General features: G+C 72.1%; 38 protein-coding genes, 3 tRNA genes and 1 pseudogene. 25 read left to right on the forward strand and 17 right to left on the reverse strand.

Going from position 1 to position 43,305, the window contains the following annotated elements; translation table 11 throughout:
• On the reverse strand, positions 1-502 hold a 502-nt coding region (locus tag BG482_RS35890; RefSeq protein ID WP_306287014.1), incomplete at its 3' end, for a wax ester/triacylglycerol synthase domain-containing protein.
• 297 nt (positions 503-799) lie between these two features.
• Between BG482_RS35890 and BG482_RS35895 the strand changes: the two genes are divergently transcribed.
• Both BG482_RS35895 and BG482_RS35900 read left to right on the forward strand, forming a co-directional pair.
• Complete coding sequence (locus tag BG482_RS35895) at positions 800-1,963, forward strand: macrolide family glycosyltransferase (protein WP_069773409.1); 1,164 nt, start codon at positions 800-802, stop codon at positions 1,961-1,963.
• 29 nt (positions 1,964-1,992) lie between these two features.
• A complete protein-coding gene (locus tag BG482_RS35900; protein ID WP_079142576.1) occupies positions 1,993-2,460 on the forward strand; it encodes a thioesterase family protein in 468 nt (155 codons plus the stop codon).
• A 33-nt stretch (positions 2,461-2,493) separates the two neighbouring features.
• Here the strand turns inward: BG482_RS35900 and BG482_RS43130 are convergent, their stop codons facing one another.
• The 3 genes from BG482_RS43130 to BG482_RS35915 form a co-directional block, all read right to left on the reverse strand.
• Positions 2,494-4,596 carry a copper resistance protein CopC gene (locus BG482_RS43130; protein ID WP_069773410.1) on the reverse strand — a complete coding sequence of 701 codons (2,103 nt, stop codon included), beginning with the start codon at positions 4,594-4,596 and terminating at the stop codon, positions 2,494-2,496.
• Between the two features lie 284 nt (positions 4,597-4,880).
• Entirely contained in the window at positions 4,881-5,486 is a 606-nt protein-coding gene (locus BG482_RS35910) for a GNAT family N-acetyltransferase (RefSeq protein ID WP_069773411.1), read from the reverse strand.
• Positions 5,479-7,557 carry a penicillin acylase family protein gene (locus BG482_RS35915; protein WP_069773412.1) on the reverse strand — a complete coding sequence of 693 codons (2,079 nt, stop codon included), beginning with the start codon at positions 7,555-7,557 and terminating at the stop codon, positions 5,479-5,481. The genes BG482_RS35910 and BG482_RS35915 overlap by 8 nt, the downstream gene beginning before the upstream one ends.
• A gap of 75 nt (positions 7,558-7,632) precedes the next feature.
• Here BG482_RS35915 and BG482_RS35920 point away from each other — a divergent pair, with 75 nt between their 5' ends.
• The gene (locus tag BG482_RS35920) at positions 7,633-8,376 is read left to right on the forward strand and encodes a siderophore-interacting protein (protein ID WP_069773413.1); all 744 of its coding nucleotides are present in this window, start codon (positions 7,633-7,635) and stop codon (positions 8,374-8,376) included.
• A 24-nt stretch (positions 8,377-8,400) separates the two neighbouring features.
• The gene (locus BG482_RS35925) at positions 8,401-9,003 is read left to right on the forward strand and encodes an HhH-GPD-type base excision DNA repair protein (protein ID WP_069773414.1); all 603 of its coding nucleotides are present in this window, start codon (positions 8,401-8,403) and stop codon (positions 9,001-9,003) included.
• 303 nt (positions 9,004-9,306) lie between these two features.
• Here BG482_RS35925 and BG482_RS45860 read toward each other — a convergent pair.
• Positions 9,307-9,489: pseudogene (locus BG482_RS45860) on the reverse strand (ATP-binding protein); the annotation flags it as partial.
• Between the two features lie 336 nt (positions 9,490-9,825).
• On the opposite strand from BG482_RS45860, the gene BG482_RS35930 reads away from it, so the two are divergent.
• Complete coding sequence (locus tag BG482_RS35930) at positions 9,826-10,122, forward strand: type II toxin-antitoxin system VapB family antitoxin (RefSeq protein WP_004943146.1); 297 nt, start codon at positions 9,826-9,828, stop codon at positions 10,120-10,122.
• A gap of 198 nt (positions 10,123-10,320) precedes the next feature.
• Positions 10,321-11,022 (forward strand): LytR C-terminal domain-containing protein, encoded by a 702-nt coding sequence (locus tag BG482_RS35935; protein ID WP_256096590.1) that lies wholly within the window; start codon positions 10,321-10,323, stop codon positions 11,020-11,022.
• A gap of 111 nt (positions 11,023-11,133) precedes the next feature.
• On the opposite strand, the gene upp is transcribed toward BG482_RS35935, so the two are convergent.
• Positions 11,134-11,769, reverse strand: a complete 636-nt coding sequence (upp, locus tag BG482_RS35940) for a uracil phosphoribosyltransferase (protein ID WP_069773435.1) — start codon at positions 11,767-11,769, stop codon at positions 11,134-11,136.
• 156 nt (positions 11,770-11,925) lie between these two features.
• Here upp and BG482_RS35945 point away from each other — a divergent pair, with 156 nt between their 5' ends.
• The 9 genes from BG482_RS35945 (at position 11,926) to BG482_RS46315 (ending at position 17,918) form a co-directional block, all read left to right on the forward strand.
• A complete protein-coding gene (locus BG482_RS35945) occupies positions 11,926-12,129 on the forward strand; it encodes a hypothetical protein (RefSeq protein ID WP_107450875.1) in 204 nt (67 codons plus the stop codon).
• A gap of 336 nt (positions 12,130-12,465) precedes the next feature.
• Entirely contained in the window at positions 12,466-13,023 is a 558-nt protein-coding gene (locus tag BG482_RS35950; RefSeq protein ID WP_069773416.1) for a hypothetical protein, read from the forward strand.
• Positions 13,024-13,073: 50 nt separating this feature from the next.
• Positions 13,074-13,505: a tRNA adenosine(34) deaminase TadA gene (tadA, locus tag BG482_RS35955; protein ID WP_069773417.1), complete on the forward strand. Its 432-nt coding sequence runs from the start codon at positions 13,074-13,076 to the stop codon at positions 13,503-13,505.
• A 57-nt stretch (positions 13,506-13,562) separates the two neighbouring features.
• Positions 13,563-13,647, forward strand: a tRNA-Ser gene (locus tag BG482_RS35960).
• A gap of 212 nt (positions 13,648-13,859) precedes the next feature.
• Positions 13,860-14,036 carry a hypothetical protein gene (locus BG482_RS44350; protein WP_176741553.1) on the forward strand — a complete coding sequence of 59 codons (177 nt, stop codon included), beginning with the start codon at positions 13,860-13,862 and terminating at the stop codon, positions 14,034-14,036.
• A 30-nt stretch (positions 14,037-14,066) separates the two neighbouring features.
• A complete protein-coding gene (locus tag BG482_RS35965) occupies positions 14,067-14,360 on the forward strand; it encodes a Dabb family protein (protein WP_069773418.1) in 294 nt (97 codons plus the stop codon).
• A gap of 208 nt (positions 14,361-14,568) precedes the next feature.
• Entirely contained in the window at positions 14,569-15,453 is an 885-nt protein-coding gene (locus BG482_RS35970) for an RNA polymerase sigma factor SigF (protein WP_079142584.1), read from the forward strand.
• Between the two features lie 424 nt (positions 15,454-15,877).
• Positions 15,878-16,795 carry an RNA polymerase sigma factor SigF gene (locus tag BG482_RS35975; RefSeq protein WP_069773420.1) on the forward strand — a complete coding sequence of 306 codons (918 nt, stop codon included), beginning with the start codon at positions 15,878-15,880 and terminating at the stop codon, positions 16,793-16,795.
• 832 nt (positions 16,796-17,627) lie between these two features.
• A complete protein-coding gene (locus BG482_RS46315) occupies positions 17,628-17,918 on the forward strand; it encodes a hypothetical protein (protein ID WP_370745947.1) in 291 nt (96 codons plus the stop codon).
• 256 nt (positions 17,919-18,174) lie between these two features.
• Here the strand turns inward: BG482_RS46315 and BG482_RS35985 are convergent, their stop codons facing one another.
• Positions 18,175-18,372 carry a hypothetical protein gene (locus BG482_RS35985; protein ID WP_069773421.1) on the reverse strand — a complete coding sequence of 66 codons (198 nt, stop codon included), beginning with the start codon at positions 18,370-18,372 and terminating at the stop codon, positions 18,175-18,177.
• Positions 18,373-18,619: 247 nt separating this feature from the next.
• Here BG482_RS35985 and BG482_RS35990 point away from each other — a divergent pair, with 247 nt between their 5' ends.
• The 4 genes from BG482_RS35990 to BG482_RS36005 all read left to right on the forward strand — a co-directional run bounded on the left by BG482_RS35990 (position 18,620) and on the right by BG482_RS36005 (position 23,384).
• Complete coding sequence (locus BG482_RS35990; RefSeq protein ID WP_069773422.1) at positions 18,620-19,183, forward strand: MarR family winged helix-turn-helix transcriptional regulator; 564 nt, start codon at positions 18,620-18,622, stop codon at positions 19,181-19,183.
• Between the two features lie 13 nt (positions 19,184-19,196).
• Positions 19,197-21,785: an MFS transporter gene (locus BG482_RS35995; RefSeq protein WP_107450872.1), complete on the forward strand. Its 2,589-nt coding sequence runs from the start codon at positions 19,197-19,199 to the stop codon at positions 21,783-21,785.
• Between the two features lie 87 nt (positions 21,786-21,872).
• Positions 21,873-22,694, forward strand: a complete 822-nt coding sequence (locus BG482_RS36000) for a YceI family protein (protein WP_069773423.1) — start codon at positions 21,873-21,875, stop codon at positions 22,692-22,694.
• 219 nt (positions 22,695-22,913) lie between these two features.
• Positions 22,914-23,384, forward strand: coding sequence for a PPOX class F420-dependent oxidoreductase (locus BG482_RS36005; RefSeq protein ID WP_069773424.1), 471 nt, complete (start codon positions 22,914-22,916; stop codon positions 23,382-23,384).
• A gap of 87 nt (positions 23,385-23,471) precedes the next feature.
• On the opposite strand, the gene BG482_RS36010 is transcribed toward BG482_RS36005, so the two are convergent.
• The 8 genes from BG482_RS36010 to BG482_RS36045 form a co-directional block, all read right to left on the reverse strand.
• Positions 23,472-24,236, reverse strand: a complete 765-nt coding sequence (locus tag BG482_RS36010; protein ID WP_176741554.1) for a TetR/AcrR family transcriptional regulator — start codon at positions 24,234-24,236, stop codon at positions 23,472-23,474.
• Positions 24,237-24,421: 185 nt separating this feature from the next.
• On the reverse strand, positions 24,422-25,981 hold the full coding sequence (locus BG482_RS36015) for an MFS transporter (protein ID WP_079142586.1): 1,560 nt from the start codon (positions 25,979-25,981) through the stop codon (positions 24,422-24,424).
• Between the two features lie 124 nt (positions 25,982-26,105).
• Complete coding sequence (locus BG482_RS36020; RefSeq protein WP_069773425.1) at positions 26,106-28,307, reverse strand: glycosyltransferase family 39 protein; 2,202 nt, start codon at positions 28,305-28,307, stop codon at positions 26,106-26,108.
• Positions 28,304-29,902 (reverse strand): bifunctional glycosyltransferase family 2/GtrA family protein, encoded by a 1,599-nt coding sequence (locus BG482_RS36025; protein WP_069773426.1) that lies wholly within the window; start codon positions 29,900-29,902, stop codon positions 28,304-28,306. The genes BG482_RS36020 and BG482_RS36025 overlap by 4 nt, the downstream gene beginning before the upstream one ends.
• Before the next feature lie 14 nt (positions 29,903-29,916).
• Complete coding sequence (locus BG482_RS36030; protein ID WP_069773427.1) at positions 29,917-31,542, reverse strand: HAMP domain-containing sensor histidine kinase; 1,626 nt, start codon at positions 31,540-31,542, stop codon at positions 29,917-29,919.
• Positions 31,539-32,279 (reverse strand): response regulator transcription factor, encoded by a 741-nt coding sequence (locus BG482_RS36035; protein WP_069773440.1) that lies wholly within the window; start codon positions 32,277-32,279, stop codon positions 31,539-31,541. Before BG482_RS36035 ends, BG482_RS36030 begins: the two co-directional genes overlap by 4 nt.
• 383 nt (positions 32,280-32,662) lie before the next feature.
• Complete coding sequence (locus tag BG482_RS36040; RefSeq protein ID WP_069773428.1) at positions 32,663-33,538, reverse strand: DUF2797 domain-containing protein; 876 nt, start codon at positions 33,536-33,538, stop codon at positions 32,663-32,665.
• Positions 33,459-33,905, reverse strand: a complete 447-nt coding sequence (locus tag BG482_RS36045) for a hypothetical protein (protein ID WP_069773429.1) — start codon at positions 33,903-33,905, stop codon at positions 33,459-33,461. The genes BG482_RS36040 and BG482_RS36045 overlap by 80 nt, the downstream gene beginning before the upstream one ends.
• Before the next feature lie 376 nt (positions 33,906-34,281).
• Between BG482_RS36045 and BG482_RS36050 the strand changes: the two genes are divergently transcribed.
• The 4 genes from BG482_RS36050 (at position 34,282) to BG482_RS44355 (ending at position 38,347) form a co-directional block, all read left to right on the forward strand.
• A complete protein-coding gene (locus tag BG482_RS36050) occupies positions 34,282-34,767 on the forward strand; it encodes a MarR family transcriptional regulator (protein WP_069773430.1) in 486 nt (161 codons plus the stop codon).
• Between the two features lie 124 nt (positions 34,768-34,891).
• On the forward strand, positions 34,892-35,542 hold the full coding sequence (locus BG482_RS36055; protein WP_069773431.1) for a rhomboid family intramembrane serine protease: 651 nt from the start codon (positions 34,892-34,894) through the stop codon (positions 35,540-35,542).
• A 557-nt stretch (positions 35,543-36,099) separates the two neighbouring features.
• Positions 36,100-37,260, forward strand: coding sequence for a hypothetical protein (locus BG482_RS43565; protein ID WP_141746700.1), 1,161 nt, complete (start codon positions 36,100-36,102; stop codon positions 37,258-37,260).
• 805 nt (positions 37,261-38,065) lie between these two features.
• Complete coding sequence (locus BG482_RS44355) at positions 38,066-38,347, forward strand: replication initiator (protein ID WP_176741555.1); 282 nt, start codon at positions 38,066-38,068, stop codon at positions 38,345-38,347.
• Positions 38,348-38,471: 124 nt separating this feature from the next.
• Here the strand turns inward: BG482_RS44355 and BG482_RS36060 are convergent.
• Together BG482_RS36060 and BG482_RS36065 are read right to left on the reverse strand one after the other, a co-directional pair.
• Positions 38,472-38,544, reverse strand: a tRNA-Arg gene (locus BG482_RS36060).
• Between the two features lie 230 nt (positions 38,545-38,774).
• A tRNA-Ser gene (locus BG482_RS36065) sits at positions 38,775-38,865 on the reverse strand.
• 158 nt (positions 38,866-39,023) lie between these two features.
• Here BG482_RS36065 and BG482_RS36070 point away from each other — a divergent pair.
• Both BG482_RS36070 and BG482_RS36075 read left to right on the forward strand, forming a co-directional pair.
• Complete coding sequence (locus tag BG482_RS36070) at positions 39,024-39,554, forward strand: SSI family serine proteinase inhibitor (RefSeq protein ID WP_069773432.1); 531 nt, start codon at positions 39,024-39,026, stop codon at positions 39,552-39,554.
• Between the two features lie 454 nt (positions 39,555-40,008).
• Positions 40,009-43,305, forward strand: a 3,297-nt coding sequence (locus BG482_RS36075; RefSeq protein WP_079142588.1) for a PAS domain-containing protein, incomplete at its 3' end; no start/stop codon positions are given.

Raw genomic sequence — 43,305 nt, forward strand, 5'->3', positions numbered from 1 at the left:
GGGGGCCGGGCGCCGACAGGGAGGCGGCGCCGTCCAGGGGCCGGCCGTCGTCGAGGAGGGCGCGCAGCAGGGTCGTCAGGGAGCGTCCGTCGAGCAGGCTGTGGTGCATCCGGAACAGCAGGGAGAACTCGCCCTGCGTCGAACCCCGCAGGAGGTGCAGGCCCCACGGCGGACGGCCGGCGGGGAAGGGGGTGTGGAACCACTGCCGCACCGCGTCCCGGAGGGTGCCGTCCACGCCGTCGACCTGTCGCCCCAGCTCGTGGCCGTCCGCGCGGGCCCAGCGGTGCCGGCCGGTCCACCAGGCCAGACCCGGCCGAGCTCCCGGGGCGACCAGGGTCTGGGTGAGCCGCGGCAGCGCCTTCCACCGCTCCTCCACCAGCGCCCGCAGCTCGTCCAGCGCGGGCGGCGCGCCCGTGAGGTCCAGCGCGATCCCGGCGTTGGGCGGGCCGAACGGCCAGCGGGCCATCCCCTCTTCCAGCAAGGGCAGATGCGATCCGGGCATGAGACTGCTCCTGTCGTGGGCCGTCCCTGTCGTGGACCGGTCCTGTCGTGGACCGGCCGCTGGCGGACGACGTCCTGCACCCCCAACGGCCGATGCGACCGGCGGTCACGTGTCGCGCCTCCCTCACCTGTCAACGCGCGGGCCCGCAGGCTCCCTGATGGGGTGACACTGCAGCAGGTTTGCGGTCGGGAGCGGTGTCGGAGCGCCTTTAATCGGGACTCCGCGTCCGCGTTGGGACGCCCGTCACCCGTTTTTCGGTCCCCGCACCGGCTCCGCGCCGGACAGGAGTTACGTGTCGTGCCTGGTACCCGTGCGAATCCCGCGCACATCGCCGTGTTCAACGTCCCGATGCACGGACACGTGAATCCGACGCTGGGGGTCGTCGAGGAGCTCGTACGACGGGGGCACCGGGTCACGTACGCCGTCACCGAGGACTTCGTGCACCAGGTGAAGGCGGCCGGCGCCGAGCCCGTGTTCTATCCGGACACGGGGGACGGTTCGGAGGCGCCCGAGGAGATGGGCGAGGGGTTCGCCCGGGTCGTCCGGCTGGCGCTGACCGGTCTGCCCGCCCTGACCAGGGCGTACGACAGGGACCGGCCCGATCTGGTGCTGTGCGACGTCTACGGCCTGGCGGGTCTGCTGCTGGGCGCGCGCTGGCAGGTCCCCACGGTGGTGGCGTCGCCCACCCACCTCGCCTACGACGGCATCGTCCCCGAGTTCTTCGGCGTGCCGGGCCTCCCCCAGGTGCCCGGCTTCGCGGAACTCGTGGCCGCCTTCACGGGACACGGGGTGGACAGCTCACGGATCCAGGACCTCGTGCAGCCGGAGCACGCCGTCGCGTTCTTCCCGCGCGCGTTCCAGCGCAGGCCGGACACGGTCATGGCGCGGCGCGTCGCCTATGTCGGGCCGGCGCTCGGGGACCGCTCCTACCAGGGCTCCTGGCAGCCGCCACGGCAGGACCGGCCGGTGCTGCTGGTGTCGCTGGGCTCCCAGTTCAACCGGCGGCCCCAGTTCTACCGGTCCTGCGTCGAGGCCTTCGCCGAGCTGCCCTGGCATGTGGTGATGTCCGTCGGCTCCGCCGTCCCGCCGGACGAGCTGGGGCCGCTTCCCGACAGCGTCGAGGTGCACCCTCACGTGCCCCAACTGGCCGTGCTCGCGCAGGCGGACGCCTTCGTCACCCACGCCGGGATGGGGGGCACGATGGAGGCGCTGCACTACGGGGTTCCGCTGGTCGCGGTGCCGCAGATGGCCGAGCAGCGGGTCAACGCCGCGCAGATCGAGCGCCTGCGGCTCGGCGTCCATCTGCCGCGCGAGACCGTCACTCCGGAGGCGTTGCGCGAGGCCGTCCTGCGGGTCTCGTCCGACCGGGACATCCGCGTCGCCGTGGCGGACATGCGCCGGGAGATCGCGGCGGCGGGAGGGGCGGGCGCCGCCGCGGACCTGATCGAGCGGGCCCTGTAGGCCCGCAGCCCTTTTCTAGGAGTGACGTCTTGACCCACGCCCTGGCGGCCGACATCCGCCGCACGAGCGCCGTGCCCGAGTGCCGGCCGCACCTGTATCTGCGTCAGGTCCGCATGAGCGATCTGGACTCGATGAACCACGTGAACAACGTCCGGCTCCTGGAGATGATCCAGGACGCCCACATCGACATGTTCTATCTGCGCCCCGGGCTGCCCGGTCAGGAGATCCGCCCCCGGTTCGTCTACGCACGCCACGAGCTCGACTACTCGGAGCCTCTGACGCTGCAGCCGGAGCCCGTCACCATCACCACCACGATCGGTGACCTGCGCCGCTCGTCCTTCCGGGTCACCAGCCGCGTCACCCGCGACGCCCGGGTGTTCTGCACCTGTGTGAGCACGGCCGTCGCCTACGACCCGGACGCCCGCTGCTCCCGCCGTCTGGAGGAGGCGGAGCGCGCCCTCGCGGCCCGGCACGCGACCCCCGGGGCGGACCGCTGAGCCATCGCCCGGGCCGGCCCCGCCCTGGTCGGCTCAACGTTCGATGCGGACCGGCTTCGACTCGCTCACCTGGTCGATGTCCGACACCCGGATCGTCACCTTCATCTGCCACTCGCCCGGCATGGGCAGGTTGACGGCGTCGGCGCCCCAGTAGCCGCCCCTGTTGGTGATCTTGGCGTCCAGGGGTCCGACGTCCTGCGCGGGAAGGCTGAAGGAGATGCGCAGTTCGGGGATGCTGACGAAGCCCCCGTCGGGGCCGTAGACCACGGCCTGGAGGTTGTTGCCGCCGACCCGGCCCGGGTCGAGGGTGACCTGCACCTTGCCGCGGAAGTCGCCGGACCGCGGGGAGTCGAGGGAGAAGGGGACGTCGGTCACGGAGGCCACGGGCAGCCCGGCCGTCTGCTCGGCCGCCGCCGCCTCGGCCGCCGCCCGGCCCGGGAGGGTGCCCGTCAGCACTGTCGTCAGGACGAGGACGACGACCGACACGGCGACCTCGGCCAGCACGGAGCGGCGCAACGACCGACGCCGGTCCTCGCCGGCCGGGGCGAGCCGCCGGGGGTCGCGGTGAGGCCCCTCGGCGGAGGACCGGCGGTCATCGGTGGGCCGGTCGCCGGTGGGCCGGTTCTCCGACTGCGGGTCCTCCGACTGCGGGTCCTCCGACTGCGGGTCCTCCGACTGCGGGTTCTCGGGGGCGGCGGACTGCTCGGGGGCGGCGGACCGCTCGGGCTGGAGGTCCTGGGCGTGCGGGATCCCGGACGAGGGTGATGCGTCGTCCGACGGCCGGCTGGACGAGCCGCCCACCGGCTCCGGGACCCGGATTTCCTTCCTCAGCGCCACGGACGCCACAGCCGCCCCGACCGTCACCTTCGAGGTCGAGGCAGTGGTCGAGGCAGTGGTCGCGGCAGTGGTCGCGGCAGTGGTCTCGGATGTCTCCGTGGGCGTGGCGGTCGTCGCCGTGGGCGTCGTCCGGGCGGCCCCGTGCACCGTCCGGCGCGACCACGCTCCCGCGAACAGCAGCAGTGCCACCGCGGCGAGCTTGGCCAGCAGGACCCGCCCGTACGTGGTGTCCGTCAGGGCGGACACCGAGCCGAGGCCGCGCCAGGACTGGTAGACGCCCGTCACCACCAGGACCGTCACCGACAGGGCCGCCAGCCGGGAGAAGCGGTGGACCACGTGCGAGGGGACGGATGCGCGGTGGAGCAGGGTGAGCAGGGACGTCAGGCCGCCCAGCCACGCGGCCATGGCGAGCAGGTGCAGCACCGAGGACGCCGTCGCCGCCGGGACCTGGATGCCGGCCGAGGCGTGCTCGGCGGAGGCCCAGGTCAGGGTCAGGCCGACCGCCAGGGCGGCGCCGGTCAGCAGCGCCGGGCGCGACGGCCGCTCGCCGTTGCGTTCCCGCACGAGCCCTCGCTGCCACCTCAGGAGGACCGCGAGCGCGGCCAGCAGGGCGAGGCGTGCGACCAGGGCCAGGCCGGGGCGGGTGCCCAGGGTGCGGGTGAGACCCGAGGGATCCAGTGCGTCGGCCGGGCCGGCGCCGGTCTCGTAGGGGGCGCGCAGCAGGAGCAGGAACACCGTCGATCCGGCGAGCGCCCACCAGCCGGCCAGCAGGAGCCTGCGCAGCGGCCGGACGTCGGGCGGGCCGCAGACGGCGACGAAGACGGCCGTGCCGATGAGGAGGGCCGCGGCGAGGTACGCGACGTAGCGGCCGATGTTGAACAGACCGCTGGTGGCCGGGTCCTCGACGGAGGCGCTGGGCAGGGCGGGCGGGACGGCGGAGGGCTTGCCGACGGAGAAGGTGAAGGCCCCGGCGATCGGGTGGCTGTCCGCCGACACGACCCGCCAGGTCACCGTGAACGTGCCGGTGCCGAGGCCGCCGGGCAGCGTCACCCGCGCGGTGTCGGCGCGGCCGTCCGCGTGCCCGGCCTTGCCGGTCCGCAGCCGTCGGTTGTCGGGGTCGAAGACGCGGAAGGAGTCGTCGAGCAGTCCCACGGACTCGGTGAAGGCGAGGGTGATGGAGCGGGGGGCCGTCTTGACGACGCTTCCGTCCACGGGGTCCGCGCCGCGCAGGGCCGCGTGCGCGGAGGCCGGTCCGCCGCCGAGGAGGAGCAGCAGCAGCAGCACGGAGCCCAGCAGCACCAGCCCTCTGAGCCGCCGTCGGCGACTCCCCTGGCAGCCGTCGCCGCGTCGGCGACCGGCTCGGGAGCCGTCGACGCGGGGCCCGCCACTCCGGCGGCTGCCGCCGTGGGGTCCGCCGGCCTGTCGTCCGTCCTCGTGGCCTTCGCTCACGTCACCGCTCCGCCTTGCTCGAGGCCTGCTCGAAACTCGTCATCCGAGACTCGCGTGCTCGCAGATACGTACGCATGCACAGAGCATCCGGTTCACCGGGCGGCCGGGCCGTCGACGCCGTCCGCTTGGGGCCGTCATCCGGGGAAGACGGTCTCCCGGCGCAGGAAGGCGAGTTGGGCCCTCTTCTCCGGCAGGTACACGTCGGGCAGGTCGACCTCCGGGAGCGTGACGACCGGGCCCGCCTCGAAGCCCTGCCGCAGGAAGCGGGCGACCGCCTTGGTGTTGCGCACGTCGGGGTCCACCACGACGCGTCGCCGGTCCAGGCCGAGCAGCACGTACGAGGCGAACACGCCCATCAGCGCCGCCGACCAGCCGCGCTTCTCGCCCTGCTCGTCGGCCGGGGCGATGAGCAGGTGGACGCCGATGTCGCCGGCCTCCACCGGGTAGACCTCGCCGACCCGGTCCGCGCCGGGCTCGTAGGTCTGCAGCAGGGCGACCGGGACGCCGTCCAGCTCGGCCAGGAGCGCGTGGTGGGTGTCCAGGGTGTCCAGGTGGGCGTAGATCTCGGCGACCTGGTCGCGCGTCAGGCCGTTCATGCCCCAGAACGCGGCCCGCTCCTGGCTGACCCAGGCGTGGACGGTCGCCGCGTCGCCCTCGGGGGCGACGGGGCGCAGGCCGACGTCGCCGAACCCCTCGACGGTCTGCTCGTGGACGTATGCCGGCGCGTAGCGGTCAGCCATGGTCGCTCTCCTTCTTCAGCCGTGCCCAGTCGGTGACGACGGGGGCCAGTTCGCCCTTGAGCCACAGGGGCAGCTGGTCGTGGTGGTGGGGGTGGCCGGGGAGTCCGGACGCGCCGAAGGGGACGACCCACAGGCTGTCCTCGCGGCGGGCCAGGTCCCACACGTAACGGGCGGCCGGGCCGCGCGCGGCCAGGTCGGTCCAGCCGGGCACGGCCGAGGTGCACAGCACGCAGTCGTGGTCGCCGTCGAGGGCCGGCGGCTCGTCCGAGGGGTCGGGCAGGGCCCGCCAGGGGGCGAGGCGGTGGGTGTCGCCCCAGCGGGTGGCCGGCCGTCCGGCGAACGCCTCGGCGGCCTCCTCCACGGCCTCGCGCACGAGCCGTTGCCGGTCGATCCCGTACAACTCCCTTGCCCGAAGGAGGTGTTCGAGGGCGAAGCCGACGCGCGGGAGCAGGGCCAGCCAGGGGAGGAAGACCTCCGGGTAGGCGGGCGGGGTGGTCAGGGACGCGAAGGCCGGGTGGGCGGCGAGACGGCGGACGAGGGCGCTGCGCAGGGTCGCGAAGCGGGCCGCGTCCCCGCTGTCGGCGTCCATGCGGCGGTCCCAGCGCAGCAGGCGTTCGCGCAGTTCGGCGGCCGGTCCGGTCAGTCCGTCGAGGGCCGCCAGACGGTCCAACACCGGTGCGGCGGAGGCGAGATACGTGTCCGTGTGGAGTGCCGGCATGTCGGAAGCGGACCAGTGCCGGCGCTGCGCCAGCAGGGTGCGGATGCGGTCGGCGCGGTGCGGCGCGGCGAACTCGACGCCCAACTCCGCGGCCGGGCCCCGCTGGTTGGCCATGACGGCGACGCCGTCGGTCAGTCCCGCGCGGGGGGTCTCGTGCCAGCCGGTCCACTCGTGACCCGGCTCCCAGGCGGGGACGAGACGCGTGCCGTTGGCCCGGGCGCGCAACGGCACCCGCCCCGCGACCCGGTGCAGCACACCGCCCTCGACGTCGGCGGCCTGGACGACGTTGACCGGCTCGGCCCACAGGTCGAAGGCGCGGTCCACGTCGTCGACCCGGCGGGCCCGGAGCAGCGGCAGCAGCGCCTGGAAGCCGAGGTCGGCGGTGACGCGGGGTGGGTAGCGCAGGGCGAGGGCGAGCGGAGCGCCGTCGTCGAGGCCCTCCGGGCCGCCCGCGATCACCGGCCCCCGCTCGGTCTCCAGCACCTCCACCTCGACGGCCTCCTCGCCCGCGACACGCACCGACTCGGTGTGGCAGGCGACCCGCCGCCAGACGCCGTCCGGGCCGAGCGCCTCGACGCCCGCGCCGGTGCGGCGCAGCCGTTCGCGGTAGAGGTCCTGGTAGTCGGCCATGGCGTTGGTGATGGCCCAGGCGACCGTGCCGGTGTGGCCGAAGTGCGCGATGCCGGGGACGCCGGGGACGGCGAGGCCGACGACGTCGAACTCGTCGCAGGCCAGGCGGATCTGCTGGTAGACGCCGGGGTCCTCGACGAAGCGATGCGGGTCGCCGGCGATGACCGCGTGCCCGGTGACCGTGCGGTCCCCGCCGACCAGCCAGCCGTTGCTGCCGGAGGAGCCGGGTCCGTCGGCGGCGAACAGGGCGACCGCCTCGGGGCCGAGGCGGCGGGCGGCCTCCTCGCGCCACAGCTTGGCGGGGAACCCGGCGAACAGGATGTGCGTGGCCAGCCAGACGGCGAGCGGGGTCCAGGGCTCCCAGCGGCCGGGGGCGAGAGAGACCCGGGCGAACTCGGGGGCGTCGGCCGACCGGAGCCCCTCGTTGACGCCGTCGACGTACGCCCGGACCCAGTCCGCCGTCTCGGGGTCCCGTCTCTCCAGTGCGGCGAAGCAGCGTCGCGCCGTGTCGTCGAGGCGGGCGCGGCGCGCGAACAGGTCCCAGGGCAGCTCGTCGGGGCCGAGGACGGCGGCCGAGGCGCCCCGCGCGCGGTGCCGTTCGACCTCCAGCTGCCAGGCGCGGTCGCGGGCCGTGACCAGCCCTTGCAGGCGGGCGAGTTCGAGGGCGCTGCCGGCGCGCAGATGCGGGACGCCCCAGGCGTCGCGGTAGATCCCGGTGCTCACCCTGTGACCCCTTTGCGCTTTAGGTTAGGCTGCCCTAAGTATTCGTGGGAATCGTACGCGAGGGGCGGACAGGCCATGGCGCAGGGGCGGGGCTGGGAGGGCGCGGTCCTCCGCATGATGCGGGCGAAAGACTTCACCCTCACCGTCACGGGCACGCAGGACGTCACCGACCGCTATCGCCGGCTGCAGCTCTCCGACGGCGGGCTGCTCGCCGCCACCGGCATCCACCCCACGATGTGGGTGCGGCTCTGGTTCGACCACGCGGGCCGGCCGCACCAGCGGGCCTACACCCTGGTCGGCCCCGACCCGGCGGCCGGCTCCTTCGGTCTGGAGTTCGCCCTGCACGATGGCGCCGCCAGCGACTGGGCGCGGGCCGCGAAGCCGGGCGACACCATCGACGCGACCGTCCAGGGCACCGGCTTCACACCGCCCTCCCCGGCCCCCTCCCACGTCCTCGTGATCGGCGATCCGGCCTCGCTGCCCGCCGTCAACTCCCTGCTCGGCGACGGCGAGAACGCGCTGGGCGCCGCTCCGGCGACCGTCTGGTTCGAGGGCGACGCCGACGACACGGACGGCCTGCCCTTCCTCACCGACCCCGCGCGCCACGAGATACGGCACGTACCCCGCCGGGACTCCGGCGCCCACCTCGTCGAGCGGGTGAAGGCGGAACTGCCCGACCTGCTGCGGGCCACCCCCGACCCGTACGTCTGGATCGCCTGCGACACCGGCACCACCCGGACGCTCTCGGCGTACGTGCGCAAGGAGCTCGGCGTCCCGAAGGAGCGGCTGCACGCGCTCGGGTACTGGCGCGCGAGCTGACGTCCCAGGCGGGATCATCGACGCATGGACGTCACCCTTCACCTCTCCCAGGACCCCGAGGCCGACGAGCTCCTCGGCCGCTCCCCGCTCGCCGCGCTGGTCGGGATGCTGCTGGACCAGCAGGTTCCGATGGAGTGGGCGTTCAAGGGGCCCCGCACGATCGCCGACCGGCTCGGCTCCGACGACCTGGACGCCCACGACATCGCCGCCCAGGACCCGGACTCCTTCGCCGCGCTGCTCTCCGAGAAGCCGGCCGTGCATCGCTACCCCGGCTCCATGGCCAAGCGCGTCCAGCAGCTGTGCCACTACCTCGTCGAGCACTACGACGGCGACGCCGGGGCCGTCTGGAAGGACGTCGCCGACGGCAGGGAACTCCTCGGACGCCTGGAGGAGCTGCCCGGCTTCGGCAAGCAGAAGGCGCAGATCTTCCTCGCGCTGCTGGGCAAGCAGCTCGGCGTGCGCCCCACGGGCTGGCGCGAGGCGGCCGGCGCCTACGGCGAACCGAAGTCCTTCCGCTCCGTCGCCGACATCACCGGGCCGGAGTCCCTGACGAAGGTACGTGCCCACAAACAGGAGATGAAGGCGGCGGCGAAGGCCGCGAAAACCGCCAAGGCCACGAAGGACTGAGGAACCGGCGAACGCCCCGGGCGCGGGTGAGCGGGACCTGCTCTCCCGGCTCCGCCTCCACCCCGGGCGCCGGCCGTGCGGCCCCGGCCTCGGCCTCAGCCCCTGTCCCTGCCGCGGGCTCTCGAAGGCCGGCTCTCCGTCCACAGCCTGTGCATACCGCTGCATACCGTTCGCGCAGCGGGGACGTCCGACGGACATCGGACACGATGCCGGGGCCGTCGGGGCCGTCGGGCCGTGGGGGCCGTCGGGGCCGTCGGGGCCGTCGGCGAGAACTCGGCGGTGCCGAACCGGCAGCGGGCCGAAGTCCGTGATCGTGGTGCGCGACGGGACGCCGTGGCCGAGGCCGCCCCGGGCGTGGAACTCGGCGGGAAAGGCCGGTCGCCGTCCCTTTCTGGCCGATTCCGGGCCCGGGCCCGCACCCCTGTCGTTCACCGCCCCCGGGGCCGAGGTCCCGGACAGGCCGCCCTTGACGTCGGCGACGAGGGCCGGCCCGCCTGCACCGAAAGCTGCTTTCGGCCGTCTGCCGGAGCGTCCTGGGGTTGCCGGTCCCGGTGACTCCTGCGACCGGTCCGTGCCCGCTCAGCACCGGGAGAGGACCGCGCACCGGCGCTTCGGGCAGGCACGCGCCGCCCCACGGCACAGCGCCGAGGTCGAGGGGGCGGGGCTCTCGAACACGTACCCGGCAACGATGTCAGAGGCGCTCGTCGACTCGCTCATCGGCAGGCCGTCATTCCGTTTTACCCCCGTTCATCACGTCTTTTCCAGCGGCGCACTCCGTCTCCGTGGCTGCGCCCGGAACGTCTGGACCGGTAGGCTTTCCGTGTGATCTTCAAGCGCATCGGAAACGGCCGGCCGTACCCCGACCACGGCCGGGAAAGCACCCGGCAGTGGGCGGACGTCGCGCCGCGCCCGGTCCGCCTCGATCAGCTGGTGACCACCAAGCAGCAGCTCGACCTGGAAACCCTGCTCGCGGAGGACTCCACCTTCTACGGCGACCTGTTCGCGCACGTCGTGAAGTGGCAGGGCGACCTGTATCTGGAGGACGGGCTGCACCGCGCCGTGCGAGCGGCGCTCCAGCAGCGCCAGGTGCTCCACGCGCGCGTGCTCGAGCTGGACTGAGCCGGAAGGGGCCCGGACCGGGCCGGGAGTCCGGCGGCGCGTGAGCTCGCCGGGACCCGCCACGCGGCCTCTCCGTCGGCGCGCCGCACGCCCGGCAGCACCCTCGGATTGACCCTTTCGGGTTCTTTCCGCTGCCCGCACCCGGTGTCGGATGATCGTTTATTAGTCACGGCAGCCCGGGCGCACTACGCTGCGCCCATGAGCATGCTGACTCCCCCGGGCATGGGCGGTAAGTACCGGATCACGGGGGACAAGTACCCCCGCATGCGCCCCCACCGGCGACGCGGCAGGCTGGCCGTCGTGGTCGTCGGCTGCGGCGCCGTGCTCGGCGTGGCCGGCTGGGGCACCCTGCAGCTCATCGACGTCTTCACGGGCGGCGGAGGGGCGGCCACGGCCGCCGGCGCCTCCTGCTCCCGGGACGCGACCGGCGCGAACAGGACCAAGGCCGGAGCGGGCCCCTCCGCGTCCGCCGCCGTCTCCACGCCCGCCTCCGCCGCGGGCGGCGGTGCGGGCGCGGTGCCCAGGCCCGCGCAGATCACCGTGAACGTCTTCAACGCCACGACCCGCAGCGGTCTGGCCAAGACCACCGCGGACGAGCTGAAGAAGCGCGGCTTCCGGATCGGCGAGGTGGGCAACGCCGCCAAGCAGTACGACAAGAAGGTCACCGGCGCCGGGCTGCTGCTCGGCCCCGCGTCCTCGCTCAACACCTCGCTGCCGGTCCTCGCCACCCAGCTGACCGCCGCCGAGCGCCGCACCGACGCGGCCCGCGCGGGCACGGCCGTCGATCTGATCATCGGCAACGGCTTCAAGGCGCTGACCAGCCAGGCGGACGCCACCAAGGCGCTGACGGCGCTCACCGCGCCGCAGCCGACGGCGTCCACCAAGAAGAAGAGCTGCTGAGGCCACGCCGCCACGCTGCGGACGGCCCTTCCGAAGGGCCCGCCCAAGGGTCGCTGAGGGCAGGCCCCCGCAAGGCCGTGAGGGCGGACGGGGGCCGACGGGGGCGACGACCTACTCGGCCGCTCCGTACAGCCGGTCGCCCGCGTCTCCGAGGCCCGGCACGATGTAGCCGAGCTCGTTGAGGTGGTCGTCGACGGCCGCCGTGACGACCGTGACCGGCGAGCCCGCGAGCTCGCGCTCCATGATCGCGACGCCCTCCGGGGCGGCGAGCAGCACGACGGCCGTCACGTCGTCGGCGCCGCGCCGAATCAGCTCGCGGATCGCGGCGACCAGCGTGCCGCCCGTGGCCAGCATCGGGTCCAGGACGTACACCTGACGCCCGGAGAGGTCCTCCGGCATGCGCGTGGCGTAGGTGGAGGCCTCCAGGGTCTCCTCGTTGCGGATCATGCCGAGGAAGCCCACCTCGGCGGTCGGCAGCAGCCTGACCATGCCGTCCAGCATGCCGAGGCCCGCGCGCAGGATCGGCACGACCAGCGGCCGCGGGTAGGAGAGCTTGACGCCGGTGGTCGAGGCGACCGGCGTCGTGATGTCGACCTGTTCGGTGCGCACGTCACGCGTGGCCTCGTAGGCGAGCAGGGTGACCAGCTCGTCGGCCAGCCGGCGGAAGGTCGCGGAGTCCGTGCGCCGGTCGCGCAGCGTGGTGAGCTTGTGGGCGACCAGAGGGTGGTCGACGACGTGGAGACGCATGTCCACAACAGTAACGGTGCCGAACCCGCCTGGCGTCCCCACACACAGTGAACCTCTCCCCCCGGCTTGAGCCGTTCGCTGGCATCAAACCGCCCGTCGGAGGGAAAGTGAGGGACAGGTATGGAGACGGACCGGGGTACCCGGGGTGGTGTGCTGATGCCTGACCTGCCCGACCTGCCCGACGACGAGTCGCGTGACGCGGCCGCCCGCGCCGAGAGCGACGCCGAGCGCCGCCGACGGCGCGCCCGGTTCCTGCGCGAGCTGACCGAAGCCCGCGAACTGCGCGACCGCGTCCAGCCACGGCGCGCCAGGACCGCCCGGCTGCGCCACGCGATGCGCATGCGCACATTCCGCTGGTAGTCCCGTGATCGCCGTGGCCGTATGCGACTTGGGGCATTCGGGGAAGATCCCCACCGTCACGGGTGCCGCGCGGGGGTGGGCGTGCGTGGACGCACGGCAAAGCCGCGTACGATCCGCTCGTGGCCGCAACTGGTGCGCTGGTGAGTCACTCACGGACGTCGCTGCGGACGTGGGATCAAAACCACCGGACACAGGGAGCCGAAGACGTCCCCTGAACGCCTTGTTTCTGCCACGATTCCGAGTGGGTGGGGCTCGGAGCCTCAGCTCTTTCTCCGCCCGCAACCTCCGCCGGGGGGACCCCCAACCGGCACGCCTATGACCAGTGGGAGAGTCACGGTGTACTTCGCCGCACTGCTCGCGCGCACCGAAGACGGGTGGGAAGCGAGCGACACAGAGCTCGACGATGTGGAGACCCTGTCGGATCTGGCCGACCTGGCCCGGGAAGCCTCTCCCGACGAGGACACGGTGCTCGTGCTGATCGAGCAGGAGGGCTCCTGGTTCGGGGTCGTCCGCATCGACGGCGAGGAGGACCCTCGCATCTACGTGTCCGACGCCGCTGCGGCCGCCCGCAGCTCGTACGGCGAGATCCTGCTCACCGACGAACTGCTCGGCAGAGACCCGGGCGACGAGGACGTCCTGGACGCCCTCGACCTCGACCTCGACGGCACCGAGGACGGTGAGACCGACGACGAGAACCAGGACGACGACCAGGAGGCCCAGGTCGTCGTGGGCGGCGGCTCCGCCGAGGCCGTGCCGCACGGCCCGGTCGGCGACCCCGGCATCCTCGACGACCTCGGCGTCGCCGAGAAGGAACTGAGGGCGCTGTCCGAGGACGCCGTCAACGAGATCGCCGAGGCCCTGGGTGCCTCGGAGGTCCTGGAGACCGTCCGCTGACCGCACCGCAGACCCCGTCGGATCCCGTACGCGACCGCTGGCGGGCCGCGATGCGGCTCGCCCTGGACCAGGCCCGGCTGGCCGCCCGGGGCGGAGACGTCCCGGTCGGCGCGGTCGTGCTGGCCGCGGACGGCACGACGGTCCTCGCGACCGGCCACAACGAACGCGAGGCCGGCGGCGATCCGACGGCGCACGCCGAGGTGCTCGCCGTCCGGCGGGCGGCCGAGGCGACCGGGGAGTGGCGGCTGTCCGGCTGCACGCTCGTCGTGACCCTCGAACCCTGCACGATGTGCGCGGGCGCGATCACCCAGTCCCGGGTGGACCGGGTGGTCTACGGCGCGCGCGACGACAAGGCGGGCGCGGTCGGCTCCCTGTGGGACGTCGTCCGCGACCGCCGGCTCAACCACCGCCCCGAGGTCGTCCAGGGCGTCCTCGCCGAGGAGTGCTCCGGACTGCTCACGGAGTTCTTCCGGGAGCGCTGAGACGGCCGCCCGATACCGATTTCAAACCGGGGCTCACCTTGCTGTAAGGTCTCCCTCGGTAGCGTGTCCGAGCGGCCGAAGGAGCTCGCCTCGAAAGCGAGTGTGGCGCAAGTCACCGAGGGTTCAAATCCCTCCGCTACCGCTTCTGGACGAAGGGTCCGGCTCATCGAGCCGGGCCTTTCGTGCGTCTCGGTCCCGGCCCTCCCCTAGCGCCGTTCCCGTCGCCCTCCGCCCCGAGAGCGCGAACCGTTCACGAACGCGCCGCGGCGATCAAAAAGCGGTGTGTAAATCGCACTTACAGATACACTCGCCGCCGTCAACACGGGCCCGAGTGGCCACTACAGGGGAGGCCAGGTGGCGGTGAACGCCAAGAAGATCGCCGTCTACGTGCTCGTGGTCTTCGTGCTCTACGTGATCATCACCGACCCGGCGAAGGCGGCGGACTACGTCCAGATAGGCTTCCAGGGCATATCGGACGCCGCCAAGGCCATCGGCGACTTCTTCACCTGGCTCGCGGACGGGGCCAAGTAGCCGAGGCCGTCGTACGCACAGGGAGTGCCCATGATCCGCCACCTGGTCCTCTTCAAGCTCAACGAGGGCGTCGAGCGCGACGACCCCCGGGTCGTGCGGGGCGAGGCGGCCTTCCGGGCGCTGGGCGGGAAGATCGAGGAGCTGCGCTTCTGGGAGCTGGGCTGGAACGTCAGCGACCGCCCCATCGCCTACGACTTCGCGATCAACTCGGCGGTCGAGGACGCGGACGCGCTCAAGCGCTACATCGAGCACCCGGACCACCAGTCGGGCGTCGCCCTGTGGCGTGAGTTCGCCACCTGGGTGGTCGCCGACTACGAGTTCTGAGCCGTCCCGCCCGGCACGCCCCTTCGACGGCACGGAGCCCTCCGCCCTGACGGCGGGGGGCTTTCGCACGTCCGGCGAGACGGGAAAGGCCCAACTTATCCCTCAACACGGCGTTATGGGGTGCTTGCACACAGTGCACATGTCTTGTGATGCTATGACCGCTTTTGACGGATGAGTTGACCGATGTTGACCTGACGAAGAGGTGGCGTTGACCGTGTCGGCCAGTACTGCGCCGCCTCAGGAAGAGGCACCCCCGGCACCCGCGCCGGCCCCCGCCCTGGAAACCGTCCCGGAAGCAGCCACGGAAGCCGCGCCGACCCCGGAACGACGACGCGGCGCGGACACCAGGGCGCTGACCCAGGTGCTCTTCGCCGAGCTCAAGGAACTCCAGCCGGGCACGCCGGAGCACAACCGCGTGCGCGGGGCGCTCATCGAGGCCAACCTCCCGCTCGTGCGCTACGCGGCCGGCCGGTTCCGCTCCCGCAACGAGCCGATGGAGGACGTCGTCCAGGTCGGCACCATCGGTCTGATCAACGCCATCGACCGCTTCGACCCGGACCGGGGCGTGCAGTTCCCCACGTTCGCCATGCCCACGGTCATCGGCGAGATCAAGCGGTACTTCCGCGACAACGTCCGCACGGTGCACGTGCCGCGCCGGCTCCACGAGTTGTGGGTGCAGGTCAACAGCGCCACCGAGGACCTCACCACCGCCTTCGGCCGCACCCCGACGACGGCCGAGATCGCCGAACGGCTGCGCATCGCCGAGGACGAGGTGCTCTCCTGCATCGAGGCGGGCCGCTCCTACCACGCGACCTCGCTGGAGGCCGCCCAGGAGGGCGACGGCCTGCCCGGACTGCTGGACCGCCTCGGCTACGAGGACCCGGCGCTGGACGGCGTGGAGCACCGCGACCTCGTCCGCCACCTCCTGGTCCAACTGCCCGAGCGGGAACAGCGCATCCTCCTCCTGCGCTACTACAGCAACCTCACGCAGTCCCAGATCAGCGCCGAACTCGGCGTCTCCCAGATGCACGTGTCCCGGCTGCTCGCACGCTCCTTCCAGCGGCTCCGCTCGGCGAACCGCATCGAGGCCTGACGGGACCCGCCACGGGCCGCATGACGCGGTGCATGGGGAACGCATGACGCGGTGCATGGGGAACGCATGGCGGGGTGCATGGGGGAGCGCATGACGGGGTGCATGGCGGGGTGCATGGCGGGAAACGGCACAGGACACGTCACTCGATGAGGGATCGCAAGCGCGATCGAGTCGTCACCTCTGGGAGCGAATCGCTCACCGGAGCCGTTCCCGCCGGAATCCCGCTGAAAAGCCGTCAGACCCCCTGTTTCCAGGGCTGATTCGTCACTCACATGTCGACATGTCACTACAGCGTGTTGCCGACATGTGACATTCTGCCGGAAGAGCGTTTGCCGGGGCTTCGGCTCCGGTATTCAGGTGAAGGCTGACGTTCCTCAAGCGGGGGCGTTGCGCCGCGACCGTCCCGCGACCCAAAGGGGGTGGCATGTCCGCAGAACAGGGCAGCTCGAAGGTGCTCACGCTCACGCTCACGCCGAGCGAGTCCGCGCCCGTCGCGCCTGTCGCGCCGGTCGAGCCCGATGTGCTCGACGACGTCACAGCCCCCGAGGCCCCTCAGGCCCCGGCTCTCACGGCCACGGGGGCCATCGACACCCGCACCCTGTCCCGCTCCCTGTTCCTGCGACTGGCCACGCTCGCCGAGGACAGCCCCGAGCGCGTCTACGTCCGGGACACGCTGATCGAGCTCAACCTCCCCCTCGTGCGCTACGCGGCGGCCCGCTTCCGCTCGCGCAACGAGCCCATGGAGGACATCGTCCAGGTCGGCACCATCGGCCTGATCAAGGCGATCGACCGCTTCGACTGCGAACGCGGCGTGGAGTTCCCGACGTTCGCGATGCCGACGGTCGTGGGCGAGATCAAGCGCTTCTTCCGCGACACGTCCTGGTCGGTGCGCGTCCCGCGCCGGCTGCAGGAGCTGCGTCTGGCCCTCACCAAGGCCAGCGACGAGCTCTCCCAGAAGCTGGACCGCTCGCCGACGGTCGCCGAACTCGCCGCGGTGCTGGGCGTGTCCGAGGAGGACGTCGTCGACGGCCTCGCGGTCGGCAACGCCTACACGGCCTCCTCGCTGGACTCCCCGGCTCCGGAGGACGACGGCGGCGAAGGCTCCCTGGCGGACCGCCTCGGTTACGAGGACACGGCTCTGGAGGGCGTGGAGTACCGGGAGTCCCTCAAGCCCCTCCTGGCCAAGCTTCCGCCCCGCGAGCGCCGCATCATCATGCTGCGCTTCTTCGCCAACATGACCCAGTCGCAGATCGGCGAGGAGGTCGGCATCTCCCAGATGCACGTCTCACGCCTCCTCACCCGGACCCTGGCGCAACTGCGCGAGGGCCTGATCTCCGACTAGGAACCCGGGGCCCCGAAAGCCCGCGACCGGTCGTCCGGCGCGGGTGGGGTCCTCCTCCGGGGCCAACCCCGCCACACGTTCGTCAACGGCGTCGAGTCGGTCGCCCGCGTCGCACGTGGCGCGTCGGTGTCGCCTGCGCCGAATCGATCGCCTGCGCGGAATCGATCGCGTGCGCCGAGTCGATCGCGTGCATCGAGTCGGTCGGGTTCGGTCGGTCGGGTTCAATCGGCCGGTCGGTCGGGTTCGTCCTGGCCGACCGTCAGGCCGGGAGTGCCCGGCGGCCGACTCGGTCCAGGGACTTTTGTCCTGACGGTTCGTCAGGCACACTGCCGTGATGCGAAGTCCGACACGGGCACGTGGCCGGCGGCGCGCCGTACGGGGTGCGGCGGCGGCTGCCGCCGTCGTCGTGGGAGCGGCGGGACTGGCCGTCGGCTGCGGAGGCGGCGGGCACGGCGGCGACTACGTCGCCATCGGCGCGGCAGGGGACCCGGCAGCGCCGGGCGCGAACGGTCCGGCGGTCCCAACGGGAGGGGTGCGTCTCGTTCCGCTGGACGGGCGGAGCGACTCTCCCGACGGCGGACCCGGCCCGGGCGCCCCGGCGACGAGCGGGGCGGGGGTGACGGCCACCGCTGGGCCGCACGGCAGGACACCAGGCGCCGCACCCGCTTCCGGCGCCCCACAGACTCCGGTGCGGGGTACGCCCGTCGAGGGCGGTTCCGTCGGCCGCACGCCCCCCGGCCCACCCGTACCGCCGGCGCCCTCGTCACCGGCGCCTTCCTCGACGCCCCCGGGTCCGTCCGGGGGCGCGTCCGGCGGACCGGCCTCCCTCGCCGTGAGCGAGCCCGTCCGCGCGAAGACGGATCAGCGGTGGTGCGAGGACGTGACCCTGACGTTCGTCAACTCCGGCGGCAGCGCCATCGGTTCGGGGACGGTCACCTTCGGCGCGCATGTCGTGGACGCGCTCGGCACGGACTGGGCCACCCGCGAGTCGACGGCCCCGCTGCCCGTCCCGATCGCCGCAGGGACGCACAGGGAGCGGACCTGGACCGTGTGCGTCGACGCGTGGCGCGTACCGCTGGGGATGCACATCGAGACGCGCGACGTGTCGGTGCGGTGGGAGTGAGCCACAGGCCTGCGGGGCAGCCGCCGACGGGGCCGGGGCCCGCGCGGAAGAGCTGAGAGAGCGTCCGCGCGACCGAGGCCCGGGCGCGGGAAGGCCCGGCACGGGAGAGCGCGGCCCGGGTAGGCCCGGGCGCAGGAAGGCGCGGGCACGGGAAGGCGCGGGCGCGTCGACCTCGTCGGGACGGTGTCCGTGTCGGTCGGCGCGTCCGGTGCCCGCCCGGGGCGCCCGCGCCCACCCGCGGCGCCCAGTGAGGGAGTTACTTCAGCGCGAGCCAGGCGACCGCCGCGACGATCACGACAGCGGCGACGATGCCGACGATCAGGCCGATGCGGGAGCCGGCCGGCGCGGGGGCCGGCTGGGCGGCCCGAGGGGCGCCCTCGTCGACGAACGCGCGGAACATCTGGGTGCTGCCGGCGGGGTCGTGGTTGCCCTGGGGGCCCTGCGTGTTAGCCATGGGCCGAGACACTAGCGAAAACGGGTGGGCGAGCCCAAGCGGGGGTCGCCCTGGAGTTCCCGGAGCCCGGCAGGCGGGAGCCCCGGCCGGGCGGTGCCGCGCGCACCCCGGGTCGGCTTCTCACCTGCATATTTACCGCAGCAATACTTGCCTTTGCCAACTTTTTGCGGCACCGTGCCTGGTTTTATTTGCCTGCAGCAACCAACCGCTTCTATGGTTGCCCTAAGCAACGATACCGGGAGGTGTGATGGCAGGGCAGGCGCAGTACGAGGAGCTGGCGCGTCAGCTCAGTGCCGTCGGGGCCGTGAAACGGGACCTCGGGCGGATCCTGCCGCAGGACTGCTCCGCCGGCTCGGCCGCCGTGCTGGCCCTGCTGGGCAGCCACGGCGACATGCGCATGAGCAACCTCTCCGAGTTGCTCGCCGTCGACATGTCCGTGACCAGCCGACATGCCGCGCACCTCGCCGAGCGGGGCTGGATCGAACGCTCCCCCGACCCGGCGGACAAACGCTCACGCATCCTGCGCCTCACCCCCGAGGGGCACGCGATGCTCGTCGAGCTGTCCCGCCGCAGCGCCGGCCTCCTGGCCGAGCGGCTGGACGACTGGACGGACGCCGAGGTCGGCCAGCTCATCGGACTGCTGACCCGGCTGCGCGCCAGCTTCGGCGACTGCCGCACGGTCGCGCACCGACCACCGCCCCCTCCCGCCCCCCGGCCTCCCGCACCCGCTGCCCCCACCGTTCCCGCCGCTCCCACCGTTCCGGCAGGCGAACGGACACAGACCACCCGTACACCCGCACAAGCAACGTAAGAGAAGGAAGCCCATGGCAACGACCACACCAGCCGGTGTGCGGGCTCACGCGAAGCACGGCGGAGGGTCCCACGGCTCCGCCGGTGACGCTCCGATGACCCACCGGCAGATCATGGAAGCCCTCTCCGGGCTGCTGCTCGGCATGTTCGTCGCGATCCTGTCCTCCACGATCGTCTCGAACGCCCTCCCGGAGATCATCGGCGACCTCGGCGGCGGCCAGTCCGCCTACACCTGGGTCGTCACCGCCGCGCTGCTGTCCATGACCGCGGCCACGCCCCTGTGGGGCAAGCTCTCCGACCTGTACAGCAAGAAGGCGCTCGTCCAGATAGCGCTCGTCATCTACGTGCTGGGTTCGGCCGCGGCCGGGCTCTCCCAGAACGCGGGCATGCTGATCGCGTGCCGCGTCGTCCAGGGGATCGGCGTCGGCGGTCTGTCCGCCCTCGCGCAGATCGTGATGGCCGCGATGATCTCCCCGCGCGAGCGCGGGCGTTACTCCGGCTACCTCGGCGCGACCTTCGCCGTCGCCACCGTCGGCGGCCCGCTGCTCGGCGGCGTCATCACGGACACGAGCTGGCTGGGCTGGCGCTGGTGCTTCTACGTCGGCGTGCCCTTCGCCGTCATCGCGCTCATCGTGCTGCAGAAGACCCTGCACCTGCCCGTCGTGAAGCGGGACGTCAAGGTCGACTGGAGCGGCGCGTTCTTCATCTCCGCGGCGGTCTCGCTGCTGCTGGTCTGGGTCACCTTCGCCGGCGACAAGTACGACTGGATGTCCTGGCAGACGGCCGCGATGGTCGGCGGCTCGATCGTGCTGGGCCTGATCTTCGTGCTCGTCGAGTCGAAGGCCGCCGAGCCGATCATCCCGCTGCGGCTGTTCCGCAACCGCACCATCACGCTGTCGTCGCTGGCCTCGCTCTTCGTGGGCGTCGCGATGTTCACCGGCACCGTGTTCTTCAGCCAGTTCTTCCAGCTCGCCCGGGACAAGTCGCCGACGATGTCGGGCGTCATGACGATCCCGATGATCGGCGGTCTGTTCATCTCCTCCACGGTCTCCGGCCAGTTCATCACCCGGACCGGCAAGTGGAAGATCTGGCTGGTCAGCGGTGGCGTCCTGGTAACGGCCGGTCTCGGCCTGCTGGGCACCATCCGGTACGACACGGACTACTGGAAGATGGCCGTCTTCATGGCCCTGCTGGGTCTCGGCATCGGCATGATGATGCAGAACCTGGTGCTCTCCACGCAGAACCAGGTGGCCCCGTCCGACCTCGGCTCGGCCAGCTCCACGGTCACGTTCTTCCGCTCCCTCGGCGGTGCGGTCGGTGTCTCCGCGCTGGGCGCCGTGATGGCCCACCGCATCACCGACTACGCCCAGGACGGCATCGCCGGCCTCGGCCCCAAGTACGCCTCCCTCGCCGCCGGTTCGAGCTCGTCGAGCGAGATCCCGGACATGGACAAGCTGCCCGCGCCGCTGCGCACGGTCATGGAGAGCGCGTACGGCCACGGCATCGCGGACGTCTTCCTGATCGCGGGCGCCCTCGCCCTGCTGGCCTTCCTGATCACCCTGTTCATCAAGGAGGTCCCGCTGCGGACCAGGGGCGCGCTGGCTCAGGCCGCCGACGCGGACGCGGACACGGCCCCGGTCTCCGCTGCGGACGCCGCTCCGGCCACGGACGCGACCCCGGCCACGGCCGCGGCTCCCGCTGCCGCTGCCGCTGCTGACACGGCTTCCGCCGGTGAGAAGGTCCCCAGCTGGGCCGTCGCCGGATCGGGCGCCGAGGCCGGCGTCGACGGCGCCCAGCGGCTGTCCGCCGTCGCCACCGTCGAAGCACCGCACACGCCCTCGGGCGGCATCCCCGTGCACGGCTTCGTCCGCGGCGCGGAGAGCGCGCCCGTCCCGCAGGCCGCCGTCACGCTCATCTCGCTCGCCGGACGGCAGCTCGGCCGCTCGGTCGCGCAGGGCGACGGCTCCTACGCGGTGGACGCCCCCGGCACGGGCTCGTACGTGCTGATCGCCTCCGCCGACGGCTTCCAGCCGCAGGCGTCCACGATCGTGGTGAACGGCGAGCCGGTCGCGTACGACATCCTGCTCAGCGGTACCAGCGGGCTCAGCGGCGTCGTCCGCGCCGCCGAGTCGGGCGAGGCCGTCAAGGACGCGATGGTGATCGTCACCGATGTGCGCGGCGATCTGCTGGCCACCGCGGCCACCGGTGAGCAGGGCGAGTTCTCCTTCGCGGAGCTGGTCCCGGGCACCGTGACCGTCGCGGTCAACGCCGTCGGGTTCCGGCCGCGCGCCCTGCCCGTCGAGATCGGCGCGACGGGCGTGACCCGCGCGGACGTCGTCCTCGACGCGGGAGCCCAGCTGCAGGGCGTCGTCCGGGCGCCGCACGGTCCGCTCGCCGACGCGCGGGTGACGCTCGTGGACGCGGCGGGCAACGTGGTCGGCACGGCCACCACCGGCGCGGACGGGGCGTACGCCTTCGCCGACCTCGACGGCGGCGACTACACCGTCATCGCGACCGGGTACCCGCCGGTGGCCACCGCGCTGACCGTGTCGGGCGCCGGCGTCGACGGCCACGACATCGAACTCGCCCACCCCGGCGAGTAGTTCGGACAGATATCGGCTCCGGCCCGGTGCGGGGCGACCCCCCGCACCGGGCCGGTTCCGGTTTTCGGAGCTTGAGGAGTACGTGAGATGGGACTGACCGCGAAGATCCGCACGCGGGACGGGTGGGCCGTGTCGCACGCGGTCGTCACGGTGACCGACATGACCGGCGGCCAGGTGCTGCGCGCCGAGGCCGACGGGGACGGAGCCGTACGCGACACGACCGAACTCGCCCCGGGCGCCTACACGGTGATCGTCACGGCCGTCGGGTACGCGCCCGCGGCGTCCAGCGCGATCGTGACGGCGAGGGGGAGCGCCGAGGTGGGGACCGTGACCCTGGCCCGGCAGGGCGGCACGGAACTGCCGCCGCCCGGCCCCTGGACCGTCGACCCCGCGCACTCGACCGTCGGAGCGGTCGCCCAGCACCTGGGCATCTCCAGCGTCCGCGGCCGGTTCACCGACTTCACGGCCGCGATCGAGGTCGCCCCGGACGACGTCGCCAAGTCCCGTGTGGAGGCGGTGATCCGGGCGGCCTCCATCGACACGGGAAACGCCATGCGCGACACCCACCTGCGCTCGGCGGACTTCCTCGACGTCGAGACGCACCCGGAGATCACCTACCGTTCGACGGGACTGACCCCGGCCGGCCCGGACCGCTGGACCGTCCACGGCGATCTCTCCCTGCACGGCGTCGCCCGCCCGGTGAACCTGGAGCTGGCCTACCTGGGCACCGGCGCGGACCCGTGGGGCGGCACCCGCGCGGCCTTCCGCGCCACGACCGAGCTGCGACGCGAGGACTTCGCCATGAACTACAACCAGGTCGTCCAGGCGGGCATCGCGGCCATCGGCACGACGCTGAAGGTGGAACTGGACGTCCAGGCGGTACAGGGTGACGCCCTGCCGGGAGTGTGAACCGGGGAGTGCGAGCCGGGGGTGTGAACCGGGGGCGCAGGCCCGGCGGTGGCAGGCCCGGGTGCCACGCGGGCCGGGTCCGACGGGACGGGCCCGCGGCGGGCTGGGGCCGAGCGGGCTGGCCCGAGACGAGCCAGGCCGCGGCGGGCGGTGGGCACGGGCGGTCGTAGGTCCGGCAGGGTCAGCCGGATCGGGTGGTCCGCCGCCTAGGCTGACCCCATGGCACCGAACATCGCGACGAACACCAAGGTCTCCCTGGACGAGTTGCTGGACTTCGTCCGCCCCCGTCACCGTGCGATCCTGCTGACCCGGCGCACCGACGGCAGCTCCCAGGCCTCGCCGCTGACCTGCGGGGTCGACGACTCGGGGCGGATCGTCGTCTCCACCTATCCCGAGCGGGCCAAGACGCGCAACGCCAAGCGCGACGACCGGGTCGGCGTGCTCGTGCTGAGCGACGACTGGAACGGCCCCTGGGTCCAGATCGACGGCACCGCCGAGGTCATCGACACGCCGGAGTCCGTCGAACCGCTGGTGGAGTACTACCGCAACATCGCCGGCGAGCACCCCGACTGGGACGAGTACCGGCAGGCCATGCTGAAGCAGGGCAAGTCGATCATCCGGATCACCCCGCAGCGCTGGGGCCCGGTGGCCACCGGCGGCTTCCCGGCCCGCCTCGCCCAACAGGACTGACGGCAGAGCTGACAGCCGGTCGCCGGCCGGACCGGCAGCAGGGCTTCCCTCCCGGCCCCGGGGCCCTGCCGACGGTCCGGCCCCGGCTCAGCCGCGTCGCACCATCGCCTCGATGCCCGCCACCAGCAGGTCCAGGGCGAAGGTGAAGTCGCGGTCCATCATCTCCGCGACCGTGTCGCCGCCGCGGGCCGCCATGAGGTTCCGGGACTGCTCGACGACGTCCGCGGTGTCCGGGGCCTCGGCCGTGGCGGTCATGGCGTCGCGGAAGTACTCGTCCGGGGTCAGGCCGGTGTCGGCGACCCGCGCGAAGAAGTGGCCCTCGATCGTCCCGTAGCCGTACACGAACTGGAAGACGGCCGAGATCGCGCCGGTGACGCCGTACGCGGGCAGGCCCGTGCGCAGCACGACCTGCTGGACCGTGCGGGCGAAGCGCAGGGCGTTGGGGCCGATGTTGAGGTAGCGGCCGGCGAGCGGCGACAGCCAGGGGTGCCGGACCAGCAGCCCGCGGTAGGCCGTGGCCAGCGCGCGGATCTGCCCGCGCCAGTCGGCGTCGTCGTCCTGCGGATCGGGCAGGTCCTCCAGCTCGCCGAAGGCCGTGTCGAGGGCGAGTTCGAGAAGGTCGTCCTTGGTGTCGACGTACCAGTACACCGACATCGCCGTCACGTTCAGCTCGGCCGCCAGCCGCCGCATGGAGAACTTGGCCAGCCCCTCGGCGTCCAGCAGCCGCACGGTGACCTCGGTGATCCGGTCCCGGTCGAGCCCGGAGGGCTGCCCCCCGCCACGCCCACGCCGACGCGCCCCGCCCTCCAGCCACACACTGTGCCGCGCTGCGTCCTTGGCGGTCTCGGCCATGGCTGGGCACCTTCCTGGACTTCCGGTCACTGGTGAAGATGCTAAGCGGAGGCGACGACCAGACCGGCGGCCGCCGTCGGCGCAGGGTGCACTACCGGACGGGGGCCCCGCCCGACGGGGGCCCGGCCGACGGACGGCGCGGCGGGCGCGCCCGCGGCCGGCGGCCGGCCTCGCCGCCCCGGGGATCACGCGGCCAGAACCGGTGGCTTCCCCTCACGCCCCTCGTGCCCGTCATGGTTCTCGGGTCCCTCACGCCCCTCGTGCCCGTCGGGTCCCTGCTGCCCCTCGCTCTCCTCGTGCTCCGCCCTGCGCAGCAGGCCCGCGGCCACCACCCCGCCCAGCAGGACCGCCGACGCGCCGAGCAGTTGACTGGTCTCCAGCCCGGAGGCGAACGAGTCGAGGACGCGTGACCTCTCCTGCGCCGTCCCGGCCCCGGCCAGCGCCGTCGGCAGCGACTGCGCGGCGAACTCTGCGGTCAGCACCGCCCCGAGGACGGCGACGCCCAGCCCGTTGCCGAACTCCGCCACCGTGCCGTTGAGCCCGGCCCCGACGCCCGCCTTCGCCGGCGGTATCGAGCTCATGATCGCGTGGGCCATCGCCGGGCCCGCGACCGCTGTTCCCACGCCGATGAGCAACAGTCCGGCCAGCATCCCGGCGTATCCGTCGGCGGCCACGGCGATGGACACCAGCCCCGCCGCCACCGACACCATCCCCACCAGCACCGACAAGGGCCCGCCCAGCCCGACCATCACCTTGACCGACAGCCCGGTGAAGTTGAGGGCCACGACGGTCAGCGCCAGCGGCGCGGTCCGCAGGCCCGCCTCCAGGGGGCCGTATCCGAGGACGAACTGCAGCTGCTGGGTGAGCAGGAACAGCGCTCCGGCCATCCCGAAGGTGACCAGGACCGCGCCGGCCACCGCGCCCGTGAACCGCCGGTTGCGGAAGAAGGCCAGGTCGAGCATGGGGTACGGGATCCTGCTCTCCCAGTAGGCGAACAGCGCGAGGACGACGGCCGCCACCGCCGCGCTCACCAGCACCCTGGCCGACGTCCAGCCGTGCGACGGGCCGGAGATGATCGCGAAGACCAGCGAGGTCATGCCGACCGTGGAGAGGAACGCACCGAGCAGGTCGGGACGTTCGCCCTGCGGATTCTTCGACTCGGGGACCATCGTGACGACCGCGACCAGGCCCAGCGCCGCCACCGGCAGGTTGATCAGGAAGATCGCACCCCACCAGAAGTGGTCCAGCATGAAGCCGCCGATGAGCGGACCGGTCGCGAAGCCCAGCGAGTTCACCGCCGCCCAGACGCCGATCGCCTTCGGCTGCTGCTCGGGCGTGAAGATCTGCATCACCACGGCGAGTGTGGTGGTGAACAGCAGCGCGCCGCCGACGCCCATTCCCGCCCGTGCCGCGATCAACTGGGGGGTGGAGTCCGCGAGACCGGCCACCAGGGAGCCGACGCCGAACAGCGCCAGGCCCGCCGCCAGCATCTTCTTGCGGCCGTATCGGTCGGCGGCGCTGCCCGCGGTGAGCAGCAGGCCGGACTGCACCAGCGAGTACGCGTTGATCATCCACTGGATGTCGGAGGTGGCCGCTCCCAGCTCGCGGGTGAGCGAGGGGATCGCCACGTTCAGGACGGTGTTGTCGAGCACCACCGTGAGCTGCGCGAGGCAGATGACGCCGAGGATCAGCCAGCGTCGCGGGTGCCCCTGCGGAGAGGGGGACGGGGGCGGGGACGTTGTCATGTCGTACACCGTAGAAGGCTTCCCATACGGTGTACAACACATTTCCGCGGCGGCTCTCGCCCCGGGCACGAGGAAGGGCGGTGGCATGCGCCACCGCCCTCGCCTCAGCCCGCTCCGTGACGGGTCAGCTGCCCGTCTTCTGCGTCAGGTCGTAGAAGGTGGCCGAACCGACCGTCACCTTCTTGAAGTTGGCCTCGACCCAGGAGGTGATCTGCGAGGACGTGCCGGTGCTGCTGCCGGCCATGCCGCCGCCCGAGCCGCTGCTGACGAAGTAGTGGATCCTGCCGTCGGCCACATACTGCTCGAACTGCGCCAACGTCGGCGACGGGTCGGTGCCGTTGAAGCCGCCGATCGCCATCACGGCTTCGCCCGTCGCCAGTTGGTAGCTCGCGGCGTTCTGGGCGCCGATCGCGGCCGCCGCCCAGGTGTACTTACCGGAGTCGGACTCCAGCAGCTTCTTGGCCTCGTCGGTGACCGAGGCGCCGTTCAGCAGACCGCCGACACCGCCACGGCCCAGGCCGCCGCCGGTCCCGCCGCCCGGCATGCCGTTCCGCTGGCCCTGGCCCTGGCCCGGCATCGCCCCGCCGGGGAAGCCGCCCGTGCCGCCGCCCTGACCTTGGCCCTGGTTCTGGCCCTGGCCCTGGTTCTGTGTGGTGCCGTTGCCGTTGCCGTTTCCGGTGCCGTTTCCAGTGCCGTTCTGCTGGTTCTGGCCGCCGGGGCCGCCGAAGCCGCCTCGGCCACCACCGCCGCCCGGACGGCCGCCGCCCATCATGCTCGCGCCGGCCGGACCGGCCGTCACGATGGAACCGGTGTGGCCCTCCCGCAGCGTGCTGACGGTGTACGCCGTCGGACCGGCCAGCGCGGCCACCAGGCCCACGGAGGCCGCCGCGAGGGCGAGCCGACGGTCGATCCGGCCCGCGAAGGTCAGACCGAGCGCGGCGGTCAGACCGCCGACGAGGATCAGCCACTTCAGCCAGGGCAGGTAGTCGGGGGTGCGGTTGAGCAGGACGTAGCTCCAGCCCGCGGCCGCCACGACCGAGGCCGCCAGGGTGATCGAGGCCCAGATCTCGGCCCGCCTCTCCCACAGGGTCGCGGCGCCCATGCCGATCACGGCAGCCATGTAGGGGGCGAGCGCCACCGTGTAGTACTGGTGGAAGATGCCCGCCATGTAGCTGAAGACGATGACGGTGATCAGCAGCGAGCCGCCCCAGACCAGGAACAGACCCCGGGTCGTCGACGTCCGCCTCAGCTTCCGGGTCGCCACCAGGCCACCGGCCAGCAGCACCAGCCCCGCCGGGAGCAGCCAGGAGATCTGGCCGCCGATCTCGGAGTTGAACATCCGGTCCCAGCCGGTCTCGCCCCACTGGCCGGCGTTGCCGCCGCCACCGCCGCCGCCGACGCTGCCGGTCTCCTCGCCGTTGAGGCGGCCGAGACCGTTGTAGCCGAAGGTCAGTTCCAGGAAGGAGTTGTTCTGCGAACCGCCGATGTACGGACGGGAGGACGCGGGCCACAGCTCGACGATCGCCACCCACCAGCCGCCGGACACGATCAACGCGCCCGTGGCGACGGCCAGCTGGCCGAGCCGCTTCCTCACCGGCACCGGCGCGCAGACCGCGTGGACCAGCGCGAGCGGCGGCAGGATCAGGAAGGCCTGAAGGGTCTTGGCGAGGAACGCGAAGCCGATCGCGACCCCGGCCCACACCAGCCACTTCGTCCGGCCGTCCTCCACCGCGCGAGCCGTGAAGTAGCAGGCCACGGCCATCAGCAGGGCCAGCATCGCGTCCGGGTTGTTGAACCGGAACATCAGCGCGGCGACCGGGGTCAGTGCGAGCACGGCGCCCGCGATCAGCCCGGCCGCGGGACTGAACCGGCGGCGCACGGAGGCGTACACCACGGCGACCGTGCCGACGCCCATCAGCACCTCCGGCGCGAGGATCGCCCAGGAGCTCAGGCCGAAGATCCGCACCGACAGCGCCATCGGCCACAGCGAGGCCGGAGGCTTGTCGACGGTGATGGCGTTGCCGGCGTCCAGCGAGCCGAAGAAGAAGGCCTTCCAGGACTGGCTGCCGGCCTGGACGGCCGCTGAGTAGAACGAGTTCGCGTACCCGGAGGCGCTCAGGTCGAAGAGGTAGAGCAGGAGGGTGGCCGCCAGCAGGCCGAGGAAGGCCGGGCGCGCCCAGCGGGGGTCCTCGGGCCTGCCGCGCCAGAGCCTGCGCGTCAGGGGCTGCTGGGGCTCGCCCGCGCCGGGGGCCGGGACGGCCGGTTCCTGCGGAGCCGCGGTGGGGGACGGTCCCCAGGCCGTCGGCTGGTCGAGATGAGTGGTCATCGGGCGTCCCCCCGGTCGGTGTCATGGGGGCGCACCGGCTGCAGTCGCACGGTGGCGTCCCGCCAGGTACCGTCCGCGGCTTCGCCGGCACGGAGGTGGTGCGTGGGCTGCGCGGCGCCGTCCGGGTGGGCGACCGGACGCTGCGGCAGCGGCACGAAGGGGCCGCCGGCCTGCGCCGACGCGGTCGTCGCAGGCGTCGTCGGGTACGGGCCCACAGCCGGGTGCGTCGAGGAGGACGACGGCCCCGCGGGAGAGCCGGGAGAGGCAGAAGAGGCAGAAGAGGCGGAGGAGGCGGAGGAGGCGGGAGAGGCGGAGGAGTCGGGGGCCCCGGTCGTCGACGCCGGGTCCTCGCCGTCGCGCCGGTCGGAGAAGACCCACACCCGGAAGAGCAGGAAGCGCAGCACCGTGGCGGCGAGGTTGGCGGCGACGAGCACCGCCAGCTCGGTGGAGTGCGCGGGCTCTGAGGTCGCCGCGTTCAGCGCGACGAGCGAGCCGCTGGTCAGCGCGAGGCCGATACCGAAGACGACCAGCCCCTGTGCCTGATGCCTGACGGCTCCGCCGCGGCCCCGCACCCCGAAGGTCAGGCGCCGGTTGGCGGCGGTGTTGGCCACCGCGGAGACCAGCAGGGCCAGCGCGTTGGCGACCTGGGAGCCGCTGAACTGGCGGAAACCGCTGTAGAGCAGCAGGTAGAAGAGCGTGGACAGACCCCCGACGACACAGAACCCGAGCAGCTGACGGGCCAGGCCCTTGGGAACGTCCTGGATGTCACGGTCGCGCGGGTCGTCGCCGAACGGGCGGCGGAGCCGGTCGAGGGACAGCGAACCGGTGGCCAGGGCCTTGCCCACGCGCCACACCCCTTTCAGGTCGTCGGTCGCCGTCTTCACGATGTGCACCGTGGAGTCCGGGTCGTCGACCCAGTCGACCGGCACCTCGTGGATACGGAGACCGGCTCGTTCGGCGAGCACCAGCATCTCAGTGTCGAAGAACCAGCCGGTGTCCTCCACCAAGGGGAGCAGAACCTGGGCGACGTCCCGCCGGATCGCCTTGAACCCGCACTGCGCGTCCGAGAAGCGCGCCTGGAGCGAGCCGCGCAGGATCAGGTTGTAGGCGCGGCTGACGAACTCCCGCTTGGGGCCGCGCACCACACGGGAGTCGCGGGCCAGGCGGGAGCCGATCGCCAGGTCGGAGTGGCCGGAGATCAGCGGCGCGACCAGCGGGAGCAGCGCGTTGAGGTCGGTGGACAGGTCCACGTCCATGTACGCGAGGATCGGGGCGTCCGAGGCCGACCAGACGGTCCGCAGCGCACGGCCGCGGCCCTTCTGCTCCAGCCGGAAGGTCCTCACCTCCGGGATCCGCGCCTCCAGCCGCCGCGCCACCGAGGGCGTCGTGTCGGTCGACGCGTTGTCCGCGATCGTGATGCGGAAGGAGTACGGGAACGTGCGCGTCAGATGGTCGTGGAGTCTCCGGACACAGGGCTGGAGGTCCTTCTCCTCGTTGAAGACGGGGATCACCACGTCCAGGACAGGCGTACCGGCTGTGGCGGCCGGGAGGTGCTCCCGCGCCGGCAGGGTGCCGGGAGAAGAGTCGGTTCGCATGTCGTCGACTCTCGTCAGGCGCCCTGTTGCACCCATGTGGTGGCACTGTGCTCGACCTGTGAGTCGAGCCGCCAGTCGGTTTCGGGAGCGGGCCGGGGCACGGCGGGGCCGAGCGCGGGCAGGTGCACGGTGAACACGGTGTGTCCGGGCGCGCTGTCGACGGTCACCGCGCCGCCGTGCGCGGTCGCCACGGCTTGCACGATGGCGAGGCCCAGACCGGTCGAGCCGGAGGCGCGGGAACGCGAGGAGTCGCCGCGCGCGAACCGTTCGAAGACATGCGGGAGGAGGTCCGACGGAATGCCCTGACCGTTGTCCTGGACGTCCACGCACAGCCACGGCCCGCGACGCTGCACGCGTGCGGTGACCGTGGTGCCGGGCGGGGTGTGCGTCCGGGCGTTGGCCAGCAGGTTGACGAGCACCTGTTGCAGTCGTGCCGAGTCGGCCGACACCAGCGCGGGCTCGTCGGGGAGTTCGAGGCGCCAGACGTGTTCGCGTCCGGCGGCGCGGGCGTCGCTGACGGTGTCGATGACCAGCGGGACGAGGTCCGTCTGCTCGAACTGCAGCGGGCGGCCGGCGTCCAGCCGGGCCAGCAGCAGCAGATCCTCGACGAGGAGGGTCATCCGGCCGGCCTCGGACTCGATGCGGCCGAGCGCGTGCCTGGTGTCGGGCCCGACCTCCTCCCGTCCGCGCCGGGTCAGCTCGGCGTACCCGCGGATCGAGGCGAGCGGCGTACGGAGCTCATGGCTGGCGTCCGCGACGAACTGCCGGACCCGCGTCTCGCTCTCCTGGCGGGCGTGCAGCGCGCTGTGGACGTGGTTCAGCATCCGGTTCAGCGCCGCGCCGACCTGCCCGACCTCGGTGTGCGGATCGGTCTCCGCCTCCGGCACCCGCTCGCTGAGGTTGACCTCGCCGGTGTGCAGAGGGAGTTCGGAGACATGGGTGGCGGTGGCGGCGACCTTGCGCAGGGGACGGGTGGCGACGCCGACCATCACGGTGCCCGCGAGGGTGGCGGCGACCAGCCCGGCGAAGGTGAGGCTGATCTCGACGAGGATCAGGGTGCTGATGGTGCCGTCGACGTCGGCCGTCGGGATGCCCACGTAGAAGTCGCCGTTGTTGCCGTGGATGTACTGGACCCGGTACGTGCCGAGGCCGGAGATCTCGACGGTGTGCCGCTTGCCGTCCTGCGCGACCGAGCCGAGCCTCTTCAGCTGGGCCTCGGTGAGGTCCTCGGCGTTCATCTGCGGGATGTCGTTGTCGTCGGTGCGCTTGTGGCCGACCTTGCCGCTGGTGATGGAGCCGTCGACCACCGTGGCCGCGAGGGCCTCGTGCGGCCCCAGACCCTGGCTGACGAACTTGCCGATGTCGGTCACCCGCTGCTGCGGCAGGCCGCTCCCGGCGACGCTTCCGTTCCTTCCGCCGGGTCCGCCGACGGGCCCGCCGGAGACGCGCATCGCGGCTTCCTTGAGGCTGTCGTCCAGCTGCCCGTAGAGGTGATCGCGCAGCACCAAGGTGGTGACGGTGCCGATCAGCGCGCAGACCACGGCGATCAGGGTCACGGACACGACGACGAGCCGGGTCCGAAGGGTGCGCGGTTTACCCGCTCGCCGCTTCTGCGGACGCGGTCGTCGCCGTCCGCTCATGACACGGCGGGCTTGATCAGGTAACCGGCTCCGCGGCGCGTGTGGATCATCGGCTCACGGCCGGCGTCTATCTTGCGCCGCAGGTAGGAGATGTACAGCTCGACGACGTTGGCCTGACCGCCGAAGTCGTACGACCACACCCGGTCCAGGATCTGCGCCTTGGAGAGCACGCGCCGCGGGTTGCGCATCAGGAAGCGCAGCAACTCGAACTCGGTGGCCGTCAGATGGATGTTGTCGCCGGCCCGCGAGACCTCGTGACTGTCCTCGTCCAGGGTGAGGTCCCCGACGACGAGCACGGAGTCGGAGCGCCGGTCGGCGGCGCCGGAGCGGCGGATGAGCCCACGCAGCCGGGCCACGACCTCCTCCAGGCTGAACGGCTTGGTGACGTAGTCGTCGCCCCCGGCGGTGAGACCGGCGATACGGTCCTCGACCGCGTCCTTGGCCGTCAGGAACAGCACCGGGACGTCCGGCAGCTCACGCCGCAGCCGCCCCAGGACCGTCAGCCCGTCCATGTCCGGCAGCATCATGTCGAGGACGACGGCGTCGGGCCGGAACTCGCGGGCCGTCTGGAGGGCGCCCGTGCCGTCCCCGGCACTGCGGATCTGCCAACCCTCGTAGCGCAGGGCCATGGAGAGCAGTTCGGTGATCGACATCTCGTCGTCCACCACAAGCACTCGGACGGGGCTCCCGTCCGGCCTCAGCAGTTCGGTGCGCCCCTGGGGCGAGGTCGTGGTCATGATGAACACCCTGTCGGGGCCCCCTGAGAGCACTCTTTCACCCATCTGTGATTTCCCTGAGAAACGCACAGGCCCCTCTCAGGGAACGCCTGGGAAGCTCCTGCCGCGACCCCGGCCGCACGGCCGGAATGCCCGTGAACGGCACCTTCCGCACCCCCCGGGACCCGCCTCCCCGAAACCCCCGGGGGCCGCCCGCCCGAGACCTTCCCTGTGCCCCACCTGGGCGCCCCCTCGCCGGAGACCGCCGAAGATCGGCGACGACACCGGGCGGCCGACGGCAGCGTCCGACCGGACTCGTCCGACAGCGCGTCCGACCGGACTCGGCCGAAGGGCACAGTCCGACCGGACTCCGCCGAGGCGCTTGCACCCGGCTCGAGCCGGGCTCAGAACAGGCCGTCCTGCCGGTGGTCCGCCGGCGCCTCGAAGTGCCGTACGGGAAAGGCGACTTCGCCGCCCGCCGCCGGGACCAGCTCCCACCCCCGCATCAGCCGCGTGTCGAGGACGACCACCCCGCTCGGTGCGGCGAGATGCAGGTCGGGCCCTGCGGCCGCCACCAGCTCCCCGCTCAGCGACCCCCCGGCCACGAGCTCGCGCACCTCCCCGAGGGCGGCGGGCACTCCCGCCAGCCCGAACGCCCGCACATGGTCGACCGACCGGAAGGGCTCGGGCGTCAACGACTCGGGCCAACCGCCCAGTCGGACGGCCTTCCCGTACACCTCCCTGATCTCGTCCGCCCGTTCCTCCTCCGTTTCCGGCAACGCGGCGCGCACCGCCCGCTTCTCCGCGTACGGGATCCGGTCCGGCACCCGCAGCGCGGCCCGCAACAGCTCCTCGGTACGCCGGGCGGCCATCAGCGGTCCGGCGCCCAGCCACGTGAAGCAGACGGCGCCCTGCTCCAGCAGTCGCGCCGACCCGCGCTCGACCGCCGTGATCCCGACCTTGACCAGGCCGGGACCGAACCACGCCAGATACACGTGGTACGGCCGCGGATCATCGGCGACCCCGTCCGCCGCCACGGAGTGCGCCCGGTCCAGCCGCGCACACTCCTCGCACCGGGCTCCCGCGCTCCTCCCCGAGATCCCCGCCCGTACGGGACACGGATGCCCGCGAGCCCCGACACACTGCCGCACGCCCCCCGCCGCCACCTGGAAGGAGACCCGCTTACCCCAGTTCAGCGGGCTACGACGCCCTCCGTCCCACGTCAGCACGGGGCCCTGCGCCGACCACCGCAGCCCCGAGCACTTCCACGCCTGTGCCATCACCCGCAACGGTAGGCCCAGCCACTGACAAAGCGGCCGGGGCCACGGCCGGGGCCGGGCGCCCTCGTCCCGCGAGCCGGCATCCGAGGCATCCGGGATGCCCGTCCCGGGCCCCCGCGTCCCGCACCCGCATCCCCCACTCCGACCGCGGCCGCACCCCGGGCGGCTTGCCCCGTCCGGTGAGGTGCAGCCCCCAGGTGACCAGCGCGCTCACCGCGACGACGACGCCTCCGCCGAGCAGCGCGGGCCCGGAGACGGCGCAGACTCCGACGCCCATCAGCGCCGCCCCCGAGGTCGCGACGGCGACTCCGGTCCAGCCGGCGATCGTGTGCCCCTCGTCGTACTCGTCGTACAGATGCCCAGTCACAGAATCTCTCACCTCCTAAGAAGTTACTAACGTAAACCTCTTACAAGGTAAGGCAAGTGGAAGCCGGCGAACAAGGACCCACGCGAAGCCGTGACGAGGGGGGAACGAGGGGGACGGCCCGAGCCGGAAGGCCAGGGGCCGGGGCCGCCTGAGCCGGAGGATCAGGGGGCTGGGGCCGCCTGATCCTCCGGCTCGGGACCGAGGCTCGGGCCGGAGTCCAGGCGGAGGATGAGCTCACGAGCTCGGGCCGGAGACCGGGGGAGGATGAGCTCACCGGCTCGGCGGGGAAGTGCTGGGGTGGAGGATGGGCTCACGAGCTCGGGCCGGAGGGCCGGGGCGTGCAGGCAGCGTGCAGGAGAGGAACCAGACCCCCGCGATGACACCCGAGCCACCGCCGTCCCCCCGCCCCGCCGCGACCCCCGAGCAGGCGCTCGCGGCGATGGACGACCTCATCGCGGCCAGCCTGGTCGGTCAGCAGGAGATGGCCCAGCGCCTGGGCCTGAACGTCACCGACCTGACCTGCCTCGGCTACGTCATCCAGGCCGGCGACGACCTCCTCACCGCCGGCGACCTCGCGAACCGCGTCCATGTCACGACCGGCGCGGTGACCGGCATCCTCGACCGCCTGGAACGTGCCGGCTACGTCACCCGCCGCCCCGACCCCCGGGACCGCCGGCGGGTCCGCGTGGCCGCCGTGCCGTCGGCCGTGGCCAGGGTCCACGCCCTGTACGAACCGCACTACGCCCGTCTCAACGGCCTCTTCGCCGACTACTCCCCCCAGGAGACCGCCGTCCTGACGGACTGGTTCACCCGCGCGACGGCGCTGGTGAACACCTACCGCGAGGAACTCCGCGACCGCTAGCCCCAGCACCCGCCCGCGTCGGGCCCGGGCCCGGCGACATCCCGGGCCGCGCTCCGTAGAGTTCGACGACGATGCGAGAGCGCCCGCCGGGGAGCGGTGGCGTCCGGCGGGGAGGGGAGCTGTCATGGGCGAATCGGAGTTGATCGCGGAGGCGCGCAAGGCGTTCTTCGTGATGTTCGGTCTGCTGGCGGTCGTCTGGCTGGCGCAGGTCGCCAACTACGCCGACGACTACGCCCTGTCCCGGGAGTTCGGAGTGCTCCCGGGTGACGTCGGCGCCCTGCCGCACCTGCTCACCGCGCCCTTCCTCCACTGGAACTGGGCGCACATCGAAAGCAACTCCGGGCCGCTGTTCGTCTTCGGCTTCCTCGCCGCCTACCGAGGCGTGACCCGCTTCCTCGGGCTGACCCTGCTCGTCGCCGTCTCCAGCGGTCTCACCGTCTGGTTCTTCGAACAGGGCGGCGCGGACACGGTCGGCGCGAGCGGTCTGGTCTTCGGGTACTTCGGCTACGTCGTGGTGCGCGGACTCTTCGACCGGCACCTGATCGACACGCTGATCGGCGTCGTCATGGCCGCCTCCTTCGCCTATCTGCTCACGGTCGCCGTGCCCGGAACCCCGGGGGTGAGCTGGCTCGGACACCTCGGAGGCCTGGCCGGAGGCCTGCTCGGAGCATGGCTCTTCCGCGACCGCCGCCCCCGCGGCGCCACACCCCCCACCCCCGCCGACACCCCACGCGCAGACCTGCACAAGGAACTCGGCGACCTGGGACTGCTCTAGCGCCGACGCCCCGCCACCCACGGGAGAACAACCCGGGCGGGCCGCGGCACGAAGGCAATCCCCCCGAAAGCCTCTGCCATCCGAACCGCCGAAGGCCCCGGAGCTCTCCGGGGCCTTGGACCGATGCGCATTCGGCAGGATTCGAACCTGCAACCTTCTGGTCGGTAGGCGCGCACACCAGGGCGAGTGGTCTGATCAATCCGCCGAACCAGGGGCGTGTTCGGCATTAACGGAATCGGGCCGGGGGCGGGCGCTGGTGCACGCGGCTATTGATGATGAAAAGATATGGCGCTGGAATCCGGTACGGAAATCTCCAAGCGATCCGAGGACAGGACCATCGGACTACGGCTAACATCGCGCACGAGAAGGTCACGAAACACCACCCACCGAACGTCACTGACGGAAGACGAGCCCCCATGCCACGAAGATTAACACGCGACTTCAGGTCACTGAATTCTGCACTCAGAGTAAGCCGACGACGAATCACCTCTATCCTCAAGGGGATAGATCTGCAACACGAGAGCCCTGGAGATTCATCTCGCCAATACCAGGATAAATTGTCAACATTCGCCAGGCGATATCTGAGCGACAGCGAATTCGAAGCAGCCAGGAAAAGAGTCTCCCGCGCGGCCATTCGTGTATACGTCGAAGAAAAGAGGGCCCCTACAGGGCTGAGCACCCTCACCCTCCTCTTCGCAACACTGGCTCCCTGGGCATTCGGCTACGCCTACGCTCACTACTCCTCAGCGGACCTTCAAAATGAGACAGCCAGAATTCCCGTGGCGTGGATCGTCCCCCTTTTCTGCGGGGTACTCTTCTTTGCAACCTCCGCCCTCGCTTACCTGAGCCCAAGAACGAGCACTAAAATATCGCTCGGAAGAAGATTCATGGTTAAATACAGATTCCGAGCCATCTCGATCATGGCGGTGATCACTTCATTTTCCCTTTGGGTACTGATCCGGAGCAGGTGGGGGAATTCACTGACGGCACAGGATGCGTTCGTGAGATTCGCTGTCGGCGGCGCCGCATACCTATTCATCTGCATCGCCCTGGCGATGATAACCACACTTGGGAGCAACTTTCTCAGCCGATACAAGCCTCCCCTGGCCCACCCGCACGACTGGCTGCTGCTGGATCTGGTCAACATATCTGCACAGGCTCAGAAAACGAGACTGAAGTGGAGTAGACCCGGGAGTGCTCATGCTCTGCTCGAAACCATTGAGAGGGCAGTAAGGAGAGCCGAAAGTTTTCCCTACTACGTGGGCCCTCTGTTCTTCTCGGACAAAGAAACGCGCGATAAAGTTGCCAGCGATGGACTCGCCCTCGCTGCCCTCATTCGCGATCACCAACAGGTGATCATCCGGGCCAGTGGGCCGAACTCGTACGACCGCGTCATCCAGTCGATGTGTTCAGGAATCGCCGCCCTCGCAGACGACGACTGGGAATCCTTCGTCAAGCATGCACCACCGGTTTCGGGGGTATCCCGTTTTCGTTCTGCAGTCCAACGCTGCTTCCCCCCGCTGCTCTTGCTCGCAGCCGCCTTCCTCATCCCGTTGATTCCCCCGGTAGCAAGCTCCCCGGCTGTTTCTGGAAGCGTACGGGTCACACTTATGGTCACCGCAGCATTGGCATTGATCCTGCCCCGCGAGTCCAGCGCGCGTGCCCCGATCCTTGACGCCTTGAGCAAGGCAGTTCCCATTTCAAAATCCGAAAAGTGACCGCGGACGTTTCCCAGATTTCCTCACCAATCGGGATCATTCGCGAGGCGCCGACCAGTCGAAGAGCGGCGTCCATGGACAGCTCTTGGCCAGTGCTGGTCCATAGCTGGACTTCTCGGGACTGCTGACCCTCGCCCTCAACGTCGCAGTACCCATCGTCGCCCGCCGCTACGGTCGCGCCGTCGTCGACGCGGTGGCCCCGCTGCTCCTCCTCGGCTGGGGTTCCGTGGCCCGCAGCTCCTGCGCGCTTTACACACCGTCGCCCGCCCCGCCGTAACAGCTGCCCCGCCGGACGATCCTGAGACGGCCTCGGACGCGTTCCGCCCTGCGGCACCACTCACCGTTCCGGCTCGGCCCCGGTCGCTCCTCAACTAGCTCCGGCCCCCGCTTCGCCCGCGGTCAAGGGTCCTGAGCCGCTGCCGGCCGAAGCGCGCTCCGTCGCGACGCCGGCCGAAGCGCGCTCCGTCGCGACGTCCCACCCTTCGGGCAGCAGTCCGACCGCCTTCGCCAGCAATCGGCTGCTGCCCGCAGTCCTCACCCTCGTGCCAGAAAGGACACCCCGCCACTCATGCGCCGCCCTCTCGATCTGCGCCAGGTCATCAGCCCCGGCCTACCGGGTCTCGTCGAACCGGCCAGCGCCGACGCCTTCGACCGCGTAACGGAGCAGTCCGCCACCTCCGCGGCCGCATCACCCCGTCGACCAAGGTGGACCAGATCTCCGCCCGGGAGACGGCGAACTCACGGACGCCAAGGTCCCCGGATACGTGGCCAGCACGCCACCAACAGCGCGAAAGGCGCGGCCACCGTGGACCGCGCCCTCATGTGCCGCCCCTGCGCTGCACTCGGTCACACGCGCGGCCCCGACGGCTTCCGCGACCTCGGCGCCGACTGCGACGGCACCGGGCGGGCCGAACCCCGCACAGACCTCCCCGTCCAGCAGCACGCCCGACGGATGATCCGCACCGCCTGGGCGCTCGGCCACTTCCCCCGAGTTCGCCCACCTCAAGCTCTGGGGGCTCACCTGCTCGGCATCCGGGGTCACTTCGCCGGCAAGTCGCGCGCCTACTCGGCCACATCCGGACGATGACGGCGGCCCGGCGGTGTCCCAGTAGCTGTCTGATCCACCCACAAAGGCGGTTGCCGTCGAACACTGCTGTCAACGCAAAAGCCAGAGGCCCTAAGGAGTGATCCTCAGGGCCTCTGGTCTGCTGTGCACTCGGCAGGATTCGAACCTGCAACCTTCTGATCCGTAGTCAGATGCTCTATCCGTTAAGCTACGAGTGCTTGTTATTCGATTTTTCTGTCTTCGCTCCCGGCCCTTCCGGCCCGCTCGCGGCGACAGGAAGAACATTACATGACTGCCGCCGTCATGTGAAATCCGTTAGCCATACCCCTTGTGACCTGCGGAAACCCCTTCAAGAGGGCTTCGTGGGCCCGGTCGGATCGGGGCGGGGTGAGGCGAGTCGGGGAACGACGAAGCCCCGGTCACTGGGACCGGGGCTTCGGTGTTCGAGCGGAGGCGGAGGGATTTGAACCCTCGATGGGGCGTAAACCCCAAACCGCATTAGCAGTGCGGCGCCATAGACCGGACTAGGCGACGCCTCCAGCACAACCGCTCGCGTGTGTGCGAGTGGCGCGTGCAGATGATGACACAGTCGAGCGTCGTGTCACCAATCGGCCTCCACGGTACTAGGCGCCCCGGTCACAGGGCAAAGGCGTTGTCCGGGCGCAACGTCGTCGGCGGTGCACCCGTTAGTACGGTCATGCCCCAGGTCACCCCGCTCCGACGCTTCGCCGTCACCGTCTCCGCCGCCTGCGCCGCCATGATCGCCGCCTCCGGCGCGGGCCCCGGCGCCGCCTACGCCGGGACGGTCGACGCGCTCACCGCCGTCACGCCGCTCGTCGGCGGCTCCGTCCCCCTCGCGCCTCCGCCCGTCCGGGAGGAGGACCAGGTCTCCGGTGACCATCTCACCGTCACCGTCCGGCATGCCGGTGCGCGGGTGGACGGGACCTTCGAGGTGTACTGCCACCCGGACGGCGGCAGTCATCCGGACACGGCAGGCGCGTGCGACGCCCTGGACCGGGACACCCGGTGGGGGCGGGACGTCTTCGCGCCCGTGCCCGAGGGCGAGGTCTGCACGATGCGGTACGGCGGGCCGGCCACCGCGCATGTCACCGGACGCTGGGCCGGGCGGCCGGTCGACGCCTCGTACGACCGCAGCAACGGTTGTGAGATCGAGCGGTGGGACCGGCTCGCGCCGCTGCTGCCGGATCTGCGCCCCGTGGGCCGCTGAGCCGGTCGACTGGATCCACCCGCTGGAACCCGCTGGAACCCGCCGGAACCCGGATGAACCCGGCTGAACCCGGCTGAATCCGATGGCCACCGGTGCCGGGCTCAGGGCTCGGGGCTCAGGGCTCGGGCATCGGGTTCTGTCGGGTCAGGCTGAGGCGTCGGGCGAGGAGTGGGGCGGAAGCACCTGTTCCGTAAAGGTCGGGCGAAGGTCCCGCGAAGTCGCGGACCCTTCGGATCACGCGTCGAGCGGGCTTTGCGGCAGGCCGGGGGGCGACAGGGCCGGTGGGGACGGGCACGGACATACGTTCTGTGGTGCTTCGTCGTGCGAGCTCCCTCTCATCCGGCGTCGCCGAAGGGACCCCAGCCCTTAGACTCCCTCGCGTGACACGCTGCGGACCGGTTGGCAAGATGGCCCGAGCGGTCGGCAAAGTGCGGTAACAGGGAGGAAGCGACTCGTGAGCAGCAGGCCATCCCGAGGCGCTGCTCGCCTCGCAGCCATACTCGACGCGCTGCCCGACGCGTTGTTGCTGGTCAACGCCAACGGGACCGTCGTCAACGCGAACACCATCGCGCTCGAGGCCTTCGAGACTCCGGGCACGGCGCTGGTGGGGCGGGGGCTGCTCGATCTGCTCCCGCAGTTCGACTCCAAGCTGATCCCGGGCTCCATGCGGCGGCCCGACCACATGGACCCGCGCGGCCAGACCAAGCCGACCCGGATGGTCGCCCGCCGCACCGACGGCACCGAGTTCCCGGTCGAGGTCACCAGCGCCAACCTCGAGAACGGCCAGCAGGCCTACGACGGCTACGGCTACCCGTCCGCCTCCGACGAGCTGCTGATGCTCGTCGTGCGCGACCTCTCCGGCACCATCGACACCGAGGCCGAGCTGGCGCGGTCGCAGCGGCAGACCGAGATGATCCTGCGGGCCGCCTCCGAGGGCGTCGTCGGCACCGACACCGACGGGCGGATCGTGCTCGTCAACCCGGCCGCCGCCCAGATACTGGGATACCGGGCCAGCGATCTCGGCGGCAAGGAGCTGCACGACCTCGTGCTGCACTCGCGCGCCGACGGCTCGCCCTTCGCGTACGACGACTCGCCGCTCGCCGACACGCTGCGCTCCGGGCGCAAGCACCGGGTGCGCGGACAGGTGCTGTGGTCCAAGGGCGGGGACAGGGTCGCGGTCGACCTGACGACCGCACCCGTGCGCGACGGTGATCAGCTCGTCGGCGCCGTCATGACCTTCACCGACCGGCGGCCCTTCGACGCCCTCGCCGAGGAGAAGGAGTCCGTCGAGAAACGACACACGGCGGAGTTGGAGAAGCTCTCCGAGGAGCACGCCTCCGACCTCACCGCGTTGCGCCAGCAGCACGTCACCGAGCTGGAGGAGCTGCGCGAGCGGCACGAGGAGGAGCTCGCGGCGGGCGAGGAACGCTACGCCGCGCTGGGCGAACGGGAGAAGGACCGCTACGAGGCGCTCGCCGGCCGGCACGAGCAACTGCTCACCCTGCTCGGCGGCTCCCTGCGCGGCCCCCTGGACGAACTGCGCCGCGAGCTGGCCGCGCTCGCCGCGGACGACGCCGGTCAGCTGTGGCCCGAGGCCAACCAGGTGCTGCATCACCTGTCGGCCGGCTACTCGCGGATCACCACGCTCATCGACAACGTCCTCGGGTACCAGCGGCTGGACACGGGTGCGGAGGTCGTCGTCCGGACGAAGGTGATGCTGGACGCCGTCGTCGCGGCCGGCGTCGACGGAGCGGTCGACCTCATCGGGCCCGGACGGGTCCAGTTCGCCGTGCACGCGCCGCCCATCGAGGCCGAGGTCGACGCGCGGCTCCTCGCGACCGCGCTCGCGCACCTCGTGGCCGACGTCGCGGGAGTGGACGCGACCGGCAACGCGCCCGTCTCGGCGGGCGGTTACATGGACAACACCGTCGTGGTGGCGGCCGCTCAGCGCGGCGAGGTCGTGCGCATCGAGGTGCGCGGGCCGTACGCGGGCGGCGACCCCGTGCACGAGCCGATCGTGCGGGGCATCGTGCGGGCGCACGGCGGGGTGCTGCAGACGCACGAGGTGCCGGGCATGAGCGGGAGCGCCTATGTCCTGGAGGTGCCGCTGGGCGGCGGGGCGGGTGCCGTCGCGGCTCCGGCGGCCATGGCGCTGCCCGCCCTCGCGGCCGGGCCCGGCGCGGACGCCCCGGGTGACCAGGCAGAGCAGGCCGAGCAGGGCGTCGGTGGACGCCGACGGGCCCGGCGGTCCTCCGTGGACGCGTTCCTGGAGAGCGAGGCTCCGCTCCCCGGCGCGGACGGCGGCGCGGACGGCGGGGCGGACCCGGACGCGTCGGCCCCGACCGGACGCCGGCGCAGGCGTGGCCCGGCCGCACAGGAGATCCCGGGCGAGCTTCCGCCCGCGGTGGGCGAGGCCGACGGCGCGGACAACGCGGAGGGTCCCGGCGGCACCGGACGGCGGCGCGGTCGGTCGGCCGAGGTCGCCGTCGTGGGGGACGCGGGAGCCGAGAGCGGTGTGAGCGAGGGAGCCGTCGTCACCGCGGCGGAGCACGCTGCGGGAACCGCCGCCTCGGGCACGGGACTCGGCGGCACCGTCCCACCGCAGGGCGTCCCACCGCAGGGCATCCCGCCGCAGGGCGTCACAGCTCCGGGCGGACGGCGGGCCCGGCACGCGCCGGACGAGCAGCAGCCGCAGAACGCCCTGCCGCCCGCCCTGCCCGCGCTCGCGAGCGCATCCGCGGAACCCCAGGGCACGTCGAACACGGCCTCGGGCATGAACTCGGGCATGAACTCTGGCACGGAGACGGACGCGGAGAGCGGGCAGCCCACGGGCCGCCGCCGGCGTGCGCTGGCCGCCGCGAACGAGCGTGCCGCCGCCCAGGAGGCGGGCCCCCGTGCGGTGTTCGCCCTGCCGCCCGCGGCGGCGGACCGGGGGCCGGACGGTCCCGGCGGTTCCGGTGGCACGAGCGCGGCGGACCAGGCCCGGGCCGGGGGGCCGGTGCCTCCGGCGGGCGCGGGTCCCCTTCCCGCGCCGGCGGCCGGAACGGCCCCTGGAGCAGGGGGAGTTCCCGGGCCCGGAGCGGTTCATGTTCCGGCGCAGGTCCAGGTCCAGGCGCAGTCCCCGGTTCAGGCCCAGGCCCAGGCCCAGGCTCCGCTTCCGGCGCAGGCCCACGGACCCGGCCCTGTCCCCGCACCCGTCCCCCTGCCCGGGCAGGCTCCGATTCCCGCACAGGCACAGGCACCGGCCCAGGTGCCGGGTCAGGTGCCGGGTCAGGTGCCGGGTCAGGGTTCCGCGGACGATCACGCGGTGGACCACGGTCGGCATGACGCCGTCGCGCACGACCAGTCCGAGGACCACACTCCGCCCCAGCCGCACCCGACGAGCGCGCCCACAGGCCGTCGCCGCCGCGCCGTCGCCCAGCCGCCCGCCGAAGGCGTCGGTGCACCCGCGCAGGCCGGACAGGCCGGACAGGCCGGAGCCATGGTGGCCCAGGCAGCCGTCCCGGCACAGGCACAGCCCCAGGCACAGGCCGGGCAGTCCGTCGCCGGCGCCCAGCCCGTTCCGGTCCCCACGCCCGTACCGGGGCAGCCGTTGCCCGGGCAGCCCGCCGCAGCGCAAGCCGCTCAGGCGGCTCCCGGCGCCCCTCTGGGCGCTGGCGCACCGCAGGCGCCCGGGCAGGGACAGCCGCTGCCGGCCGAAGCACCGGCGGGGGCGGTGCCGAGTGCGCCGCTACCGCCGAACGGCGCCGCG

This window comes from Streptomyces sp. LUP30 (genome assembly GCF_001746365.1).
Classification (GTDB): Bacteria; Actinomycetota; Actinomycetes; order Streptomycetales; family Streptomycetaceae; genus Streptomyces.

What these genes read in the sequence shown, in the direction of transcription:
- BG482_RS36055 (WP_069773431.1), top strand. Translation starts at nt 34,892, where the DNA reads ATGGGCGAATCGGAGTTGATCGCGGAGGCGCGCAAGGCGTTCTTCGTG.
- BG482_RS35990 (WP_069773422.1), top strand. Translation starts at nt 18,620, where the DNA reads ATGGCAGGGCAGGCGCAGTACGAGGAGCTGGCGCGTCAGCTCAGTGCC.
- BG482_RS36020 (WP_069773425.1), bottom strand. Translation starts at nt 28,307, where the DNA reads ATGACCACTCATCTCGACCAGCCGACGGCCTGGGGACCGTCCCCCACC.
- BG482_RS35910 (WP_069773411.1), bottom strand. Translation starts at nt 5,486, where the DNA reads ATGGCTGACCGCTACGCGCCGGCATACGTCCACGAGCAGACCGTCGAG.
- BG482_RS35995 (WP_107450872.1), top strand. Translation starts at nt 19,197, where the DNA reads ATGGCAACGACCACACCAGCCGGTGTGCGGGCTCACGCGAAGCACGGC.
- tadA (WP_069773417.1), top strand. Translation starts at nt 13,074, where the DNA reads ATGCGGCTCGCCCTGGACCAGGCCCGGCTGGCCGCCCGGGGCGGAGAC.
- BG482_RS36010 (WP_176741554.1), bottom strand. Translation starts at nt 24,236, where the DNA reads ATGGCCGAGACCGCCAAGGACGCAGCGCGGCACAGTGTGTGGCTGGAG.
- BG482_RS35965 (WP_069773418.1), top strand. Translation starts at nt 14,067, where the DNA reads ATGATCCGCCACCTGGTCCTCTTCAAGCTCAACGAGGGCGTCGAGCGC.
- BG482_RS35935 (WP_256096590.1), top strand. Translation starts at nt 10,321, where the DNA reads ATGAGCATGCTGACTCCCCCGGGCATGGGCGGTAAGTACCGGATCACG.
- BG482_RS36050 (WP_069773430.1), top strand. Translation starts at nt 34,282, where the DNA reads ATGACACCCGAGCCACCGCCGTCCCCCCGCCCCGCCGCGACCCCCGAG.
- BG482_RS36040 (WP_069773428.1), bottom strand. Translation starts at nt 33,538, where the DNA reads ATGGCACAGGCGTGGAAGTGCTCGGGGCTGCGGTGGTCGGCGCAGGGC.
- BG482_RS36000 (WP_069773423.1), top strand. Translation starts at nt 21,873, where the DNA reads ATGGGACTGACCGCGAAGATCCGCACGCGGGACGGGTGGGCCGTGTCG.
- upp (WP_069773435.1), bottom strand. Translation starts at nt 11,769, where the DNA reads ATGCGTCTCCACGTCGTCGACCACCCTCTGGTCGCCCACAAGCTCACC.
- BG482_RS36035 (WP_069773440.1), bottom strand. Translation starts at nt 32,279, where the DNA reads ATGACCACGACCTCGCCCCAGGGGCGCACCGAACTGCTGAGGCCGGAC.
- BG482_RS35945 (WP_107450875.1), top strand. Translation starts at nt 11,926, where the DNA reads ATGCCTGACCTGCCCGACCTGCCCGACGACGAGTCGCGTGACGCGGCC.
- BG482_RS36070 (WP_069773432.1), top strand. Translation starts at nt 39,024, where the DNA reads ATGCCCCAGGTCACCCCGCTCCGACGCTTCGCCGTCACCGTCTCCGCC.
- BG482_RS36025 (WP_069773426.1), bottom strand. Translation starts at nt 29,902, where the DNA reads ATGCGAACCGACTCTTCTCCCGGCACCCTGCCGGCGCGGGAGCACCTC.
- BG482_RS35985 (WP_069773421.1), bottom strand. Translation starts at nt 18,372, where the DNA reads ATGGCTAACACGCAGGGCCCCCAGGGCAACCACGACCCCGCCGGCAGC.
- BG482_RS36030 (WP_069773427.1), bottom strand. Translation starts at nt 31,542, where the DNA reads ATGAGCGGACGGCGACGACCGCGTCCGCAGAAGCGGCGAGCGGGTAAA.
- BG482_RS35920 (WP_069773413.1), top strand. Translation starts at nt 7,633, where the DNA reads ATGGCGCAGGGGCGGGGCTGGGAGGGCGCGGTCCTCCGCATGATGCGG.
- BG482_RS35975 (WP_069773420.1), top strand. Translation starts at nt 15,878, where the DNA reads ATGTCCGCAGAACAGGGCAGCTCGAAGGTGCTCACGCTCACGCTCACG.
- BG482_RS36005 (WP_069773424.1), top strand. Translation starts at nt 22,914, where the DNA reads ATGGCACCGAACATCGCGACGAACACCAAGGTCTCCCTGGACGAGTTG.
- BG482_RS35925 (WP_069773414.1), top strand. Translation starts at nt 8,401, where the DNA reads ATGGACGTCACCCTTCACCTCTCCCAGGACCCCGAGGCCGACGAGCTC.
- BG482_RS36015 (WP_079142586.1), bottom strand. Translation starts at nt 25,981, where the DNA reads ATGACAACGTCCCCGCCCCCGTCCCCCTCTCCGCAGGGGCACCCGCGA.